General features: G+C 67.8%; 46 protein-coding genes, 1 tRNA gene, 1 other RNA gene and 1 pseudogene (1 of these 49 running past the window's edge). 18 read left to right on the plus strand and 31 right to left on the minus strand.

Translation table 11 applies throughout. From position 1 onward, the window contains the following. Positions 1-3,872, minus strand: a 3,872-nt coding sequence (locus tag ACTJJK_RS07895) for a DUF6531 domain-containing protein (RefSeq protein WP_440729936.1), incomplete at its 3' end; no start/stop codon positions are given. An 897-nt stretch (positions 3,873-4,769) separates the two neighbouring features. Between ACTJJK_RS07895 and ACTJJK_RS07900 the strand changes: the two genes are divergently transcribed. After that, positions 4,770-6,110 (plus strand): glycosyl hydrolase family 28-related protein, encoded by a 1,341-nt coding sequence (locus ACTJJK_RS07900; RefSeq protein WP_440729937.1) that lies wholly within the window; start codon positions 4,770-4,772, stop codon positions 6,108-6,110. A gap of 80 nt (positions 6,111-6,190) precedes the next feature. Here ACTJJK_RS07900 and ACTJJK_RS07905 read toward each other — a convergent pair whose 3' ends face one another. Next, the gene (locus ACTJJK_RS07905; protein ID WP_440729938.1) at positions 6,191-6,925 is read right to left on the minus strand and encodes a metallophosphoesterase family protein; all 735 of its coding nucleotides are present in this window, start codon (positions 6,923-6,925) and stop codon (positions 6,191-6,193) included. Between the two features lie 230 nt (positions 6,926-7,155). Between ACTJJK_RS07905 and ffs the strand changes: the two genes are divergently transcribed. Next, an RNA gene (gene ffs, locus ACTJJK_RS07910) (signal recognition particle sRNA small type) lies at positions 7,156-7,252 on the plus strand. Positions 7,253-7,308: 56 nt separating this feature from the next. On the opposite strand, the gene ACTJJK_RS07915 is transcribed toward ffs, so the two are convergent. From ACTJJK_RS07915 to ACTJJK_RS07950, 8 genes are all read right to left on the minus strand, one after another. Further along, positions 7,309-8,319, minus strand: a complete 1,011-nt coding sequence (locus tag ACTJJK_RS07915; RefSeq protein WP_440729939.1) for a YncE family protein — start codon at positions 8,317-8,319, stop codon at positions 7,309-7,311. Between the two features lie 140 nt (positions 8,320-8,459). After that, the gene (locus tag ACTJJK_RS07920) at positions 8,460-8,885 is read right to left on the minus strand and encodes a molybdenum cofactor biosynthesis protein MoaE (protein WP_440729940.1); all 426 of its coding nucleotides are present in this window, start codon (positions 8,883-8,885) and stop codon (positions 8,460-8,462) included. Position 8,886: 1 nt separating this feature from the next. Further along, positions 8,887-9,129, minus strand: a complete 243-nt coding sequence (gene moaD / locus ACTJJK_RS07925) for a molybdopterin converting factor subunit 1 (protein ID WP_031373540.1) — start codon at positions 9,127-9,129, stop codon at positions 8,887-8,889. Further along, positions 9,126-9,653, minus strand: a complete 528-nt coding sequence (moaC, locus tag ACTJJK_RS07930; RefSeq protein ID WP_440729941.1) for a cyclic pyranopterin monophosphate synthase MoaC — start codon at positions 9,651-9,653, stop codon at positions 9,126-9,128. The genes moaD and moaC overlap by 4 nt, the downstream gene beginning before the upstream one ends. Next, positions 9,635-10,369, minus strand: a complete 735-nt coding sequence (locus ACTJJK_RS07935; RefSeq protein ID WP_440729942.1) for a phytanoyl-CoA dioxygenase family protein — start codon at positions 10,367-10,369, stop codon at positions 9,635-9,637. The genes moaC and ACTJJK_RS07935 overlap by 19 nt, the downstream gene beginning before the upstream one ends. A gap of 7 nt (positions 10,370-10,376) precedes the next feature. Then, on the minus strand, positions 10,377-11,375 hold the full coding sequence (moaA, locus tag ACTJJK_RS07940) for a GTP 3',8-cyclase MoaA (RefSeq protein WP_223621704.1): 999 nt from the start codon (positions 11,373-11,375) through the stop codon (positions 10,377-10,379). Positions 11,376-11,422: 47 nt separating this feature from the next. Next, positions 11,423-12,178 carry an MBL fold metallo-hydrolase gene (locus ACTJJK_RS07945; RefSeq protein ID WP_031373544.1) on the minus strand — a complete coding sequence of 252 codons (756 nt, stop codon included), beginning with the start codon at positions 12,176-12,178 and terminating at the stop codon, positions 11,423-11,425. Between the two features lie 30 nt (positions 12,179-12,208). Next, positions 12,209-12,958 carry a 3-deoxy-D-manno-octulosonic acid kinase gene (locus ACTJJK_RS07950; protein ID WP_440729943.1) on the minus strand — a complete coding sequence of 250 codons (750 nt, stop codon included), beginning with the start codon at positions 12,956-12,958 and terminating at the stop codon, positions 12,209-12,211. Between the two features lie 22 nt (positions 12,959-12,980). Here ACTJJK_RS07950 and ACTJJK_RS07955 point away from each other — a divergent pair, with 22 nt between their 5' ends. After that, positions 12,981-14,057 (plus strand): glycosyltransferase family 9 protein, encoded by a 1,077-nt coding sequence (locus tag ACTJJK_RS07955; RefSeq protein WP_440729944.1) that lies wholly within the window; start codon positions 12,981-12,983, stop codon positions 14,055-14,057. Here the strand turns inward: ACTJJK_RS07955 and ACTJJK_RS07960 are convergent. Further along, positions 14,054-14,707, minus strand: coding sequence for a hypothetical protein (locus tag ACTJJK_RS07960; RefSeq protein WP_440729945.1), 654 nt, complete (start codon positions 14,705-14,707; stop codon positions 14,054-14,056). The two genes, ACTJJK_RS07955 and ACTJJK_RS07960, sit on opposite strands and share 4 nt — an antisense overlap. Positions 14,708-14,729: 22 nt before the next feature. Next, positions 14,730-15,137 (minus strand): DUF6165 family protein, encoded by a 408-nt coding sequence (locus ACTJJK_RS07965; RefSeq protein ID WP_031373548.1) that lies wholly within the window; start codon positions 15,135-15,137, stop codon positions 14,730-14,732. 140 nt (positions 15,138-15,277) lie between these two features. Between ACTJJK_RS07965 and ACTJJK_RS07970 the strand changes: the two genes are divergently transcribed. Together ACTJJK_RS07970 and ACTJJK_RS07975 are read left to right on the plus strand one after the other, a co-directional pair. Continuing rightward, a tRNA-Ser gene (locus ACTJJK_RS07970) sits at positions 15,278-15,368 on the plus strand. Positions 15,369-15,840: 472 nt separating this feature from the next. Then, positions 15,841-16,545 carry a PP2C family protein-serine/threonine phosphatase gene (locus ACTJJK_RS07975; RefSeq protein WP_031373549.1) on the plus strand — a complete coding sequence of 235 codons (705 nt, stop codon included), beginning with the start codon at positions 15,841-15,843 and terminating at the stop codon, positions 16,543-16,545. A gap of 402 nt (positions 16,546-16,947) precedes the next feature. Here the strand turns inward: ACTJJK_RS07975 and dnaQ are convergent, their stop codons facing one another. From dnaQ to ACTJJK_RS07990, 3 genes are all read right to left on the minus strand, one after another. Further along, entirely contained in the window at positions 16,948-17,685 is a 738-nt protein-coding gene (dnaQ, locus tag ACTJJK_RS07980; RefSeq protein WP_223621658.1) for a DNA polymerase III subunit epsilon, read from the minus strand. Between the two features lie 106 nt (positions 17,686-17,791). Continuing rightward, positions 17,792-18,262 carry a ribonuclease HI gene (gene rnhA / locus ACTJJK_RS07985; RefSeq protein WP_031373551.1) on the minus strand — a complete coding sequence of 157 codons (471 nt, stop codon included), beginning with the start codon at positions 18,260-18,262 and terminating at the stop codon, positions 17,792-17,794. Between the two features lie 30 nt (positions 18,263-18,292). Beyond that, positions 18,293-19,003, minus strand: a complete 711-nt coding sequence (locus tag ACTJJK_RS07990; protein WP_440729946.1) for a methyltransferase domain-containing protein — start codon at positions 19,001-19,003, stop codon at positions 18,293-18,295. A 187-nt stretch (positions 19,004-19,190) separates the two neighbouring features. Here ACTJJK_RS07990 and gloB point away from each other — a divergent pair, with 187 nt between their 5' ends. Both gloB and ACTJJK_RS08000 read left to right on the plus strand, forming a co-directional pair. Next, complete coding sequence (gloB, locus tag ACTJJK_RS07995) at positions 19,191-19,976, plus strand: hydroxyacylglutathione hydrolase (protein ID WP_031373553.1); 786 nt, start codon at positions 19,191-19,193, stop codon at positions 19,974-19,976. Between the two features lie 29 nt (positions 19,977-20,005). Further along, complete coding sequence (locus ACTJJK_RS08000; protein ID WP_223621703.1) at positions 20,006-21,244, plus strand: lytic transglycosylase domain-containing protein; 1,239 nt, start codon at positions 20,006-20,008, stop codon at positions 21,242-21,244. Positions 21,245-21,432: 188 nt separating this feature from the next. On the opposite strand, the gene ACTJJK_RS08005 is transcribed toward ACTJJK_RS08000, so the two are convergent. The 5 genes from ACTJJK_RS08005 to grxC all read right to left on the minus strand — a co-directional run bounded on the left by ACTJJK_RS08005 (position 21,433) and on the right by grxC (position 25,748). Next, complete coding sequence (locus ACTJJK_RS08005) at positions 21,433-22,782, minus strand: Na+/H+ antiporter NhaC family protein (RefSeq protein WP_440729947.1); 1,350 nt, start codon at positions 22,780-22,782, stop codon at positions 21,433-21,435. A gap of 304 nt (positions 22,783-23,086) precedes the next feature. Next, entirely contained in the window at positions 23,087-23,323 is a 237-nt protein-coding gene (locus ACTJJK_RS08010; RefSeq protein WP_408950484.1) for a hypothetical protein, read from the minus strand. Positions 23,324-23,556: 233 nt separating this feature from the next. Continuing rightward, positions 23,557-24,570 (minus strand): isocitrate dehydrogenase, encoded by a 1,014-nt coding sequence (locus ACTJJK_RS08015; RefSeq protein ID WP_031373557.1) that lies wholly within the window; start codon positions 24,568-24,570, stop codon positions 23,557-23,559. A 313-nt stretch (positions 24,571-24,883) separates the two neighbouring features. Next, the gene (locus ACTJJK_RS08020) at positions 24,884-25,219 is read right to left on the minus strand and encodes a carboxymuconolactone decarboxylase family protein (RefSeq protein WP_082639039.1); all 336 of its coding nucleotides are present in this window, start codon (positions 25,217-25,219) and stop codon (positions 24,884-24,886) included. A gap of 238 nt (positions 25,220-25,457) precedes the next feature. Then, a complete protein-coding gene (grxC, locus tag ACTJJK_RS08025) occupies positions 25,458-25,748 on the minus strand; it encodes a glutaredoxin 3 (RefSeq protein ID WP_031373559.1) in 291 nt (96 codons plus the stop codon). A gap of 254 nt (positions 25,749-26,002) precedes the next feature. On the opposite strand from grxC, the gene ACTJJK_RS08030 reads away from it, so the two are divergent. The 5 genes from ACTJJK_RS08030 to ppx all read left to right on the plus strand — a co-directional run bounded on the left by ACTJJK_RS08030 (position 26,003) and on the right by ppx (position 33,962). Further along, a complete protein-coding gene (locus ACTJJK_RS08030) occupies positions 26,003-27,709 on the plus strand; it encodes a M48 family metalloprotease (RefSeq protein ID WP_081931220.1) in 1,707 nt (568 codons plus the stop codon). Between the two features lie 529 nt (positions 27,710-28,238). Continuing rightward, on the plus strand, positions 28,239-28,946 hold the full coding sequence (phoB, locus tag ACTJJK_RS08035) for a phosphate regulon transcriptional regulator PhoB (protein ID WP_031373561.1): 708 nt from the start codon (positions 28,239-28,241) through the stop codon (positions 28,944-28,946). Positions 28,947-28,955: 9 nt separating this feature from the next. After that, entirely contained in the window at positions 28,956-30,314 is a 1,359-nt protein-coding gene (gene phoR, locus ACTJJK_RS08040; RefSeq protein WP_408950488.1) for a phosphate regulon sensor histidine kinase PhoR, read from the plus strand. An 18-nt stretch (positions 30,315-30,332) separates the two neighbouring features. Next, positions 30,333-32,417 carry a polyphosphate kinase 1 gene (gene ppk1, locus ACTJJK_RS08045; RefSeq protein ID WP_440729948.1) on the plus strand — a complete coding sequence of 695 codons (2,085 nt, stop codon included), beginning with the start codon at positions 30,333-30,335 and terminating at the stop codon, positions 32,415-32,417. Positions 32,418-32,432: 15 nt separating this feature from the next. After that, the gene (gene ppx / locus ACTJJK_RS08050) at positions 32,433-33,962 is read left to right on the plus strand and encodes an exopolyphosphatase (RefSeq protein ID WP_031373564.1); all 1,530 of its coding nucleotides are present in this window, start codon (positions 32,433-32,435) and stop codon (positions 33,960-33,962) included. 1,014 nt (positions 33,963-34,976) lie between these two features. On the opposite strand, the gene mdoH is transcribed toward ppx, so the two are convergent. Then, a complete protein-coding gene (gene mdoH, locus ACTJJK_RS08055) occupies positions 34,977-36,896 on the minus strand; it encodes a glucans biosynthesis glucosyltransferase MdoH (RefSeq protein ID WP_051885435.1) in 1,920 nt (639 codons plus the stop codon). Then, on the minus strand, positions 36,893-38,431 hold the full coding sequence (locus ACTJJK_RS08060; RefSeq protein WP_031374191.1) for a glucan biosynthesis protein: 1,539 nt from the start codon (positions 38,429-38,431) through the stop codon (positions 36,893-36,895). Before ACTJJK_RS08060 ends, mdoH begins: the two co-directional genes overlap by 4 nt. Positions 38,432-38,665: 234 nt before the next feature. On the opposite strand from ACTJJK_RS08060, the gene ACTJJK_RS08065 reads away from it, so the two are divergent. Beyond that, a complete protein-coding gene (locus tag ACTJJK_RS08065) occupies positions 38,666-39,850 on the plus strand; it encodes a glycosyltransferase family 4 protein (protein ID WP_440729949.1) in 1,185 nt (394 codons plus the stop codon). After that, positions 39,847-40,398, plus strand: coding sequence for a phosphatase PAP2 family protein (locus tag ACTJJK_RS08070; RefSeq protein WP_036149833.1), 552 nt, complete (start codon positions 39,847-39,849; stop codon positions 40,396-40,398). The genes ACTJJK_RS08065 and ACTJJK_RS08070 overlap by 4 nt, the downstream gene beginning before the upstream one ends. 738 nt (positions 40,399-41,136) lie before the next feature. On the opposite strand, the gene ACTJJK_RS08075 is transcribed toward ACTJJK_RS08070, so the two are convergent. The 5 genes and pseudogenes from ACTJJK_RS08075 to creB form a co-directional block, all read right to left on the minus strand. Continuing rightward, a complete protein-coding gene (locus ACTJJK_RS08075; protein ID WP_440729950.1) occupies positions 41,137-42,024 on the minus strand; it encodes a carbon-nitrogen hydrolase family protein in 888 nt (295 codons plus the stop codon). Next, positions 42,021-42,629, minus strand: a complete 609-nt coding sequence (locus ACTJJK_RS08080) for a GNAT family N-acetyltransferase (RefSeq protein WP_223621650.1) — start codon at positions 42,627-42,629, stop codon at positions 42,021-42,023. The genes ACTJJK_RS08075 and ACTJJK_RS08080 overlap by 4 nt, the downstream gene beginning before the upstream one ends. A gap of 380 nt (positions 42,630-43,009) precedes the next feature. Beyond that, a pseudogene (gene creD, locus ACTJJK_RS08085) lies at positions 43,010-44,374 on the minus strand (cell envelope integrity protein CreD); the annotation flags it as partial. A gap of 121 nt (positions 44,375-44,495) precedes the next feature. Further along, positions 44,496-45,938, minus strand: a complete 1,443-nt coding sequence (creC, locus tag ACTJJK_RS08090) for a two-component system sensor histidine kinase CreC (protein ID WP_031373321.1) — start codon at positions 45,936-45,938, stop codon at positions 44,496-44,498. A 12-nt stretch (positions 45,939-45,950) separates the two neighbouring features. Beyond that, positions 45,951-46,625 carry a two-component system response regulator CreB gene (creB, locus tag ACTJJK_RS08095; RefSeq protein ID WP_031373320.1) on the minus strand — a complete coding sequence of 225 codons (675 nt, stop codon included), beginning with the start codon at positions 46,623-46,625 and terminating at the stop codon, positions 45,951-45,953. Between the two features lie 222 nt (positions 46,626-46,847). Between creB and ACTJJK_RS08100 the strand changes: the two genes are divergently transcribed. Both ACTJJK_RS08100 and ACTJJK_RS08105 read left to right on the plus strand, forming a co-directional pair. Next, entirely contained in the window at positions 46,848-47,708 is an 861-nt protein-coding gene (locus ACTJJK_RS08100) for a 23S rRNA (adenine(2030)-N(6))-methyltransferase RlmJ (RefSeq protein WP_036149339.1), read from the plus strand. Between the two features lie 296 nt (positions 47,709-48,004). Then, positions 48,005-48,211, plus strand: a complete 207-nt coding sequence (locus ACTJJK_RS08105) for a hypothetical protein (RefSeq protein ID WP_223621648.1) — start codon at positions 48,005-48,007, stop codon at positions 48,209-48,211. Positions 48,212-48,311: 100 nt separating this feature from the next. Here ACTJJK_RS08105 and ACTJJK_RS08110 read toward each other — a convergent pair whose 3' ends face one another. The 4 genes from ACTJJK_RS08110 to ACTJJK_RS08125 form a co-directional block, all read right to left on the minus strand. Next, complete coding sequence (locus ACTJJK_RS08110) at positions 48,312-48,803, minus strand: GNAT family N-acetyltransferase (protein ID WP_223621647.1); 492 nt, start codon at positions 48,801-48,803, stop codon at positions 48,312-48,314. Continuing rightward, positions 48,800-49,807, minus strand: a complete 1,008-nt coding sequence (locus ACTJJK_RS08115; protein WP_223621646.1) for a YwqG family protein — start codon at positions 49,805-49,807, stop codon at positions 48,800-48,802. The genes ACTJJK_RS08110 and ACTJJK_RS08115 overlap by 4 nt, the downstream gene beginning before the upstream one ends. A gap of 152 nt (positions 49,808-49,959) precedes the next feature. Continuing rightward, a complete protein-coding gene (locus ACTJJK_RS08120; RefSeq protein WP_031373315.1) occupies positions 49,960-50,874 on the minus strand; it encodes a cation diffusion facilitator family transporter in 915 nt (304 codons plus the stop codon). Positions 50,875-51,105: 231 nt separating this feature from the next. Beyond that, positions 51,106-53,226: a TonB-dependent siderophore receptor gene (locus tag ACTJJK_RS08125; protein ID WP_440729951.1), complete on the minus strand. Its 2,121-nt coding sequence runs from the start codon at positions 53,224-53,226 to the stop codon at positions 51,106-51,108. 394 nt (positions 53,227-53,620) lie between these two features. Between ACTJJK_RS08125 and ACTJJK_RS08130 the strand changes: the two genes are divergently transcribed. Both ACTJJK_RS08130 and mfd read left to right on the plus strand, forming a co-directional pair. After that, positions 53,621-54,241 (plus strand): GNAT family N-acetyltransferase, encoded by a 621-nt coding sequence (locus ACTJJK_RS08130; protein ID WP_081931166.1) that lies wholly within the window; start codon positions 53,621-53,623, stop codon positions 54,239-54,241. A 344-nt stretch (positions 54,242-54,585) separates the two neighbouring features. Then, a protein-coding gene (gene mfd / locus ACTJJK_RS08135; protein WP_440729952.1) for a transcription-repair coupling factor crosses the window boundary here: on the plus strand, positions 54,586-57,504 show its 5' portion. 564 nt of this gene lie beyond the right edge of the window; the window shows 2,919 of its 3,483 coding nt (coding positions 1-2,919); it begins with the start codon at positions 54,586-54,588; its stop codon lies off the right edge, out of view.

Genomic DNA, 57,504 nt, shown 5'->3' on the forward strand with positions numbered 1-57,504 from the left:
TCGCCGAGCCAATGGCCGGCTTCGTCGTACAGCGTGTAGCCGGTGATCGCACCGGTGGCGTTGTCGGCCCGCGAGACCCGCTCGCCCTTGGCGTTGTAGCGGTAGCTGGCCTTGACCACGCCGGCTTGTTTGACCTGGCTCATGCGGTCGTTGGCGTTGTAGACGAACTCCCTGGCCGTGCCGCCGATGCTGGTGGTGTTGCCGACCGCGTCGTAGCCGCGGCTGACGCCGCCGACGTTGCTCAGGCGGTGACTCGTGCCCGGGTAGGTGTAGTTGGTGGTGATGCCGCCGTGCAGCAGGCTGTTGCGGTTACCGGTGGCGTCGTAGCCGTAGGTCTCCAGCGGCGTGCCGGTCGGGCCGTCGCGGGTGATCTTCAGCCTGCCCAGGGTATCGTAGTCGTACTTGGCCAGGAACGCGCTTTGCAGGCCGTCCTTGAGTTCGGTCAGTTCTCCGACCTCGTTATAGCCATAAGCCAGCGACAAGCCACCGGCGGCGCTGTCGAGGATCGTCTTGGCGCGGTAGTCCTGGTCGTAGCTGCGGGCCAGGCTGCGGCCGTTGCCGTAGGTCCAACCGGTGGCCGGGCCGAACGGTTCATAAGCCGCATTGTTGAGCAGCACCGTGCGCACGCCGCCGGCCGGCTTGATCCCGACTTCGGTGACCTGGTCCAAAGTGTTGCGGACGTAGTCGACGATGGCGTTGTCCGGGTAGGTGATGGTGCGCACCTGGCCCGAGCTGGTGTAGGCGTAGCGCAGGGTGAAGCTGCGGGTGCCGACCGTCTGCACCTTGCGCACGAGCTGGCCCCAACGGTCGTAGCAGTACTTCAGCTCGGTGCCGTCGGCGCGCATCGCGGTCACCCGGCCGAGGGCGAAGTTCTCGCCGGCGGCGCAGACCGTGTTGACCGTGTCGTAGTCGTACTCGACGTCGGCGGCGCCGCCGCTGTACGAGATCGTCTTCGGCCGGTTCAAGGCGTCATAGGTATAGGTATGCGGGCTGGCGTCGTTAGCGTCCTGTTTGCTCGCGAGCAGGCCGGCGCTGTTGTAGCCGTAGGTGGTGATACCCGTGTCCGGGCTCGACAGCTGGACCTGGTCGCCGAAGCCGTTGTAGCCGTAGGTCGTGTCCAGGCCCTTCGGGTCGGTGACCTTGGTGACTTGATCGAGCGCGTTGTATTCCAGCTTGGTCTCGACCGCGAGGCCGCCGACGTCCTGCAGGGTGCGGCTCAGGCGATTAAGCGGGTCGTGGTCCTGGTTGGTGACGCGGCTCAAGGCATCGGTGGTCAGGTCCGGATTGCCGTCGTTGTCGTAGCTGAAGCTGGTCTCATGCGCCAACGAGTCCTTGGCGGTCTGCAACTGCCCCAGGGTGTTGAACACGCGCGACAGAGTGCGCTTCAAGGTGCCGGACGCGGTCTGGGTGTCTTCCTGCTTGCGGTTGCCGGCCAGATCGAGGGTGTACTGGATCCTGTTGCCGGCCTTGTCGGCCACGCTGGTCAGGCGCTGGGCAGTGTCGTAGGTGTAGGTGATGTAGGCGCCGCCCGGCGGGGTGATGCGCTTGACCAGGCCGGTCGGCCAGTACTCGACCCGGGTGATGCGGTCGTCGGTCTCGACGCTGTTGTCGGCGCCTCGGACCTTGGTTGCGGTGAGCCAACCGCGCGGGTGGTACTCGTAATCGGTGACGATGCCGTTGGCGTCGACGACCGACAACGGACGGCCCTGCGGGTCGTAACCGAAGGTCTCGGTGCTGCGACCCAATGCGTCGACGACCTTGCGCAGGTCGCCCTTGCGGTAGGTGCATAGCGCTGGCTGGGTCGCGCAGGTGCTGTCGTCGCTGCCGTAGTACTGGAACGTCGTGATGTCGTTGACGTCGGTGCGCGGGCCGTCGACCGACTTGACCAGGCCCAGGATCGGGCAGGTGCTGTTGCTCGCGGCCACGTCGGCGGCTTCGCAATAGGCATAGCTCGTCGTGCGGGTCTGGTTGCTGATGGTGTCGCGCACGGTGACCGTGACCGGCTGCAGGCGCGCGTTGCGGGCGATGCGGGTCTCGCGATTGCCGACCTGGGTCAATACGGTGCGGTTGCTGGCGAGGTCGCGGCGTTCCGCGCTGCTGCGCTCCTGCGCGAGGCCGACCGCTTCTTTGACCGTATGCGTGCGCGCCGGCTGTCCGGTCACCGGGTCATTCGCATCGGCATACGTGTGCTTGGTCTGAGTACCGTTGCGGTCGGTGACGGTGTCGAGGCGGCGGCGGAAGTCGGTGGTCTCGTCGTAATACGTCCTGCCGATGGTGCCGCGGGTGTCGGTCAGGCCGCTGACCTTACGCGGCGCACCGCTCGCCGGCGACGCGGTCAAACCATAGGTGGTCTGCCGATCGAGAGGATCGGTGACGATGGAACCACCCGTCGAAGGATAGGTCAGGGTGACGCGGTCGGCATTGCCGGAATGGACGCTCAAGGTCACCCGATTCTTGGCATCGTAATTGAACGTACTGTAGCGCTGGCCGCCCTCCGCGGTTACGCCAGTCAGATTGAGAGGAAACCTCGTATCTTCATAGTGATAGGTCCGCGACTCGCCGCCAGGATAGGTGACGGTTTCGATCTGTCCATTGGCGTTAAAGACATAAGACGCGAGCGCTACGCCGGCCAAACGAATCGCCGTGATCGGCGCGTCGTCGCCGCCTGCGGTGTACTCGAACACGAGGCTGCGGCCGCTGTTATGGGCGATCGCGGCCAGACGGCGCATTCCATCGTAGCTGTAACTCAGGACCGAGCCGTTCTCGAAACGCTGTTCCAGCAGACGGCCGGCGGCGTCGAAACGCAGCATCCGGTCGCTGCGATGCATCAGCCACTGCGCGCCGTCGGCGACGACCCGGTCGCCGCTTTGGTCGTTCGCCTCGTACGCGGCGCCCACCAGTGTGAACGCGACCTGCGAACCATCGGCTTCAATGAAACCGATACGGACCGTCGGGTCGGAAGGCGTGGTCGGATCGGGGCCGACCGACAGCCGCAGATTATGCGAATGCGTCCATCCATAGCCGAATCCGCCAGCGGCAGTCGACGTTAGCGAGTGGTAATGGCGATCGAATGCAATCCAGCCCAGATCGAAATCGTGCGCCGGCTCGGACTTGTCCCCGGTTGTCGGGTCACAGGGATTGCCAACCGGGCACTCGTTGCTCGGCAGCGGATCACTGTAATAGGCCATGTCGAAGCTCGACCCGGCGCCACAGGCATTGAGATCGGTGTTCCAGGTCATGAGCCGGCCGGGGCAACTGGCCGCCCGATCCTTGACGATCTTGACCTGGGTGTTGGTGAGATAACAGGCACCGCCGCCTCCGGGCGCCACCATGTATTTGACGTCGGTAGGCGTGGATTCGCGAATCGCGATCGGGCTGGTCGACCAGGTGAGATCCGTTGTCCAGACCGTCGGCGTAACCGTGCTGGCCGCCGCGCAGCCCTGAGCGACGCTTTGGGCGTCGTAGTCCTGCTTGATGCGGGCGACGATCGCGTCCATCGAAGTCTGCGTCGGCGTACCCGACGGGTCGTTGAGCTCCTTGTAAGCCCAATCGGTCAAGGTCGGCGGCTTGGGCTCGATGGCGTACTTGTAGACGGTCTTACTGTTGAGGGTGACCTCGTTTTTGACGTACATGCTCATCGGCGGACCGCCGAACTGGGCGAAGTAATTCCTGATGCCCTGCTGCATCGCGGCTTCGGTGGTCTGCGGCGCCAGCGCGAGGCTGTTGGTGCGCCACAGCTTTACCGTTTCCTGCGCCTGCGCGCCCGAGGCGAGCAGCAAGCCCAGCGAGGCCAGAGTCAGGTTCCAGCCGATACGGGTTCGAGCCGGCCGGCGTTCGGCCTCATTGTCGGCATCCGTTGCGACAACTGTCATGGTCATTCCTTCTATGGAGCTTGGAGAGGCCGTACGCACGGTCGGTGAGGGAGGACCGCCGGCGCCGGCATGGGGGATTCGATATCCGAAAGCGAACCGTCGGGCATCGTGTGCAGCTTGATCGGTACTTATGTCTGGGCGGCGACGCGTGGCCGCCGGTTCGAGCCGAGGCATGGCGGTGCCGCCGCGTTTGCGGCAACGAAAGTCAGGGCGGTTTCGATCTCGGCGGCTGGCCGAAGCACGGCCGTAGCGGCCGCTGTGCGTGCGGGCAAATCCATCTGCGTTGCTCCCTTTCCTTAGGTCGGCAGGTCGATACTACGCCCGCGCATCTCAACGGCAGCGACGCAAGCTGAGCGTCGGTAACGGATGTATGCAAGGGCGTGTTCGGCGCTCACTGTAGGCGCAACGGGTTCGCGAAAGCCAGTACTAGGCGAGGCCTTTGCGCAAAATTACAAACAGAGACGCCGCGCACAAAATGTCGCGGCTGCGGCGCAATCGCCGCGATCTATCGAGCGGCTTTCGCAGGCCGTGTCGACGCAAGCTAAATACCGGATGACCGGCATCCATTCGATGCGGCTCGAATACCACGCCAAGGCCCGCCCCGCCCGACGTCTCTGCGCATCCACGCCGCTGTCGCAGCATCACTGAGCCACCATCGCGACAAGACGCGAGGGTCATGACGGCCGCCGTCAGAGCGCGACCGCAGCCCCACTAAGACGGATCGTTACAAATGCCGCGGCCGCTGTACGGGAGAACTGCGTTGCGCATCGCATCCGCGGCGGGCTGCGACGCCTAGATTGCGCGCGACGTTCGCGACCGTACGTGCCCGGTGTGGCCCCCACCGCCGGTCGCGACCGTCACGTCATGCCCGATCCGGGCACTTACCTAGGATGCCTAATGAGCAAGAAGACCACGAGTTCCGATGCAAGTGCCGATACCGGCCCCCATTCGCGTTCGCGCCGCAAGCTGATCGGCGCAGCCGGCATGATCGCCGGCGCCGGCGCGGCCGCCGCGGCCACCACCGCTGCCTCGATCGGCGGTTCGATGTACCAGAACGAACCCATCGGCGGTGCCCCGGCGCCGCGTCGCGATGGCGCGTTTGCGTCCACCGCGCTGGTCGGCACCGACCCGGGCCGTATCAACGTCAAGGACTACGGCGCGGTCGGCAACGGCAGCACCGACGACACCGCCGCGATCGAACGCGCGCGCGATGCGGTGTTCGCATCCAGGAACGGCAACGGCTGGCTGACCCATCATCTTTATTTCCCGGCCGGCATCTACCGAGTGACCAAGGCCGACGTGCTGCTGCCCAAGGGCCCGGACACCGGCAAGACCAAGATCAACGGCTATGTCATCGAAGGCCAGGGCAAGCGCAGCTCCGAGATCCTGTTCGACGCCACCCCGAGCGGTGGCGACGCGTTCGCCAACAATCTGCTGACCGCCTACGGCCGCCTGCGCCAGTTGCGCGTGCGCGAGATCAGCTTCCGCGCCGCGCGTCCGGGGCTCAACTGGATCTATTGCTGGGCCTCGGTAGCCGGCGGAACCAACCAGGACTTCGCTTTCGACGACGTCGAATGGCGCGGCCCCTGGAACCGGGTGATCGGCCTGGACGGCCCGGCCGATTCCAACCTCAACTCCGAGTGGGCTTTCAATCGCTGCCACCTGGCCAACGATGTCGTGTTGGGCGACGCCTTCCTGCATTCGGGCATGACGCCGACCCACAGCCAGCAGGATCAGTTCCTGAATTTCTGGTTCCGCGACTGCAAGTTCGAGTACCAGAGCGGCACCTTGCTGCGCTTCGCGCGTGGCGGCTACATCAACGTGTACGGCGGCTCCTGGATCCAGTGCAACGAAACCCAGGACATCCCGTCGGTGTTCTTCGACCTGCCGCCGGGCCCGCACAACAACACGGTCAAGACGCTGATCGTGATGGGCGTGCGCTTCGAGTTGCGCCATGCCAAGAGCAAGCTGATGAATTGCGGATGGGATGCGGCGAACGCGAACCTGACCTTCATCTCTTGCACCGATGCGGCGCGTTCGTTCCAGAGCCACATCGGCCCGCCGTCGATCCCGGTCACCTATCGGCCGCGCGGCGGCGACATGCCCTACGTGAAATGGCAGTCGTGCCAGCTCATGGGGCGCCATGAGTCTTTCGCTACGGTCAATCGCGAACGGCTGGTCTTCGAACAGTGCCACACCTTCAACTACCCCATGGCGCAGTTCCTGGTGCAAAAGTAAGCGACGCGGNCCCCGCGCCGGTCTCGAAAGCCAGCAAACGGATCGTTCACAACAACGAGCCGAACCAGGCCCGCATCCGGCTACACGTAGCCCGTCGCCAATGCGCGCGCCCAATCGGGCCGGCCGTTGCGCAAAGCCCGTTCGGCTTCCGCATTCCAGTCGTAGCCCACCGTGAGCAGCTGCGCGTTCCATTCGTCGTTGGCCCGCTCGACGATGGCATAGCGCGCCTGCGGCGAACCGGTCTCGACCCGGTGCGGATGCGGATGCTCGCCGGCGTAAGCCTGCAAACCGACGCTGCCGGGATTGACGATCAGACGGCCGTCGGCCAAGCGCAGGCTGCGCGGCACGTGGGTGTGTCCGCACAGGATCACACGCGCATCGGTGTCGCCGGCACGCTGCACCGCTTCGTCGTCATGAGCCGGGCGCATGCCGTGCTCGTCGACGGTCTCGATGAAACATTCCAGGTCGCTGCGCGGCGTGCCATGGACCAGCAGCACCTCCTCGTTCAAGCGCCAGGTCGGCGGCAGGCTGCGCAGCCACTCGCGCTGGTCGGGACGGATCTCGGCGACGGCATGACGGTCGGACGCGCTCATGCGTTCGGGCGGATCGGTCAGCACCTGGCGCTCGTGGTTGCCGGCGATGGTCGGCCAGCCCAGCGCGATCAGGCGGTCGGCGGTTTCGCGCGGCCGCAGCGGGCCGGACAACAGGTCGCCGAGATTGACCGCGAGATCGACGCCGCGCCGCTCGATATCGGCCAGGACCGCATCGAGCGCCCCCAGGTTGCCATGGACATCGGAAATGACGGCTATGCGCATCGGTCGATTCTAGCGCCGGGGCTGCCCGGCCTACGCAGAGCCGCGGGCCAGGCGCCATGCGGCTCTCCGGGCCGATGTCAGGGGGACGCGGCGGCCGAGATTGCGCCGCGATGGCGGCTTCAGGCAGAATACTGGGCTCTCCGGTCGACAACCGGGCCGCCCCACCGGCGACCACGCTGTCCATCGGAGCCGCGAAAGCGCTGCGGCGCCTTCGTTCTCTATGGTGGCCCCGTTGGCGCCTCCGCGACGATAAGTTGAAAATCCCGCCAGGGCCGGAAGGCAGCAACGGTATCGACCGATTCGGGCGCCGGAGTCACGCTTGCGGGGCCGCCGCCTTTTCGGGCCCTGGGATTACCCCGAACGAGGCCGTCCGACGGGTCGGCTCAATCGCCCGGCAGCGACACGGCCAGCGCATCGGGCTCGCGCCCGGTCTTCCAGTAGGCGATCGGCTTCCAGGTCTTGCGGTCGATCACCGCGACCTCGTCGCCGCCGCTGATCGCGACATAGACCCGCGGCCGCTTCGGGTCGGCCACCACGCCGATCGGCAAGGCAGCGCGACCGAGCAAGGTGTCGCGGTACTCGGCGCCTTCGCGCGACAGCGCGATCGTCGCCAGCGCTTTCTTGCGACGCGCATCGAACACCGACACCGTCGCCGCGCGTGCGTTGCTGACCAGGGCGTGGCGGCCGTCGGCGGTGAAGGCGACGCGAATCGGAAAGCCCGGGCTCGGCAAGGTTTTGCGGATCGCGAGCGTGCGCGCGTCGTGCACGGTCACGGTGCCCGCCTCGCGGTTGCCGACCCAGACTTCGCCGCTGCCGGGGCGTACCGCGATGCCTTCGGCGCCCTTGCCCGCCTCGACTTCCGCGCTCTTGGCATTGCGGTTCAGATCGACGCGACTGACCGTGCCCCGGTCGATCTTGCTGACGTAGGCAGCCTTGCCGTCGGCGGATACCGCGACCATGTGGCCGCGCCCCTCGCCCATCGCGATCTCGGCGACGATCTGGCCCCCGGCCAGATCGATGCGCAGCAGATGACCCGAGGCCTCGGTCGTCGCCAAGGCTTCGCGGTCGCCGGGCAGGAAGCGCAAGCCATGCGGGCGGCCGTGGCGGCCGAGGTCGATGATGCGCGGCGGCTTGCCGCTTCGCAGGTCGAGCACGCTCAAGGTATGGCCCGGGGTTTCGCGGCTGCCGTAGTTCGCCACCAGCGCAGTACCGCCGTCGTGGCTGACTGCGATTTCGTGCGGCGCCTGACGGGTGGCGAATTCGCCGAGTTTGCGGCCATCGTCGAGCGACAGACGCCAGATGGTATCCGCGGATTTGTTGCCGACCAACAGCTCGCCCGAAAACGCCGGCATGGCGGCGGCGAGCAGGAGAATCAGGCACAGGGCTCGGGACATAACGGCTCCGACCATTCGGTGCGGGAGATTGAAGCTAGCTCAAAACGAAGATGGGATTCATGTCGCAGGAGCGATCAGGTTGAAGAAGGACCAAAACCAGCGCAAGGATCACCGCCTCGATACGGATCGTCGGCCCAGCCTTACGCGGGCCCGGTTGGATGCAGCCAATCCGCATCCCCGTCCGCATACCGCTCATGTTTCCAGATCGGCACCCGCGACTTGGTCTCGTCGATGATGTAGCGGCAGGCGGCGAACGCGGCTTCGCGATGGGGGGCGCTGACCCCGACCCAGACCGCGAGCTCGCCGATCGCCAGGTCGCCGACGCGGTGGACGCAGCGCGCATCGACGATGGCGAAACGCTCGATGGCTTCTTCCAGCACGCGCTCGCCTTCGGCCAGGGCGAGTGCGGCATAGCTTTCGTAACGCAGGCCGGCGACGGCGCGGCCGCCGTGGTGGTCGCGCACCCAACCCTCGAAGCTGGCGAAGGCGCCGGCGCGATCGCTGAGCAGTTGCGCGCGTAAGGGCGCGATCTCGAAGGAATGCTCGGACAAGGCGAATCGTGCCATCTCAGCCTCCCGAGACCGGTGGGATGAAGGCGACTTCGCTGCCGGCGCGCGGCGCTTCGTCCCAGCGCGCGAAAGCGCCGTCGACGGCGACACGCAGGCGCTCGACCGGCAGGGCGAACCCATGGCGCTGGCGCAGCGAGTCGTACAGCGCGCGCAGATCGGCCGCGTCGGCCTCGACCGATTCGCTGGCGACGCCGGCGGCATCGCGCAGGCTGGCGAAATACAGCACGGTGAGCCGGCTCATCGCTCGTCCCCCGCCCTGCGCTTCGCCTTCGCAGCGAAGTCGCGCTTGCCGCCGCGCTTGCCGGTCAACTTGGCCGGCCCGAGCACGATGCCATGCGACAAGGCCTTGCACATGTCGTAGACGGTCAGCGCCGCGACCGTCGCGCCGGTCAGCGCTTCCATCTCGACGCCGGTGCGGTGGGTGGTCTTGACCTCGCACTCGATCATCAAGCTGTTGTCGCCGTCCCAATCGATACTGAAACGGCAGCCGTCGATCGGCAGCGGATGACAAAACGGGATCAACTCATGGGTGCGCTTGACCGCCATCGTGCCAGCGATGATGGCGGTGTCGATCACCGCGCCCTTCTTGCTCTTGAGCCCGCTCGCGCGCAGTTGCAGCGCGACCGCGGCGGGAAAACGCACGCGGCATTGCGCGACCGCCTCGCGGGCGGTCACCGACTTGTCGGACACGTCGACCATCGCCGGGCGGCCGTCGCGGTCGATATGGGTAAGGGAAGGTTTGGATTTCAAATCGCCAGACTCCATCGCAGTCCGTGCCCGGGGTCGGACGGGCCGAACAGGAAATGCAGGACGCGCCGCCGTCCTTGCGGCCGGCTGGCTTTGGAAGAAGCATGCAACAGCAACGGTCGCATGATAAGCAGATCGCCCGGCCGTGCGGTGCATTGTGTCTCGCCGCGCTCCTCGCGCAGAGCGCTGGCTCTTTGCGCGTTGAGCTTTCCGACCCGGTGCGAACCCGGCACCACGCGCAACGGCCCATCGGAATCGGTACACGGATCCAGGTGGATGCGCACGACGGTCAACCGCTCCAGGAGCGCCGTCGGCGGCTGGACGAAATGCGAGCCCTCCTTGTGCGACCAGCCGGAGAGCGCCTCGTTCGCGACTTTCTGGGCGACCGGGATCGACAAGTCCTGATGCAGGGCGACTTTCCAGTTACGCGATTGGCTTTTGCGGAATAGGGTGCATTGCACGGCGAGCGCATCCTCGGCCAACACACCCAGGTCGCGAAACCGCAGGCGCAACGGCGCCACCAGCGCCCGGCACCACGCGTGTTGAAGCAGATTGCGGGTGCCCGCATCGTCGCCATCGCAGGCGTCGACATGAGCCGCCATGGCAGCGACGTCCACCGCACCGAGCACACCGGGCAACCGAAGAAAGCCTTGCGCCTCGAGCGACCCGGAGAGCATGCAATCGGAAGCCGCAACCGGGAACGACTGGATCGCACTGTCGGCTAACGACGACATCACAGCCTCAGCCGCCGATCAAAAACATCTCGACGTGGCGCTTGGAGCGCGGGGCGTCGAGGGCGCGCAGTTCGCTGTAGCGGTCGCCGCGGCGCGACCACAGCCCGGCCAGGCGTTCGGCGAAGGCGGCTTCGCCCAGCGCGAGCGACGGCCGCAGGTCGGTGCCTTCGGCGGCGAACAGACAGGTGTACAGCCGGCCGTCGGCGGACACCCGCGAGCGATGGCAATCGCCGCAGAACGGCGCGCTGATCGAGGACACGAAGCCGATCTCGCCCTGGCCGTCGGCGAAGCCGTAGCGCGAAGCGACTTCGCCGCGGTAATTGGCGTCGAGCGCGCGCAGCGGCCAGCGCGCGTGGATGCGGTCGCGCAGGGCCTGCGAGCTCACCACGCCCTCGGCGCTCCAGTCGTTGCAGTTGCCCACGTCCATATATTCGATGAAACGCAGCACATGGCCGCTGCCGCGGAAATGTTCGACCAAGGGCAACACTTGGTCTTCGTTGATGCCGCGCTGGACCACGCAGTTGATCTTGATGGAATCGAAGCCCGCCGCGCGCGCCACGGCGATGCCTTCGAGCACGTCGGCGATTTCGCCGCGCCCGCCGGACAGACGCCGGAAACGCTCGGGGTCGAGTGCGTCAAGGCTCACCGTCAGGCGGCGCAGGCCGGCCTCGCGCAGCGCCCGCGCATGACGCGCGAGCAGCGAGCCATTGGTGGTCAGCGCCAGGTCGTCGATGCCTTCGATGCGCGCCAGGCGCGCGACCAACTCGGGCAGGCGCTTGCGCAGCAGCGGCTCGCCGCCGGTCAGGCGCAGTTTGCTGACGCCCACGCGGACGAAACCGCGCACCAGGGTTTCGATTTCGTCGAAGCTCAGGCGCGAGGCCGCATCCAGGCCGTAGTCGTCCGGCACGCGCTCGGCCGGCATGCAGTAGGGGCAGCGGAAGTTGCAGGCTTCGATCACCGACAAGCGCAAGTCGCGCAGCGGCCGACCGTGGAGATCCAACGGCATCGGCAGCGGCGGCAGACCGGGGGCGGCACTCACGAAGGCGGCATTCACTAGGACGGCAGTTGCGTAACGGTGGGCTCGGCCAGCTCGATCGCCTCGCCCGGCCTACCGACACGATACCCCCGCGCCGCCAATACGTCGCCCTCTTCGCGGCTGCCGTAGTGGTAAAGCAGGCAGCGATTCAGCAGTTCGCGCGAGTATTCGCGCTCCAGGTCCTCGATGCCGCTGTGCGAGGGGTTGCCGTGCAGGGCGCAGTCGTGGGCGATCAGCTCGCCGGCATCGGCGTACTTGGCCAGGACCTCGGGGATCGGCCGGGTGTCGCCGGTCCAGATGGCACTACCGCGCAGACGCAGGCCGAAGGCGCTGTCGGGCCAGTGGTGGCGGGTCGCGAACACCTCCAGGCGCAGGCCCCCGTGCCAGAAATGGCCGCTGACCGGCACCAGTTGGAAGGCGTCCCAGAAATTCACCCCGCCCTCGGCCAGCACGTTCGGGTAGTCGGCCACCCGCTGGTGCAGCAGCGGCACCACCGTCGCCGGCACGTACAGCCGCACCTTGCCGCGCCGCTGCGGGTCGAAATAGTGGGCGACGAACAGGCGCTCGAACCCGGCGATGTGGTCCAGGTGGGTATGGGTGACGAACAAGGCCTCGGGCATCCGGCCGTAATGGGCCAGGAACGCGGTCAGGCCCTCGCCGCCGCAATCGATGGTGAGCCAGGGCTCGCCGTCGCGCTCCAGCGTGGCCATCGCCGACCCCAGCTCGACCGCCGACGCATTGCCGACGCCGTGCAAACGCAACCGCCAAGTCATGCCCGTCCCCTCGATTCGCTGACCACGTCTTTAGTAACCACGTTCCCAGGCGCGGTCATAGGCCGTGCGCAGTCGGGCGAAATCGCGTTCGACCTCGGCCTCGCCGCGGTCGCCGCGCAATTTCAACAGTGAACGCTTCAGCCGGGCCAGGTTGCGCTCGCGCCACGGGGTCGCCGGAATCCGGATCTGGCCGCGGTCCAGGTCGATCACCCAGCCGTGCCCGCCGCTGTCGAACAGCAGGTTGGTGGCGTTGAGGTCGGCGTGATCGAGGCCGGCCCGGTGACAGCGCGCGATCAGCCGCCCGGCCTCTTCCCAAGGCGCGCCGTCGCCGGCCACGGCGGCGCGGTCGGCCAGCGAGCGCACGTCGCCGAGGCGCTGAAGCAGGATCGCGGCGTAGTAATACCAACCGTCGCGGCGATACCAGGCGGCGACCGGCTTCGGCACCGGCAGGCCCTTGCCGGCCAGTTCGCGCAGCAGGCGGAACTCGGCGAAGCTGCGGGTCTGGTTGGCGCCGCTCCACCAATAGCGGTCGCGATTGAAGCGTGCGACCAGGCCGCCGCGCAGGTAACGGCGCAGCACCACCCGGCCGAACGGCGCGTCGACGAACCAGGCGCCGCCACGGCCGCCGCTGTCGACCGGACGCGCGTTGCCGCCCCAGTGCGCCGGCGAGAACCATTCCGGCGCGGCTTGCTGGACCTGCGCGCGGTCGAACAGAATCGCACCGTAACCGCTATCGTCGCGGTACGGCGTCAGTCCCTCGGCGGCGTCATAACCCGTCATCCGACCGAGTCTAACAAGTCACGTGACCACATCGCCTCTCAGTTCCCATCCTTCGATCTGCCTGCTGCGCCTGTCCGCGCTCGGCGATGTGACCCACGTCGTACCGCTGGTGCGCACTTTGCGCGCGGCGCGGCCGCAGGCCTCGATCGCCTGGATCATCGGCAAGGGCGAGCGGCGCCTGCTCGAAGGCCTGGAAGGCGTCGAATTCCTCGAGTACGACAAGAAAAGCGGCTTCGCCGGCATGCGCGCCCTGCGCCGCAGCCTGCGCGAACGCCCCCTCCCCGGGGGCCGCTTCGACGTGCTGCTGCAGATGCAGGTGGCCGCGCGCGCCAACCTGCTGTCGGCCTTCCTGCCGGCGCAGCGCCGGGTGGGCTACGACCGCTCGCGCTCGAAGGACCTGCACGGGCTTTTCATCAACGAGCGCATTCCCGACCGCCCCGGCATCCACGTGCTCGACGCGATCGGCAGCTTCTGCGAACCGCTCGGCCTGCGCCAGACCGAAGTGCGCTGGGACTTGCCCGTGCCCGAGGACGCGCGCGAATGGGCGCGCGCGCAATGGCCGCAGGACGAGGCACCGACCTTGCTGATCTCGCCGTGTTCGAGCCACACCGTGCGCAACTGGCGCAACGACCGCTACGCCGCGGTCGCCGATCACGCGGTCGAGCGCGGTTGGCGGGTGGTGCTGTGCGGCGGCCGCAGCGAACTCGAACGCAACACCGCCGACGCGATCCTGGCGGCGATGCGCCACCCGGCGCTGGACCTGGTCGGCAAGGACACCTTGAAGCAACTGCCGGCGCTGCTCGAACGCGGCCAGCTGTTGATGACCCCCGACTCCGGCCCGATGCACATCGCCAACGCCATGGGCACCAAGGTGCTCGGCCTGCATGCAGCCAGCAACCCCGCACGCAGCGGCCCCTACAGCGACCGCCGCTACTGCGCCGACCGCTACGACGACGCCGCGCGCAAGTATCTCGGCAAGCCCGCGGCCGACATCGCCTGGGGCACCAAGATCGAACACGAAGGCGTGATGGATTTGATCTCGGTCGAGGACGGCGTCGCCGCATTCGAGCGCTACCTCGCCGATCATTCGCTGCGCTAAGACGCGTCGTTCTCGATCTGCAGCCGTCGCCAGATCGACAACTGGGTGCGCTGGCGGCGGCGCTCGCGATAGACCGCGGCGATCAGCGCCAGCGCGATCACCAACGCGGCGACCGCGATCTGGCCGGCGCTCCAGTCGCGCCAGCCGCCGGTCAGCGCCTCCACGGCGACGAACACCAGACAGGCCGCAGCGGCATTGCACGAAAGGCTGCACAACACTTTCATGCGGTTGAGGGCGTTGCGCGAAGACGGGTCGGCCGCCTCCAGATATTCGCGCATGCGCCGGTCGACATCGTGGAAGACCGAGGTCGACATGTGTGCGGCATCGGGCAGCACCAGCCCTTCGCTGCGCGCCAGTCGCTGCGACAGAAAGGCGATGGCTGGCGCCCAGGCCTGGCGCAAGCGCGGCCAGACGATGCCCTGGGCGACGCCGTAGACCAGGCGGCCGATCGGGCTCAGGGCCAGGCCCAGCGCATAGGCGCCGGCGAACCAGGTCGGCAGGGTCAGCTCCGGGGCCTGCTCGCGCAGCAGGTGCAGGCCGGCCGGGTGGCGCAGGGCCAATGCCGTCAGCAACAGCCCGCCCGGGCACAGCCAGGCGAGCAGGTCGTCGTACAGCCAGGCGCCCGCGGCGCGCGGCTTGGGTTCGGCCACTGGCATCGCCGCGGCCGCCCGCTCAGCCGACCAGGCCGGGGCCGTAGTCCTGGTAGGACTTCTCTTCGACGTAGGTCGAGCCCAGGGCCAGGTTGATGTCCTTCTTGACCCGTGCCCGCACGTCGTTCTCGATGTAGACCGAGCGCGCCAGGCGGATGAACTCGGCATCGAACTCCTGGCGCTTTTCCTTGATGCGGATGTCGTCCTCGATCACCCACAGGCGCTCGTTGACGGCCTTCAGCTCGGCACGCAGGCGGACCACGTCGCCACCGGCGGCCGGGTGGGCCATCCAGGTCTGCTCGAGCGCGCTGAGCTCGTTGCGGACGTTGGCCAGCTTGGCCTCGTCGGTCATGCGCTCGGACTTGATCTGCAGGATCGCGATCTTGTCGAGCAATTCGCCAAAGGACACCGGGACCAGGATTTCGGACATGTCGCGCAGCCGTTTCGTTGCGAAAGAAGGCCGCTAGTGTAGCCCTGCCCTCCCCGGCCCCGGGAGGCGTCGACGCGGCGATCACGACAAGCCTTGTCGGCGGATGCTTCAGCCCGTATCATTCTCGGCTCACTGCACCCGGAGAGGTGGCAGAGTGGTTGAATGTACCTGACTCGAAATCAGGCGTACGTTTATAGCGTACCGGGGGTTCGAATCCCCCCCTCTCCGCCAGATACAGACAGAACGGGCTCTTCGGGGCCCGTTTTGTTTTTGGGCCCCGGTCCGGCCGATGTGGCGATGCCCGCGTGGCCCGGTACGGGATCGGTCCGATCGAAACCGAAAGTTGCGCTCCGCCCCGCCTCGCATAACCGGTCATCGGCACGGCCGCCATCGTCAGCGACTCAGGGCGAGGGTTTTCACAACGGCCGCGTTCGCTCGTCCAGTGTGTGAAGCCGGTGCTTCATGAGCCGTTTGGCCGACGTGGGCCACGCTCCAGCTTGCTTCGTCCCACTCGCGCAGGAGCCACCGTCGATGCCTTGCGCCACCACCGTCTCTACCGATCCGATCCACACGCGGCCTTCATCCATGCTCGGGCATGAAAGCCGAACACGGATCACGCTTTCTTGCTACGCGGCCGCTTGATCGCGATGATTGCGTTTTCAGCATTGGCAAACCCGACAACTGCGAGCGGCACGACCGACAGATGATCGAATTCGGACACCTCACGCATGTCGGCCTGCGCCGCGAACTCAACGAAGACACCTATTACGGTGACAGCGAACTCGGCCTGTGGCTGGTCGCCGACGGCATGGGCGGGCACGAGTACGGCGAGGTCGCCAGCGCGCTGGCGCGCGAGGCCATCGTCCGCGAGGTCCGCAACGGCGCCCCGCTGGCGCAGGCCATCCGCATCGCCGACGAAGAGATCATCCGCACCTCGCGCCGGCGCAACGACGCCCTGCCGATGGGCACGACCGTGGTCGCGGCCCGCATCAACGGCAACCGCTTCGAAGTGGCCTGGGTCGGCGACAGCCGGGTCTACCTGTGGCGCGACGGCCATCTGGCCCAGTTGTCGCAGGACCACAGCTACGTCCAGGAGCTGATCGCCAACGGCGCGATCACCCACGAACAGGCACGCAGCCACCCGCACCGCAACGTCGTCACCCAGGCTCTGGGCGTGACCGACCCGCGCAACCTCAACGTCGAGACCATGAACGGCGAACTGCGCCCGGGCATGCAGTTGCTGTTGTGCAGCGACGGCCTGACCGAAGAGGTCGACGACCGCAGCATCGCCCGGGTGCTGGCACACAACGACTGCAGCGCGCAGGAATGCGTGGATTCGCTGGTCGCCGCGGCGCTCGACGGCGGCGGCTCGGACAATGTGACCGTGGTGCTGGTGCGCAGCCACTGAGGGCGTCGCGGCCTTGGGCCGCGCCGACCTTACGCAAGGTCAAAATTTTCCAATTAATTCCAAACCTGCGATTCGCACTGCCTGGCTTGCGCGGCAGGAGTCGCTCCAGTTCGTCATCCAGGAATGCCGCGCTATCGCCCCCGTCGTTCCCGCGCAGGCGGGAACCCAGGGCTCTATCGCGACGTGACTCCGAAGGCACCCGGCCAGGGGTTCACAGCGCCCCATCACCGCGTCTGCGGGTATGACGCACTGCTGGTTGTACAAGCAAGGCATCCCGAACGCTTGCAGCCAAAACGCTGAAGTCTCCGGATCCCCGCCTTCGCGGGGATGACGGCCGGGTAGTTACGCCACTGCGGATCGCAGGTCGCTGGAGATGCCCGATGGGCATCGCGATGCTTGCGCTCAGGCCTCGACGGCCTGCGCGACCTCGACCGGCGGCATCGCCAGATCCCAGATGCATTTGCCGGCTTTCTTGCGCAGCTTTTCCAGGCGCGCTTCGTGGGCGGCGAGTTCGGCCGGCAACACGATCACGCGCGGGCGCGGGGCGCTGACGTCGATCTGGAAGCTGGCCTGTTCGAGCCTGGCCGCGGCCGCGCCGGGGTCGCCGAACCCGATCTCTTCCTGGCCCGAGGTCAGGCCGATGTAGACCTCGCCCAGCAACTGGGCGTCGAGCAAGGCGCCGTGTAATTGGCGGTGCGAGTTGTCGACGCCGAGGCGTTTGCACAAGGCGTCGAGCGAGTTGCGCTGGCCGGGGAAACGCTGGCGCGCGAGCAGCAGCGAGTCTTCGATAGTGACGCGGTCGCGCAACTTGCCGTACTGCGGCCCGCAACGCGACAGTTCGTTGTCGAGGAAGCCGACGTCGAACGCGGCGTTGTGGATGATCACTTCGGCGCCTTCGATGAAGGCGAGGAACTCGTCGACGATCTGTTCGAACGGCGGCTTGTCGGCCAGGATTTCCAGGCTCAGGCCGGTGACTTCCTGGGCGCCGGCCTCGAAGTCGCAATCGGGCTTGATGTACTGGTGATAGGTGCGGCCGGTCGGGCGGCGTTCGACGAATTCGACGCAGCCGATTTCGACCACGCGGTTGCCGCGTTCCCAGCTCAGGCCGGTGGTTTCGGTATCTAGGATGATTTGACGCATCGGGGGATTCTAATGGGGAGTGAGCGGGGAGAAGTGAGGAGTGAGCATGAACGAAGCGGCAGCTCGCTTTCGCTCACTCCTCACTCCTATCCACTCACTCCTGTCTTCAGGGCCGATAGGCCCGCAAGCGCTCCGCCTGCACCCGCGCCAGCACGTCGACGCGCTCGTTGTCCGGGTTGCCGGAGTGGCCCTTGACCCATTTCCACTCGATCGCATGGCGCCGGCTCGCGACGTGCAGGCGCTCCCACAGGTCGCGGTTCTTGACCGGATCGCCGCCGGCGGTCTTCCAACCGCGCCGGACCCAGTTGCCGATCCATTCGGTGATGCCCTTGCGCACGTACTGCGAGTCGGTGGTCAGCACCACCTTGCACGGCTCGCTCAGCGCTTCCAGGCCCATGATCGCGCCCATCAGCTCCATGCGGTTGTTGGTGGTGTCGGGCTCGCCGCCGGCGAGTTCGCGCTCGCGGCCCTTATAGCGCAGCAGTGCCGCCCAGCCGCCCGGGCCGGGGTTGCCGAGGCAAGCGCCGTCGGTGTGGATTTCTACGATCTTTTCGGCGTCTTGACTGGATTCGCTCACGCAACGGCTTCTCTATACGACAGCCGGGCATTATCGCCTTTGCGCGCCGCGAGCGGAGCCGCGATGCACGTCGCGCGGCACCAGGCCGGTCTGCCAGCGCAGTTGCTGCACCCGCATCGGCCCGATCGCGGCATGCACACGCTTGGTCAGGGTCAGCGCCACCCCAGCCCGCACCACGTCGACAGCGCCGACGCCGGCCTCGCCATGGGCGACCCGCCAGCGCGGGCCCAGCCATTGCAGGCTGACCGCATCGGCGCCGAAACCCGAGGCGCGCAGCATCGCCTGCCAATGGCCGGCATCGCGCGCGCGCAGGCCGCTGCCGGCCCAGCGCAGGCGGTACGGGCTCCAGGGGTTGAGGGTCGCCAACCATAGCCGGCCGCCGGGTGCGAGGATCCGCGCGCACTCGCTGAGCAGCGGCTGCGGGTCGGCGCCGTCGTCGAACACGTGCTGCAGCAGCACCGCGCCGAACGCCTCGCTGGCCAGCGGCAACGGCAGGCGGCAGCGCACCGCGCCGTCGAAGCCCTTGGGGCTGCGCCGCAGCGCCAGCCCGCGCCGGCCGCCGGGCGGCGACGCGGCGGCGACGCCGAACCAGGCCCAGGGCAAGGTCGGGCTGGCCGCGAGCACCCGGGACATGGCCGCGGCCTCGACCTCGAGCAGCCCTTGCCCGACCACCTCGCCGAACCAGTTGAGCGGACAGTCGGGGGCGGGGTCGGGTTGACGGCCGTGGGACAGGGCGGGCATGGTCGCGGTTCTCGACAGGAGTCTCGGAAGGCATCGGGCCAGGACGGCACGGGGCTTGCGAATACCCCGACTGTGCGCCCCCGGGGCGGCGTCAGGCAAATCGTTATCCAGCCCTGCCCGGGGCCCACCCGGCCCCACCCAGCCCGCGAAGCGGTCCGTCCCGCCCGCGCCCGCCAGGAGACCGACGATGCGGTTGCTCGCCCTGCCCGCCCTCAGCGACAACTACATCTGGGCCCTGTCGGGCGACGACGAATCGGCGCTGATCGTCGACCCCGGCGACGCCGCACCGGTGATGGCCGCGGCCGCACATGGTCTGCGCCCGGTCGGGATCTTGCTGACCCACCACCACGACGACCACATCGGCGGCACCGCCGCCCTGCGCGAGCGCTGGCCGGAGATCCCGGTGTTCGCCCCCGACGACGAACGCATCCTCAGCGCGACCGCCCGGGTCGACGAGGGCGTGAAGCTGCACGTCGCCGGCTGGACCCTCGATGTCATGGCGGTGCCGGGCCACACCCGCAGCCACATCGCCTATTACCTGGACCGCGGCGCCCATGGCGACGAGCGCCTGTTGTTCAGCGGCGACACCTTGTTCAGCCTGGGCTGTGGGCGCCTGTTCGAAGGTACCGCCGCCCAGATGCTGGTCTCGCTGACCCGCCTGGCGGCCCTGCCGGACGAGACCCGGGTCTGTTGCGGTCACGAATACACCCTGTCCAACGCCGCCTTCGCGAGCGTGGTGGAACCCGACAACCCGGCGCTGCGGCGCCGCATAGAACAGGCTCAGGCCATGCGCAACGCCGGTCGTCCCACCGTTCCCAGCAGCCTCCTCGACGAGCGCGCAACCAACCCCTTCCTGCGCACCCGCGAAGCCGGCGTGCTGCGCTCGATCACCTCGCGCCTGGGCCACCCGCCCGAGGACGAAGTCCAGGCCTTCGCCGAGTTGCGGCGTTGGAAAGACGGGTTCCGCGCTTGAAGCGGGCCGACGCCAGGCGGCGCGCGCCGCTGCGTGCCGCCCTGCTCGCCGCGCTGTGGCTGAGCGCGGCCTGCGCCGCGCCGGTCGGGGCCGCCGAAGCCCCCGCAGCCAAGCCCACCCCCGCCAAGGCCGACGCGCCTTCGGGACCGACCCGCAACGGCCGCGACATCTACCAGCGTTTCCGCGACGGCCTCGCCGACCCGAGCTGCGAGCCGGGCGTAAGCACGCGCTGGCGCCAACACTTCGCCACCGCGCCCAAGCGCCTGGCCCGCTCCGACGACGACCTGCTGCCGCTGTTCGGCTACGTGGTCGACGCCTTGCGCGAAGCGCACCTGCCGACCGAATACGCGCTGATCCCCTTCGTCGAGAGCGGTTACCGCCCCGGCGCGCGCAGTGCCGCCGGCCCCGCCGGGCTGTGGCAGATGATCGCCCTGACCGCACGCAACCATCGCGTACCGATGCGCGAGGGTTACGACGGCCGCTTGTCGCCGGTCGATTCGACCCAGGCCGCGGTGCGTTATCTCAAGACCCTGCACGGCATGTTCGGCGGCGACTGGCGTCTGGCGGTGATGGCCTACAACGCCGGCGAGTACCGCATCCTCAACGCGCTCAAGCGCAACGGCCAGACCGCGGCCAATGCCCGCCCCGACCAGCTTGCGGGCCTGTCGGACATCACCCAGGCCTACGTGCGCAAACTGCATGCGCTGTCGTGCCTGATGGAACAAGCCGACGACCGCGAGGAATGGCTGCAGGCCCTGGATCGCCCGGTGCCGCATCTGCAGGCGGTGACGCTGCCGTCCGAAGTCGGCGACATCGACGGCTGGGCCGCGCGCACCGGCCAGGACGCGGCGCAATTGCGGCGTCTCAACCCAGTCTTCGCCAACGGCTCGATCGGCCGCGTCAGCACCCGCCGCGCACCGCTGCTCGCTGTCGCCGCGGGCGCGGCGAACGCGCCCGCTCCGGTCGCAGCCGACCTGGCCATCGCCGCCATCGAATCGCCGCCGAGCACCCGCACCAAGGCGGGCGAAACCGCCGCCGACACCGTCACCACCGGTTCGGCCGAAGTCGCCGTCGCCAAGAACGACGAACCCGCCGCGAACGCCAGCCCGCGTCGCCACACCGTCGGCCGCGGCGACAACGCCTGGACCATCGCCAAGCGCTACCGCATCCGCGTCGCCGACCTGCTCAAGCGCAACGGCTTGAACGCCAAGGCCGTGCTCAAACCCGGCCAGGCCTTGTTGATCGATGCGCCGAACGGCGGCGACTGATCGACATAGGCATCGCGCGGGACCAGGGCGTTTCGTAGAGACATCGCCCTAGCCCTCCATCGCTCGTTCCGCACGAACACACTCGCTTCCGCCATTCGATCTGCAGGCACCAGAACGCACAGAGCCCGGACATGCCGGGCTCTGTCGAAGCGCCTGCGCTGAGCGCGCGGCGGGATCGGTCGGATGGTTTACGTTGCCGCGGTGGCGTCGGCTTCGTTGCGCCGGCGCGACGGCCACAGCATGGACAGCAAAGTGATACCACCGAGCAGCCAGCTGTAGTGGACGTTGCCGACCAAGGCCAGCGGCGAGACCTGGCTCAAGGATGCGGCGAGCAGGATCTGCGCGCCGTACGGCAATACGCCCTGGGTCACGCAGGCGAAGATGTCGAGCACACTCGCCGCGCGCGCCGGCGGCACGCCGTGCTGCTGAGCGACGTCGCGGGCAAGCCCCCCGCTGATCAGGATCGCGACCGTGTTGTTGGCGGTGAACACGTCGCTGGTCGCCGACAACGCGGCGATGCTGATCTCGCCGGCACGGCGGCTGCGATGGCCGCGCGCGAACTTGCCGATCACCTGCGCCAGCCAGGCCAGGCCGCCGGCGGCTTTCATCAAGGCGCCGAGGCCGCCGACCAGCAACGAAAGCAGGGTGATTTCGACCATGCTCTCGAAGCCGTCCCAGATGTGCGCGGTGTAGGCGGCGAAGCCGAAATCCTCGGCCAGGAACACGCCGAACAAGCCGGCGATGACCAGGCCGATGCTCAGCACGATGATCACGTCGACCCCGGCGATGGCCAGGCCGAGCACCACCAAGTACGGCAGGATCAACCACGGCGACACCGCGTCGGGCGTGGTCACCGGCGCGGTTTCGCCGAGAAAGCCGAGCAGCACCAGGGTGCCGATCGCCGCCGGCAGCGCCAGCTTGAAGTTCTCGCGGAATTTCTCCCGCATCGTGCAGCCCTGGGTGCGGCTGGCGACGATCGCGGTGTCGGAAATCACCGACAGGTTGTCGCCGAAGGTGGCGCCGCCGATCACCGCGCCGAGCACCAGCGCGCGATCCAGGCCGGAAGCGTCGGACACGCCGAGCGCGATCGGCGCGACCGCGGCGATCGTGCCCATCGAGGTGCCGAGCGACAGCGAAATGAAACCGGCGACCACGAACAGCGCCGGCAGCAGCAAAGCCGGATGCACGTTGCCGACGCCGAGGGCGACGATCGCGTCGACCGCGCCGATCGCCTTGGACACTTCGACGAAGCCACCGGCGAGCAGAAAGATCAGGCACATCAGCACGACGTTGTGATCGCCCATGCCCGACAGCAGGGTGTCCAGCGGCTTGATCTCGCGCCGCCAGGCGATGAACGCAGCCAGCGCGAGCGCCGGCAGGATCGCGACCGGCGCGTGCAACTGGTAGAAGCCCATGGCGTCGCCGTGCGAAGTGAAATACAGCCCGGCCCCGAAGAACAGGGCCAGGAACACCAGCAGCGGCGTCAGCGCCCAGGCACTGGGAGACAGCGGAGCGCCGGGGCGGAGCGGTTGATTCATCGCTTCATCCGAATGGATTAGAAAACCTGGCGATTTTGCAGCGCAGCATCACGCTTGTCGAGTGCTGGCGGTGGAATGCTGCGTCGGGGCCATGCTAGCGGGAGCGCGGAGGTCTGGCTTGCCCTTACCCCACCTCTCCCCTGCTACAAGCGGCCGCCAAGCCCGCTCCCGCGACGGCAAGCAACCGCTCCCGGCCGCCGCCGGCGCATGCTCAAACGCAACGGGGCGCCCGAAGGCGCCCCGCCGAAAGTATCGCTATGGCCGTGGCTCGCGATCCTGCATGGCCCAGCCATGCCGCCAGGCCTCAGATCACGATGATGCAACGTCCGCGGTTGTCGCAGATCGCATAGGTCTGCCAGACCCCTTCGTCGCACAGATAGATCCGCGAGCTGCCATCCCAAGACCGTTCCGTCACCCGTTGGCCTTGATTGGCGGCCGTGCACGTACCCGGCGCGGGGTACGCGGCGACGGTACCGACCGCCCCCATCGACACGAGCGCTGCGAACGCAATTGCCTTGCCCTTCATCGTCCTGATCTTCATGACCTTCCTCGATGCGAATCCAGCCGCCGGGATGGAGGGCCGCGCGGCCGAGCGCTGTTGCGCTCACGCACACGGACGAACCCGCTTCGGACAGGCGACGGCGTCCTGCCGAAAGCCGCCCGAGCCTAGCGCAGGCTTACGCGGCGCGCGCCTCCCCCAGGCGAGAGGCGCTTCGCAAAAACGAAACAGGGCGCCCGAAGGCGCCCTGCAGAGGTCTCGCGATGGCCGGGCGCTTACGCCGCGATACGGCTCGCGATGGCCTTGGCGAACGACATCGTGTTGCCTTCGCCGCCCAGGTCCGGAGTCAGCGAATCCTTGGCTTCGAGCGTGGCGATGATCGCCTCGCGCAGCGCGGTCGCCTTTTCCGGCTGGCCGAGGTGATCGAGCATCTGCGCCGCGCCGAGCAGCAGGGCGCAGGGGTTGGCGATGCCCTTGCCGGCGATGTCCGGGGCCGAGCCGTGCACGGCTTCGAAGATCGCCGCGTCGGTGCCGATGTTGGCGCCCGGCGCCAGGCCGAGACCGCCCACCAGGCCGGCGCACAGGTCGGAGATGATGTCGCCGAACAGGTTGGTGGTGACGATGATGTCGAACTGCTCCGGACGCATCACCAGCTGCATGCAGGTGTTGTCCACGATCATCTCGTTGCACTGGATGTCCGGATACTGCTGCGCCACTTCGCGCGCGGTCTTCAGGAACAGGCCCGAGGTCGACTTGAGGATGTTGGCCTTGTGCACCACGGTGACCTTCTTGCGGCCGGTGCGGCGCGCCAGGTCGAAGGCGTAGCGCACGATGCGCTCGGAGCCGCGACGGGTGATCTTCTGGGTCAGCATCGCGGTCTCGCCGTCTTCCGACAGCGACTGGCCTTCGCCGATGTAGGCGCCTTCGGTGTTCTCGCGCACCGTGATCAGGTCCACGCCCGAGGGGAAACGCGACTTGGTGTTCGGGAACGACTTGGCCGGACGCACGTTGGCGTACAGGTCGAAGCGCTTGCGCAGCTCGACGTTGATCGAGCTGAAGCCTTCGCCGACCGGCGTGGTCAGCGGGCTCTTGAGGGCGATGCGGTTCTTGCGGATCGAGTCCATCGTCGCCGCCGGCAGCAGCTCGCCGTGCTTTTCCAGCGCGACCAGGCCGGCATCGGCGAATTCGTAGGACAGGCCCAGGTTCATCGTGTCGAGCACGTGCAGGGTGGCGTCCATGATCTCGGGGCCGATGCCGTCGCCACGGATGACCGTAATGGTTTGCGTCATGAGGATTTCCAGCTGTAGGGCGCGGCGCAAGCGGCGCGGCGCACGAGGTGTGAGCCCCGTAATTATGCCGGAAGCGGCCCCCCGCTGCATTCGGGGGAGTACTGGACCTTGGTCGGGGGCGGCGATCGGCCCGATTCGGCGCAGCCGGCGGTGCGATTCGGCGCAGCGGCCCCGCGTTCAGCTAAGTGGCCGGCCCGCTTCAGCGGTTTCGAGGGTAGGCGCGGCGCAAGCCGCGACCGCGAGCTCTCGCTGACGACGCAACCGGGAGCGCGCGGTCGCGGCTCACGCCGCTCCTACAGGGGCAGCGACGCGCTCAGCCGTGGTCGTGGCCGGCCGGCGCGGCGGCCTCGCCCTGTTCGAGCTTGTCGAGGAAATCCACCGCGCGGCGCAGATGCGGGATCACGATCGAGCCGCCGACCACCAGGCCGACCGAGAACGCTTCGAACATCTCGTCGCGATTGACCCCGGCGTCCTTGCATTGGGCGACGTGGTAGCTGATGCAGTCGTCGCAACGCAGCACCATCGAGGCGACCAGGCCGAGCAGTTCCTTGGTCTTCAGGTCGAGCGCGCCGGGCTGGTAGGTCTGCGTATCCAGGGCGAAGAAACGCCGCACGACCTGGTTCGGTTCGGCCAGGATGCGTTCGTTCATGCGCTTGCGGAACGCGGTGAACTCGGCCACTCGGTCGCTTTCGCTCGGGGCTACTCGGTCGCTTTCGTTCGTGGCGGTCTGGTTCGACGACGCGCTGTCGTCGTTACGATCATTGCTCACACAAGTTCCTTCGATGGTGGGTTACGTCCTTGCCGTCCCTGGCGCTGCCATTCGGCTGCGGATCGTCCGGCCCGGCCATCCATGGCCGGGCGTTCGCGGACGCAAGCGGCAGTGCCGCTTAAGCGCGCCCGCTCACCCCCTCCAGCAGCGGCTCCAGGCCGCCGGCGCGATGCAGGGCGATCATGTCGTCGTAACCGCCGACGTGGGTCTGCCCGATGAAGATCTGCGGCACGCTGGTGCGCTTGGTCAGCGCCATCATCTTCTCGCGCTCGGCCGGATCCAGGTCGATGCGGACCTCGGTCCACTCCTGGCCCTTGCTCTTGAGGAAATTCTTCGCGGCGACGCAATACGGGCAGATCGCGGTGGTATAGATCACGATCGACGGCGGTTGGGGGGCGGTGTCGCTCAAAACGGTTCTCCTGCTGCCTGAACTCTGGGAAGGTCTTGCGGTCGAATATGGCTACGGCAGCGGGGAGTTTAAAGTTCGTCGATGGAACGCAGTCCCGCGCTACTCAGTACGCCAGCGTCGGGTCTGGTGCTCACCCTCACCGCAACGTCCCGGGACGACCCCGAATGCACCGATCGGACGTTGAACCCCTGAGTTAACGACGCATTCACGCCGTCCCACCGCCCGGGCGGCATCCTGCCATGCATCCGCCGCGAATGCCCCGCCGGCTTTCGCAAGCCCGCCATCCGCCCGCCATCATCCGTCTGCTCCCGAGGACTCACCGCTTGCGCCGCATCGCCCTGCTCACCGCCGCTGTCACCCTCGCCCTCGGCAGCGTCTGCGCGAGCGCGCAGGAATCCAAGCTGCCCGACATCGGCTCCTCGGCGGCGGAACTGCTGACGCCGGCCAAGCAGCGCCAGTACGGCGCGATGATGCTGGCGCAGCTGCGCCATTACGACTATCTGCTCGAAGACCCGCTGATCGACAGTTGGCTCGACACGCTCGGCACCCGCCTCGCCGCCAACAGCGACAAGCCGACCCAGCCTTTCACCTTCTTCATGCTGCGCGAGCGCCAGATCAACGCCTTCGCCACCCTCGGCGGCTATATCGGCGTCAACTCCGGCCTGGTGCTGACCGCCGAACGCGAGGACGAGGTCGCCGCGGTGATCTCGCACGAAGTCGCCCACGTCACCCAGCAGCACGTGCTGCGCGGGGTCGAACGCGCCCAGCGCGATCAGTTGCCGATCCTGCTGGCGATGCTCGGCGCGATCGTGGCCGCGCAGAGCGCAGGTTCCAATTCGACCGACGACGCGACCATGGCCGCGATCACCTCGGGCCTGGGCCTGATGCAGCAGCGCCAGATCAACTACACCCGCTCCAACGAATCCGAGGCCGACCGGATCGGCATCCAGACCCTGTCTCGCAGCCACTACGACCCGACCGCGATGGCCGACTTCTTCGCCCGCATGCAGGTCGTTTCGCGCAGCAACGCCGCCAACTGGTACGGCGAGACCCCCGATTACCTGATGACCCACCCGGTCACCACCACGCGCATCGGCGAAGCCAAGGAACGTGCCGAGCAGATCGCCGGCAGGAACAGCCTGACCGCGGTCACCGCGACGCCGAACGCAACCCGGGTCGAACGCATCCCGAAGGCGCCGTTCACCCTGCCCGACAACGCCAGCGGCACCGACAACCCCTTGTTGCCGAGCGGGCTGAAACTGCTCGACCAGTCGCTGAACTCGGGCAGCACCGGCGTGTTCGAGTTCGCCCGTGAGCGCCTGCGCGTGCTCAGCGCGGTCTCGCCGCGCGAAGCGGTGCGCGAGTACGAGCGCCTCGGCGGCGACAGCGACGCCCGTCGCTACGGCATGGCGCTGGCGCGGATGCGCTCCAACCAGTCCGGCGCGGCCGTGCCGGTGTTGAACGAATTGCTGCAGAAGCACCCCGGCCAGGTCTGGCTGAGTCTGGCCTTGGCCGAAGCCGAGGCCCAGACCGGCAAGACCGCCGCGGCCGACGCCCGCTTCGAAGCGCTGCTGCGCCAGACCCCGAACAACCGCGCCATCGCCCTGGGTTATGCCAAGGTCCTGACCGACCGCAACACCCCGGCCGGCGGCCAGCGCGCCCAGGCCGTGCTGCGGCCGCTGTTCGGCCAGGGCGGCGACGACCCGCTGCTGCAGCAGTTGTTCGCCCGCGCCTGCGAGATCGCCGGCGACTCGATCCGGGCCGGCGAAGCCTATGCCGAGGCCGCTTATCTGCGCGGCCGTCCTGAGCAGGCCCTGGTCCAGCTGAATACGCTCAAGCGCAATCCGGACCTCGACTATTACGCCCGTGCCCGCATCGAGGCCCGCATCGCCGCGATCACCCCGACCGTGCTGGAACTCAAGCGCCAAGGTGTGCGCGACGAGGATCTCAAGCGGCGCTAGGCCTGCCTGGGTCCGCAGAAGGCAACGGCAACGGCAAATCCCCCGCGCCGCCGGTCCAGGCCAGGCTTCGGGCCGGCTCGGGGCGCCGCCCCCTTTGTCAAAGGGGGCGAGTTTCAGTGCTGCGCCAAGGAATCGGCCCGTCATATGCCAGGGGTCGCCGGCTTTGCCGAAGACGGCGAGTTCGAGTCCGCGGCCAAGGGCCAGCATCGCGCAGCGGCACCGCCACGCGGCCGCCACGGCAGCGTCGCCCGTTCGCCACATGGCGACCATCGATCGGCCCCCTGCCATCGCGATGTCATCTGAACGCCAAACTCCAGCGTCGCGCATTACGGCGGCAACGGCGGCGAAAGCGCCGCCAATCCAGCGTAAGCCCCGTTTGGCCCGAATCTCGCGAAAACGCGCTGGGGAAGCGCGGCGCATCACAAAGCCGACAATGCAGCTGGGGCCTTGTCATGGAGTAGTCATAAAACGGTAGTGTACTGGCGCCGTTTCAAGGACGAGCCCTCCCCGCCTCCCCCTCGGTGACCGTGTGCAGAAGCGCATCTTGATAGTCGAAGACGAACCCGCCATCCGCGACATGGTGTCCTTTGCCCTGCGCAAGGGCGAATACGACCCGGTCCATGCCGGCGATGCCCGCGAGGCCCAGGCCGCCATCGCCGACCGCGTGCCCGACCTGATCCTGCTCGACTGGATGCTCCCGGGCACCAGCGGCCTGGAACTGGCCCGGCGCTGGCGCAAGGAATCGCTGACCCGCGAGATCCCGATCATCATGCTGACCGCGCGCGGCGAAGAGAACGACCGCGTCGGCGGCCTCGAAGCCGGGGTCGACGACTACGTGGTGAAACCCTTTTCGGCGCGCGAACTGCTGGCCCGCATCCGCGCCGTGCTGCGGCGCTCGCGCGAAGACGACGAGGACGGCAGCGTCGGCGTCGGCCCGCTGCGCATCGACGGCGCCGCCCACCGCGTCTTCGCCCACGGCGAAGGCGGCGACCAGCCGGTGCAGATCGGCCCGACCGAATACCGGTTGCTGCATTTCTTCATGACCCACCCCGAACGCGTCTACTCGCGCACCCAGTTGCTCGATCACGTCTGGGGCGGCAGCGTCTATGTCGAAGAGCGCACGGTCGACGTGCACATCCGCCGCCTGCGCAAGACCTTGGAGCCGCATCACCTCGACGGCATGGTCCAGACCGTACGCGGCGCGGGGTATCGTTTTTCCGCCTCGCTCGCCGCGTAAGCTGGAGGTATGCCTCCCCGCGCACGCTCCGCCTGGTTCCGCACCCTCGGTCAGCTCGCCCTGATCCTGGTCGGCGCCGCCGTGCTCGGCGTGCTGATCGGCCATCCCTGGCCGGTCGTCACGTTCGCCGCGCTCGGCGTCGTCGCCTGGCATTACTGGCGGCTGCGCCGGGTGCTGATCCGCCTGACCGCACGCCAGCGCCTCACCCCGCCGCTCGGCGAAGGCATCTGGAACGAACTCGACCGCCTGCTGCACCGCAGCCAGGCCGAAATGCGCGGCCGCAAGCGGCGCCTGATCGAAATGCTGCGCGCCTATCGCGCCGCCGCCGCGGCGATGCCCGACGCCATCGTCGTGGTCGAACGCAACAGCCAGCGCATCCAATGGTTCAACGAGGCCGCCACCGGTTTGTTCGGCCTACGCTACCCGCGCGACATCGGCGCGCCGGTGGTGCAACGCCTGCAGCCGCTGCAGCTCGCGCATTGGCTGGCCTCCGGCCGCAACGCCGAGCCGCTGGAAGCGGCCTCGCCGTGGAACCCGGCGATCACCCTGAGCCTGCGCCTGATCCCGTACTCGGAAAACCTGTGGCTGCTGGTCGCGCGCGACGTCAGCCGCCTGCTGCAACTCGAGCAGATGCGCCGCGACTTCGTCGCCAACGTCTCGCACGAACTGCGCACGCCGCTGACCGTGGTGCACGGTTATCTGGACCTGCTGGACCCGGAAGAACACCCGGACTGGGCGCCGATGCTGGCCGAGATGCAGCGCCAGTCGCAGCGCATGACCCAGTTGGTCGAAGACCTGTTGACCCTCTCGCGGCTGGAGTCGCAGGACAGCCTGCCGGCCGAGGAAATCGTCGCGATGGCCTCGATGCTGTCCACGCTCAAGCGCGAAGCCAATGCGCTGAGCCAGGGACGGCACGAGATCGCGATGGACGACCTGGCCGGGGTCGACCTGTTCGGTTCCAACAAGGAACTGCACAGCGCGTTCTCCAACCTGGTCAGCAATGCGATCCGCTACACCCCGGCCGGCGGCACGATCCGCATCCGCTTCCGCCCCGAAAGCAGCGGCATCGCCCGCGGCGCGGTGCTGGAAGTGGTCGACAGCGGCTACGGCATCCCGGCCGCGCACCTGCCGCGCATCACCGAGCGCTTTTACCGCGTCTCGACCAGCCGCTCGCGCGAGAGCGGCGGCACCGGCCTCGGCCTGTCGATCGTCAAGCACGTGCTGAACCTGCACCAGGCGCGGCTGGAGATCGCCAGCGAAGTCGGCCGCGGCAGCACCTTCGCCTGTCACTTCGGCATCGACCGGATCCGCCGCCGCGACGCCTATCACGATGCATTCGCCGATACTCTCCCCGACGTACTGCCTTAGGAAATCTGCAGCAGCGCCATGAATGCGATGACGGACACCCCGCTCGACACCGATCCGCTGCGCGACAGCGCCCTGTACTTCAATCGCGAACTGTCCCAGCTGGATTTCAATTTCCGCGTCCTGGCGCAGGCCCAGGACGCGCAGGTGCCGTTGCTGGAGCGCCTGAAGTACCTGTGCATTTCCTGCACCAATCTCGACGAGTTCTTCGAGATCCGCGCCGGCACCATGCGTCACGCCCAGGACCTGGGCCTGGCGCCGGGCCCGGACGGCCTGGCCCCGGCCACCGTGCTGGCGCGCATCCACGACCGCGCCGCCGAACTGGTCAAGTCGCAGTACGAGTGCTGGAACGACGTGCTGCGCCCGGCGCTCAGCGACGCCGGCGTGCGCGTGCTCGGCCGCAACTCCTGGAACGCGCGCCAGACCCGCTGGCTGCGCGCCTACTTCCGCGACGAGATCATGCCGGTGCTGTCGCCGCTCGGGCTGGATCCGGCGCATCCGTTTCCGAAGATCCTCAACAAGTCGCTCAACATCGTCGTCGTGCTGAAAGGCAAGGACGCGTTCGGCCGCGCCGGCAACCTGGCCATCGTGCGCGCGCCGCGCTCGCTGCCGCGCATCATTCAATTGCCCGAGAACGTCTCCGGCGGCAAGCACGACTTCGTGTTCCTGTCCTCGGTGCTGTCGACCTTCGTCGACGAGCTGTTCCCGGGCATGGAGGTCAAGGGCGCGTATCAGTTCCGCGTCACCCGCAATTCCGAGCTGCTGGTCGACGAGGAAGAGGTCGACAACATCGCCCTGGCCCTGCGCGACGAGCTGATCGGCCGCGGTTATCTGCGCGCGGTGCGGTTGGAAATCGCCGAGCAGTGCCCCAAGCCGATCGTGCGCACCCTGCTGGAGAATTTCGACCTGCCCGAGAATGCGGTCTACCGCATCAACGGCCCGGTCAACCTCAACCGGGTGATCCAGGTGTACGACCTGGTCCAGCGCCCCGAGCTGAAATTCCCGGCCTACCAGCAGCGCGTGTTGCCGGGCGTGGACAGCATGTTCGACACCGTCGCCGACGGCGACGTGCTGCTGCACCACCCCTTCGATGCGTTCTCGCCGGTGCTGGAGCTGATCCGCCAGGCCGCCGAAGACCCGCACGTGCTCGCGATCAAGCAGACCCTGTACCGCGCCGGCAAGGATTCGCCGATCGTCGAGCAACTGGTCCAGGCCGCGCGCAACGGCAAGGACGTCACCGTGGTGGTCGAGCTGCGCGCGCGCTTCGACGAAGAGGCCAACCTGGGCCTCGCCGACCGCCTGCAGGAGGCCGGCGTGCAGGTCGTGTACGGCGTGGTCGGCTACAAGACCCACGCCAAGATGCTGCTGATCGTGCGCCGCGAGGGCCGTAAGCTGCGCCGCTACGTGCATCTGGGCACCGGCAACTACCACAGCGGCACCGCACGCGCCTACACCGACTTCGGCCTGATCACCGCCGATCCCGACATCGGCAACGATGTGCACCTGATCTTCCAGCAGCTGTCCGGGCTGGCGCCGTCGCTCAAGCTCAAGTGCCTGCTGCAATCGCCGTTCACCCTGCACGCCGGCGTGCTCAAGCGCATCGACCGCGAAACCAAGCACGCCCGCTCCGGCAAACCGGCACGCATCGTCGCCAAGATGAACGCCTTGAACGAGCCGCAGGTGATCCGCGCGCTGTACCAGGCCTCGCAGGCCGGCGTGCAGATCGAACTGATCGTGCGCGGCGCCTGCACCCTGCGTCCGGGCGTCGAGGGCATCTCCGACAATATTCGCGTGCGCTCCATCGTCGGCCGCTTCCTCGAGCACCACCGGGTCTATTGGTTCGCCAACGACGGCGCCCCGGACCTGTTCTGCTCCAGCGCCGACTGGCTCGAACGCAACCTGCTGCGCCGGGTCGAGACCGGTTTCCCGATCCTCGACCACGACCTGCGCGCCCGCGTCTACGACGAGGCGCTGTCGAATTACCTGGCCGACAACCTCAACGCCTGGGAGCTGCAAGCCAGCGGTCAATATTTGCGCGTCGTACCCGAGGAAGGCGCAATGCCCCACTCGGCACAGGCGACCCTGTTGGCCAAGTTGTGCGGATAAACGAAAATCCCGCACATGAACAACATTTTCCCGACCACCCGCCTGCCGCTCCAGGACGGCGACCTGCTCGCCGCCGTCGACCTGGGGTCGAACAGTTTCCACATGGTGGTCGCCCGCTACGTACTCGGGCAGCTGCGCACCGTCGACCGCCTGCGCGAGACCGTGCGCCTGGCCGAAGGCCTGGACCGCAAGGGCGGCCTCGCCCCTGAGGTGCGCCAGCGCGCGCTGGACTGCCTGTCGCGCTTCGGCCAGCGCATCCGCGACGTGCCGCCGCAGCGCGTGCGCGCCCTCGCCACCAACACCGTGCGCCGCCTGGCCGCGCCGCAGGCCTTCCTGATGCCGGCCGAATCCGCGCTCGGCCACGCCATCGAAGTCGTGTCCGGCCGCGAAGAAGCCCGCCTGATCTACCTCGGCGTCGCCCACGCGCAGCCGTCCAAGCCCGGCGAACGCCGCCTGGTCATCGACATCGGCGGTGGCTCGACCGAATGCATCATCGGCAGCGGCTTCGAGGCGATCGAACGCGAAAGCCTGCAAGTCGGCTGCGTCGCCACCACCCGTCGCTTCTTCGAGAACGGCAAGCTGTCGAAGAAGAAATGGCGCGATGCGCTGACCGAGGTCTCGGCCGAATTCCAGCAATTCGCCGGCACCTACCGCTCGCTGGGCTGGCACGAGGCCCTGGGCGCGTCCGGCACCAACAAGGCCATCGGCGAGATCTGTGCGGCGATGAAACTGACCAAGGGCGCGGTGATCGCCGACGCCCTGCCGCACTTGCGCGACCGCCTGCTCCAGGCCGACCGCATCGACGAGATCGACCTGCCCGGCCTGTCGGCCGACCGCCGCCCGATCATCGCCGGCGGCATCCTGATCCTTGAAGCCGCCTTCAACGTGCTCGGCCTGCAACGCATGGCGATCAGCAAGGCCGCGATGCGCGAGGGCGTGCTCTACGACATGCTCGGCCGCGGCGGCGCCGACGACCCGCGCGATGCCGCGGTCAAGGCCATGGTCAACCGCTACGGCATCGACGAGCAGCAGTCCGCGCGCGTCGAAGCGACCCTGCTGCGCCTGTTCGACCAGGTCGCCGAAAGCTGGCGCCTGGACGCCGACGACCGCCTGATGCTGCAGCGCGCCGCGCGCCTGCACGAACTCGGCCTGGCCATCGCCCACAGCCAGTACCACGTGCACAGCTCGTACGTGATCGAGAACTCCGACATCTCCGGCTTCTCGCGCCAGCAGCAGCAGTTCCTCGCCGCCCTGGTACGCACCCACCGGCGCGGCATCCCCAAGTCCGCCTTCGACGCCCTGCCCGACCGCCTGCTGTCGGCGGTGCGCCGCAGCTCGGCCTTGCTGCGCCTGGCGGTGCTGCTGCACCGCGCCCACGAATCCGACCCGATCCCGCAGCTCGACGCCCACGGCGACGGCAACACCCTGACCCTGACCGTGTCCCGCCGCTGGCTCGAATCGCGCCCGCTGATCCACGCCGACCTGGAAGGCGAGCCGCAGGATATGGCGGGGTTGGGGATTTCGTTGAAGCTGCTGGGGGTTTGACGGGTTCCGCCTGCCGCGTCAGCGCGCGCAGAGGTAGCGACGCCGACGCTGCGCGTCGAAGCGGCGCATCGTCGCCGGGTAGGAGCGGCGCAAGCCGCGACCGCGCTGTTTCGGGTTTGCTGCGTTTCTCTCAAGCAAGATCAAGATCAAACGCATAAAGCTTCCGCCACTAAAGCGGCGGGTTACTTTCTTTTGTCATAAGCAACAAAAGAAAGGTAACCAAAGAAAAATGCTTTTCTTTGAATCACAGGCCCGCACGAGCGATGCCGACGCAGGGATTTTTCATACGAGACATCCCTGTCTCGATGAAAAACGGCCTGCATCCATGCAGGCCGCCCTTCGGGTCTTCGATTGCCTTCGCAAGTGCGAAGCCGCGCACAGCAACAGCAATGGCGATCGCGATGGCATAGCAACAGCAAGGCCGTCGGAAATCGCTCCCTCAACGGTACAGCCACTGTAGGAGCGGCGTTAGCCGCGACCATGGGACGCGCAGAGACTGCATAGCCGCCGCCAATGATCGAGGCGGCGCTCTAGCGCAGGGTAGGAGCGGCGTCCTACTGGATTTCCTTCGGTCACAAACCGCGACCGTGAATTAGGGCGGCGATGATCCGCTGATGGCGTCGCCCCTCCCTTTGGCTTTGGCCTTGGCTATTGCGGTGCGTCGTCTCGAACTAGCGAAGGCAAAAGAAGACCCGGAGGGCGGCGCGCAGGGATGCGCGCCGTTTTTCATCGGGACAGGGATGTCCCGCATGAAAAATCCCCGCGCGTGCATCGCTCGTGCGGGCCATTGATTCAAAGAAAAGCAACTTCTTTGGTTACCTTTGACCGAAGGGAATCCAGACGGACTTTTGTTGCTTATGACAAAAGAAAGTAACCCGCCGCTTTAGTGGCGGAAGCTTTTAGCGTTTGATCTAGATCTTTCTTGAACGATGCGCCGCAAGACCGAAGCACCGCAGTCGCGGCTCACGCCGCTCCTACATATGCACTACGGCGAATGCGGAAGCAGAGTAGCGATCAACCCGTCGTCCGCTGCGCCGCCTCGGCCCGCAATTGCTTCGCCCTCACCAACACCGGCGGTGGGGTGATCTCTTCTGGAATACGGAAGATCCCGATCCGCCGCAGCCATAGCCCGGGCCCGCGCGCCGAGGTCAGCGCCACCACCGGAATCGACACCACCAGGCCGATGATCACCGGCGACATCCACGCCGCCAGCGGCGGCGACACCACATAGGCCATCGCGCCGATCAGCAGGCCGAACAGAGTCAGGCCGCCGTAACTGCGGATCAATCCCGACAACGGCAGGCTGCCGTCGTCGCGACGCTGCGATTCCCAACCCGAGTCCTTGCCCGACAGCACCTCGGCGACGCCGCGCGACTGCACGTACATCGTGATCGGCGCCATCAACGCCGCCAGCAGGGTCTCCAGGATCATGCTGAAGAACGCTCGGATCGCACCGCCGCAGCCGCGCCGGGTGTTGCCGTCGAGCAGCATGGTGATGAAACCCATCACCTTCGGCGTCAGCAATACCGCCATCGTCGCCACGAACACCCACAGCGCGCGCTGGGGGTCCTGGTCGCGCCAGTAATCGCCCGGCGAGAAGCCGGGCAGGCGCGCGCTTTCCCAGTTGAAGAAGCCGGCCTTGTCGAGCGGAATCGCCAAGCCGATCAGCATCATCACCGCCCACATCGGCGCGGTGAAGTAATGACCGATGCCCATCAGCAGGTGCATGCGGCTGATCCAGTGCAGGCCTTTCGCCGGCAGCACCGCGGTGTGCTGCAGATTGCCCTGGCACCAGCGGCGGTCGCGCACCAGCATGTCGGTCAGCGAGGGCGGGCCTTCTTCATAGCTGCCGACCAGGCCCGGTAGCATGTGCAGGGCCCAGCCGCCGCGACGCATCAGGGCGGCCTCGACGAAATCGTGACTCAACACCGTGCCGCCGAAGGGCTTGCGGCCGCGCAGTTCCGGCAGGCCGGCGTGCTCGGCGAAGGCGCGGGTGCGGATGATCGCGTTATGGCCCCAGTAGTTGCTCTCGGCGCCGTGCCACCAGGCGATGCCGTAGGCGATCACCGGGCCGTAGACGCGCCCGGCGAACTGCTGCATGCGCGCGAACAGGGTTTGGCCGTTGACGATCATCGGCAGCGTCTGGATCAGCGCGACGTCGGGGTGGCGTTCCATCGCGCTCGACAACTTCACGATGACCTCCCCGGTCATCAGGCTGTCGGCGTCGAGGATCAGCATCTGCGGATAGGCGGCGCCGAAACGGCGCACCCACTCGGCGATGTTGCCGGCCTTGCGTTCGGCGTTGTTCTTGCGCCGGCGATAGAAGATGCGCTGCTGGCCGCCGGTGCGTTCGCGCAAGGAATGGAAGGCGCGGATCTCGGCCTGGCGGATCGGTTCCTTGGTGGTGTCGCTGAGGATGAAGAAATCGAAACGATCGAGCTGGCCGGTGGCGGCCACCGATTCGTAGATCGCCTGCAGGCCGGCCATCAGCCGCTCGGGATCTTCGTTGTAGGTCGGCACCAACAGAGCGGTGCGTTCGCCGAGCGCCGGCAATTCGCCGCCCTGCTTCAGGCCCAGGCGCCAGCGCCGCCGCGACAGGATCAGGGCGAACCCAGCCAGCGAGCTGGTGAAGGCCAGCGCGATCCAGGCGAACAGCGCCACGAACAGCAGCAACAGCACGCCTTCGAGCAGGTTCAGTCCGCCGACGTAGAGCACGCGCAGGATGTGATAGGCCGCGACCAGAGTCAGCAGCGCGGCGCCGCCGATCACGTACAGGCGGCGCAGGGCCATGCCCTTCGGCTCGCTCGGCAGGGCGTTGCCGGAACGTTCGCCGCTGCTCAGCGATTGCACCGGCATCGTCAGGGGCGATTCCGGGGGCAGCGCTTCGAACGGCACGGAGAGGGGTCGTTGCGGGGGAGCGACGGTTGAGTTCATGCAGTCCAACGATAAAGCCAGGTTTCGGAAAGGGGGCCGTCGCCGTCTTCGAGCACCGCGCGCAACTCGACCGAGCGGGCAGTGCCCGGTTCGAGTTCGAACGACATTCGCCAGCCGCCGGTGCCGGTGTTGGGATGGGCGATCGCGTTGACGATGCGCCCGGCCGAGGCCCAGACCACCGCGCGCGGTTTGGCGTCGGCGGCGAGCTGGCTCAGGCGTCCGCCATCGAGGTCGATGACGATCCGCCGCGCCGCACCGTTGCCGGCGCCGATGTTGCCGGCGCCGATCCGGGTACGGCTCACCGTCGCCTGCGCCGGCTTCCAGGCGTGTTTCGCGCACCAGTGCAGGCGGTAGTCGTAGCGATGTTCGCGCCCGGCCGCGAGCGGCGCGCGCGGCCGCCAGAAGGCGACGATGTTGTCGTGATACTCGTCGCCGGTCGGGATTTCGATCAGATGCACCGCGCCCTCGCCCCAATCGCCCACGGGCTCGACCCACAGACTCGGGCGGCGCTCGTAGTGCGCCTCGCTGTCGGCGTAATCGGCGAAGCCGCGCTTGCGCTGCATCAGGCCGAACGCGCGCGGGCGACGGTCCTGGAACGCGCTTTCCTGCAGGGTCTTGGGATTGCGCAGCGGGCGCCAGATCTGTTCGCCGGCGCCGTTGTGCAGGGCCAGGCCATCGGAGTCGTGCACCGCCGGGCGGAAGTCGTCCACGCCGACGCGATCGGTAGCGTCGAAGTGATACATGCTGGTCAAAGGCGCGATGCCGACCCGGTCGAGGACGACACGCGGGTACAGACGCAACTGCGTGTCGAACACCGTCTCGGTGCCTGGCGTGATCGCGAAACGCATCGCCCCGGCCACGCTCGGGCTGTCCATCAGCGCGTGCACGACGATCTGCTTGGCCCCCGCCGCAGGCTGTTCGATCCAGAAGCCGGTGAACACCGGAAACTCTTCGCTGTTGCCGGCGCCGGTATTCAGCGCCAGGCCGCGCGCCGACAGCCCGTACAGCAGGTCCTTGGCGACCGCGCGGAAATAACTCGCGCCGAGGAAGGCGCAGACCTCGTCGAAGTAGTCGCCGCGGTTGATCGGCGCATGCACGCGGAAGCCGGCGAAACCCAGGTCGTCCTGGGTCGGCTTCGGCGCGCTGCCGAAGCCGAACATCTGCGGCCGATACACCACCGGCGTGGCGACGCCGCCGTGCACGCGGTGAATGTCGACCCGATGCTTGAACAAGAACGCGCGATGGAAAAACTGCAACTGGAACGGCAGTCCCTCGGCTTTCCACAAGGCCTGCTTGGGATCGAAACGGATATCGCGGTAGGTGTCGTACTTGATCCGCGCCAGCGCCTCGGGCAGGTCGGCATCGGCCGGCCGATAGGGCTTGGCCGCCAGCGCGCGCGCCAAGCCCGGCACCGTGGCCGCGTCGAAAGCCCGCCCGGGGCCGGTCGCGGCCAGCGCCGACCACGGCAGCCCGCCCCCGGCCAGGCCGGCCAACGGCAGGGACAGCCCGGCCTTGATCAATTCGCGTCGGTGCACACGCCACCTTCGGAGGGGGTAAACCGGGCGATTGTAGGGATCAGGTTGTTAACACTCCGGAACATGGCCCTTGCACGACGGCATTGACTCGCGGGTTTTCAGCTCCAAACGCACGGCGAAATGCCGATTGCGTCACATGAACGCGGCCACTCCGACCGCGTCACCGCCCTGTCATCGCCCCGCCACGGCCGGGACATGGATCGCGCCCAGGCTTGCCCAAACCGGGAGCCGCGCATGCGCTACGCGATCGTCACCGAGACCTATCCGCCGGAAATCAACGGCGTGGCCCTGACCGTACAGGGTCTGGAGCAGGGTCTGCGTGCGCGTGGCCACGAGGTCGGCCTGGTCCGTCCGCGCCAGCACGGCGAAGCCCAGGACGGCGCCGCCCACGAGTTGCTGGTCAAGGGCCTGCCGCTGCCGCGCTACCCGGGCCTGCGCTTCGGCCTGCCCTGCGCCGCCCGCCTGACCCAGGCCTGGAGCGCGCATCGCCCCGATGCGGTCTACGTTGCCACCGAAGGCCCCCTCGGCTGGTCGGCGCTGCGCGCAGCCCGGCGCCTGCGCATCCCCGCCGCGACCGGTTTCCACACCCGCTTCGACGAGTACATGCGCGACTACGGCGCACCGTTCCTGGTCGGCACCGCCCTGCGCTGGATGCGCCGCTTCCACAACTGCGCCGACGCCACCCTGGTGCCCACCCGCGAACTCGTCGAGTTCCTGCGCAGCCAGGGTTTCGAGGACGTGGTGCGGCTGCCGCGCGCGGTCGACACCGTATTGTTCGACCCCAGCCGCCGCCGCGCCGAGCTGCGCCGCGAATGGGGCCTGGACGAGAACGGCCTGGCTGCGATCTACGTCGGCCGCATCGCCGCGGAGAAGAACCTCGAACTGGCCGTGCGCGCGTTCCGCTCGTTGCAGCAGATGCGCCCCGAGGCGCGCTTCGTTTGGGTCGGCGACGGGCCGGCGCGGGAGAAGCTGCAGCGCGACAACCCGGATTTCATCTTCTGCGGGCTCAAACGCGGCGAGACCCTGGCCGAGCATTTCGCCAGCGGCGACCTGTTCCTGTTTCCGAGCCACAGCGAGACCTTCGGCAACGTCACCCTGGAAGCCATGGCCAGCGGCGTGCCGACGGTCGCCTTCGACTACGGCGCCGCCCACGAACACCTGCGCGACGGCGTCCACGGCGCGGCCGTCGCCGACGGCGACGACGCCGGCTTCGTCGCCGCGGCGGTGCGCATCGGCAGCGAGGATGCCTTGCGCGCGGGAATGTCCCGCGCAGGCCGCGAGGCGATCAGCGGCCTGCGCCCGGAACAGGTCGCGGCCGATTTCGATGCCCTGTTGCACGGCCTGGCCGATCGCAATCCGCACAACCGCACGACCCGCCGCATCAACGACGAAAGCAAACCGACCCAGGAGGTCGTATGAACCGGCTGCCGTTGCGAAAACGTCTGATCGCCGGCGAGTCCGGCTGGTGCCTGCGCGCCAATCGCCTCGGCGAACGCAGCGGCTCGCGCGCCTATTTCGCCGCGGTCAGCCGCCTCGGCGACGGGATGTTCTGGTACGCGCTGATGGCCGCGCTGATCCTGGCCGACGGCTACGACGGCCTGCGCGCCTCGGCGCATCTGGCTGCGACCGGAGTGATCGCGCTGGCGCTGTACAAACTGCTCAAGCGCTGGACCCGCCGCCCGCGCCCGTTCGCCTCCGACCAGCGCATCCACGCCTGGGTGGCGCCGCTGGACGAGTTCAGTTTCCCCTCCGGCCACACCCTGCACGCGGTGGCCTTCAGCCTGGTGGCGATGGCGCATTACCCGATGCTGGCGTGGTTGCTGATCCCCTTCACCGCGAGCGTCGCCGCCTCGCGCGTGGTGCTGGGCTTGCATTACCCCAGCGACGTGCTGGCCGCGACGGTGATCGGATCGAGCCTGGCCGGGTTTTCGCTGTGGCTGGTGCCGGGGGTTTCGTTGTTCGGTTGAAGCTAATGAATCCCCCCCTGTAGGAGCGGCGTGAGCCGCGACTGCGTTCGCTCGGTTACCGGCGTTGGCTACCAGATCTCGCGATCGATGGCGCCGTTGCCGTTGCCGTTGCCGTTGCCGTTGCCGAGATTTTGATCTGCTTTGCCGCTCTGCCGGTCAAGTGGAGACCCGGAGGGCGCCGCACAGGACGTGCGGCGTTTTCCGATAAGACAGGGACGTCTTATCGGAAAATCCCGGCGCTAGCTGCGCACTCGTGGCCTGTGCCCTTGCAAGGAGAGCCCTTTTCTTTGGTTACCTTTGACCGAAGGGAATCCAGACGGACTTTTGGGCTTAGCAAAAGAAAGTAACCCGGCCGCGTGAGCGGACGGAAGCTCTGCTCTTGCTTGTGGCTTCTCGATCAGCAAGATCAAGATCAAACGCTAAGAGCTTCCGCCACTAAAGCGGCGGGTAACTTTGTTTTGTCTAAAGCAACAAAAGAAAGTCACCAAAGAAAAATGCTTTTGCTTTGAATCACAAGCCCGCACGAGCGATGCCGACGCAGGGATTTTTTATACGGGACATCCATGTCCCGATGAAAAACGGCGCGCATCCCTGCGCGCCGCCCTCCGGGTCTTCGATTGCCTTCGCGAGTGCGGTGCGACGCACAGCAAAATCCGAAGCATGAAAAGCGAAAGCTGAAGCGTGCTAGCAAGGGCTGAAGCCAAGGGCCAAGAGCAAAACCGGCCGACGGAACCCCATCTACCGTCCCCACCCCTCCACCCTCGCCCGCGCAATCGCCGGCGCACCCTGCCCCATCCAATCGCGATCGTTCGCCACCTGCGCCCGTACACGGCTCGCTTCGAGCGCGGCGAAATCCAAGTCGGCATAGGCCCAGCGCTGGCCCGCGCGGGTCTGCGCCAGGACGCCGTCGGCCGGCAGGCCCACGTCCATCGGCGCATAGATCGCCGCCTCGCCGGTGTTGGTGTCCAGGGCCGGGCTCCACAAGGCCTCGCCGGCGGTCACCGCCTGGGCGACGAAGCTGCGGTTCTCCAAGGCGCGCGCCAGGCAACCGACCCGCACGCGCGTCGCGCCGGCCTCGGTGTCGGTGCAACTCGGCGCCAGCAACAGGCGTGCGCCGGCTTCGCATTGCGCCCGCACCGGCAGCGGGAACTCGATGTCGTAGCAGACCGCGATGCCGGCGCGCTGGGTGCCGATCTCGAAGGTCTTGAGCGCATCGCCGGCTTCGATCACGCCGGCCTGTTTCTCGAAGCCGGTCAGTTGCAGCTTGTCCTGCCACAGGCGCCCGCCGTCGGGGGCGAAGGCGTCGCTGCGGTTGCGGTAACGCCCCTGTCCCAGATCGAGCAGGAAACTGCCGGCGACCACGTGCAGGTGCAGTTCGCGCGCGAGCAGGCCGAACAGGTCCAGCCAGGCCTGGCGATAGGCCTGGATGGCGACCAGGGAGGCATGCAGGTCGCCCTGGGTCGCCGCGCCGAAAGTCGCGCCGAGTTCCAGCGCCAGATACTCCGGCAGCACCGCCACTTCGGCGCCGCTGGCGCGCGCTTCGCTGAGCCACTTGGCCTGCTTGTCGGCGAATTCGGCGAAGCTGCGCGGCGCGCCGATCGTGTACTTCGCGACCGCCACCCTCATTGCACGCGTTCCAGGGGGCGCAGCCAGAAGCTCAAGGTATGCGGGCATTCGCCGCGTCCGAGCTCACGCCATGGCAGCGAGACCTGCAGCTCCGGGCGATGGACGTAGCCGCGTTTTCTCCAGAATTCCTCGTTGCCGCGATGGAACGCCGGTTTTCGGCCGTCGCTGGCGTCGCGTTCGACCGCGCAGAACGCGGTCCAGCGGAATCCATCGAGCCCGCGCGCATGGGCCTGGCGCTCGTCGAAGAAGCGATGGCCGATGCCGCGCCCCCGGTATTCGGGCAGCAACACCGACTCGCCGCAATAGAACACCTGCTCGATATCGATCGGACCGCCTTCGAAAGCGACGCGCAGCTCGGGGGTTTCGTCGGCCATCGGCAAGCCGGTCGAAGCGCCGACGATGCGGCCGCCGTCGAAGGCCAACACCGCGATGCTGCGCCAGGACTCTCGATAGGTCCGCAAGTAGTTCGCCTCGTAAGCGACATCGCCGTCGTAGAGATACGGCCAGTCGCGGAACACGCTCATGCGCAGGGCAGCGATGGCATCCAGGTAAGGCGTGATCTCGGCACCGCTGTAGGTATGGATCTCGGGCATCGGGGTATTCATATGGGCATCTTGGTGAAGGCGTGAAACTTCAGAGTCATGCTGCGGTAGAGCCCTGCGTGTTCGGCTCCGCCGAAGTAAAGCAGCCGAGCCCGCCTGCGCGGGAACGACGGCCGCCGGTTCTTACGCTTAGATGGGAGGTTCCAAAGCCCGGCATCTCCTGCGCGAACACCCAGCATCTCCGTCGTTGGTCGCAGTGTGCGCCAAGCAAGGTTATCCCGATGGCAAAACGACGCGGCGGCGGGCGTCCCTGCCCGCCGCCGCGCCGCATCGCTCGCTTACTCGCCGCGGTGGGGCGGCAGGTCCGGCGGGTTGCCCGCGGCCTGGGCCACCGGGGTACGCAGGGCCTCGGCCTTCGGCGGATCCGGCACACGCTTCGGCGACGAACCGCCGAGCTGGTACCAGTCGACCTTGCGCGTCACCATCATCAACACCGCCAGGATCAGGAACAGCAGGCCGGCACCCAGCACCAGCGCGTTGTCCTCCGAGATCAGCAGGCCGTACAGGGCACCGTAAAGCGTCGTCAGCATGGCACCGAACCCCAAGGCGCGAACGAGACTGCGCAAGACCGCACTCAGATAGAACACCAGCAGGCCGATGCAAGCCACGCTCGCGGCCAGATAGGCCAGGCCGAAGGCGAAGTGTTCGCTCAGGCTGACCAGCAGCAGGAAGAAGATCGCCAGGGCCAGGCCGACCAGGCCGTACTGGATCGGGTGGATGCGCAGTTGCTTCATCAACTCGAACATGAAGAAACCGACGAAGGTCAGCAGCACGAACAGCAAGCCGTACTTGGTCGCCCGATCGGCCTGCGAGTAGACGTTGACCGGGTCTTTCAGAGTCACCTGGACCGCGTTGATGTCGCCGCCGGGCTTGTTGCCGATTTCGTCGTCGCCGGCCACCGCCACCGTCGGCAGGATCGAACCGGCCAGGTACTGGCGTTGGGCATTGGTCGCCACCGAAGAGACCTGCCACTCGGCGCGGAAGCCCTGGTCGCCGATATCGTCCGAATGCGGCGGGAAGCTGCCGCCGTAGTTCGGGTGCGGCCAGGTGGAGCTGAGGGCGAAGCGGTTGTTCTTGCCCAGGGGCACCAGCGCCAGCGACTCGGTACCGCCCAGGGCGAAGTCGAGGTCGGTCTGCAGGCGCAGCGCGCTGCCCGGCGCCGGCGCCGCCAGACGCGCATGGATGCCGCCGCCGTCGCGCGCGCCGAGGCCGTCCTCGATCGTGGTCTCGGCGCCGTCCAGGCGCAATTTGGGATTACGCAGGCCGCGCACGTCGGCGAAGGCATAGCTCAACCAGGGACGGCCGATCACCCGGCGCCGACCGGATTCGACCTGATCCGCGCTCAGCACCGGATCGGCCGGAATGGTCGCGGCGAAGTCGGCCTTGGCCTTGCCCTTCCATTCGTAGACCCGGACCTTGTGCAGGCCGAGCTGACGCACCTTCGGGGTGATCTCGCCTTCGACGTCGAGCTTGTTCGGGAAGAAGGTCCAGCGACCCTGCTCGCGGCGCTGGACGCGCTTGACCGTGCCGTCGAGATCTTTTTCCGTCTCGATCCAGGAATCTTCGTACGGCACTACCAGGGCCGGCCCCGAGAACGCCTGCGCACCGGCATAGCTGCGCGCAATGCGGGCCACCGCCTGGGCGCGGTACGTCTGTCTCTCATCGATCACGCCGCCGATCATCAGCAGCGGAATCAGTATCGCCAGGGTCATCCCCAGCACCATCAGCATCTTCAACCACACACGCATGTCGTACTCCCTGTCCGCAACGTTGGACGGCAGGTTGCGCCGCCTGTGCGGGGGCGCGATGGCGCACGCGTGTGCTATCGGTGAAGCAATGGTGAAGCGCCGTTCGGGCGCCCTGGCGGGCTCAGCCGCGCACGATCAGGCTGGCGCGGGCGCCGCCCTCTTCGCGGTTGACCAATTCGGTTTCGCCGCCGTGCAAGGACGCCACCTCGGCGACGAAGCACAGGCCCAGGCCGCTGCTGCGGCTGCCGCCGGACGGACGCGGCAACGAATAGAAACGCTCGAACACGCGACTCAAGGCATAGTCGGGAATGCCGGGGCCGCGGTCGCTGATGTCGACGCGCTGGCACTCGCCTTCGCGTTGCAGGCGCAGCACGATCTCGCCGCCGCGCGGCGAGAAATCGGCGGCGTTGTCGATCAGATTGATCAGCGCCTGGCGCAGCAGGAAGGCGTCGCCCCGCACCGGCGGAAGATTCGGCTCCAGGTCGAGCAGCAGCTTGGCGCCGGAACGGTCCAGGCGCTGCGTGCATTGCTCCAACGCCTCGCGCACGATCGCCGCCAGCGCCACCGGCTCGGGCCGCTCCAGGCGCTGGCGATGTTCGACCGCGGCCAGTGCCAGCAATTTGTCGATCATCTGCGCCAGGCGCTCGGCCTGGCCGCGGATGCTGGCGGCGAAACGGGCGCGGTCGGCGTCCGGCATCGGCGCATCGCCGGGCGGCGATTCGAGCAGTTCGGCGCTGCCGCGGATCGCCGCGAGCGGGCTCTTCATCTCGTGGGTCAGGGTGTGCACGTATTGCTCGACGTACTGCTTGCCTTCCAGGCGCGTGCGCATGGTCTCCAGCGCGCGCCCCAGCTCGCCGAATTCGCCGGCCGCGCGCGGCGGCGTGGCGCGATCGCCGGCGGTGACCGCATGCGCATAACGGCGCAGCAGGCCGATCTGGCGCGACAGCCACCACGACACGCCCAGGCCGATCGCCAGCGCCGCGCCCATCAGCACGAAGCCCCAGCGCGTCACCACGGTCTGGCTGCGGGCGATGAAGGGGGCGATGGCGCTGTTCGGCTTGGCCACCGTCAACGAGCCGATGACCTGGCCGTTGTCGGCGCGGATCGGCGCGGCCACGTGCATGATCGTGGTTTCCGGGTGACCGGGGTCGGTCGCGCTGGAACGCGCGCCGTAGCGCCCGCGCAGGGTCAGATAAACGTCGTTCCAGCGCGAGTAGTCCTGGCCGACGTCCTGGCCGCTGCTGTCGAACACGACGATGCCGCGCGCATCGGTGATGTAGACGCGGTAGTTCGCCGCGCGCTTGCGGAAGCCCCAGATCGCCGCGCCGACGTCGCGCTGGCCGAGCGCGCGCACGCGCTTGGCGAAATCGCCCTGGTTGATGCGGCCGGCGACGAAATCGTCGGTGGCCAGCTCGGCCAGCACGTTGGCGGTATCGACCAGGGTGTCTTCCATGGCCTGGCGCACGCCCGGCTTGACCTCGGCGACGAACACCCGCGCCAGCAGCAACGCGGCCACCGCCACGATCAGGAAATACCCCAGGAAGATCCGCAGGCCGATCCGCATCGGGGCGCCCGCTTACGAGGCTTCTAGCGAATAGCCCAGGCCGCGATGGGTGCGGATGGGGTCGCGGTCGGCGGCGACGTCGCGCAGCTTGGCGCGCAAGGTCTTGATGTGGGTGTCGACGGTGCGGTCGCCGCTGTCGAGGGCGTCGCCCCAGACCCGGTCCATCAGCTGCGCGCGCGACAACACCGCGCCGGGGCGCTGCAACAGAGCGGCGAGCAGGCCGTATTCGTAGCGGGTCAGGTCCAGGGCCTGGCCGCGGTAACGGATGCGCTTGCCCTCCAGGTCGTGCACGAAACCGTCCTCGACCGCCGCGGTCTCGGCCGCGCCGCCGCGCGCGCGCCGCAGCACCACGCGCACGCGCGTGGCCAGCTCGCGCGGCGAGAACGGCTTGGTGACATAGTCGTCGGCGCCGATCTCCAGGCCGAGGATGCGGTCGGCCTCGGCGTTCTGCGCGGTCAGGAAGATCACCGGCAGATCGCGCCCACGGCGCAGCTCGCGGCACAGGGCGAAGCCGCCGATGTCGGGCAGGCCGATGTCGAGCACGGCCAGGTCGAAGGCCACGCGCGCGGCCTCGCGCAGGGCTTCGCCGCCGGTCAGGCAGTGCACCGCCTCGAAACCTTCGGCGCGCAAGGCATAGAGCACGGTGTCGGCAATGGCGGATTCGTCTTCGACGAGCAGGATGCGCATAGGACCGGGAATCGGGAGTCGGAATTAGGGAGTCGGTAACGCAGTTATGCCGCCCATGATGCCTTGCCGGGCCTCCGGCTGCCGCCCCCGGAAAACGCCGCGACGGCTATGGCCCCATAATGCCCCCCGGCGTCATGCCCGTCGCTGCCACGCCACTGGGTCCCCAATGCCGGCGCGTCTTCTCTCCGAATCCCCTCTCCCGAATCCCGAATCACGGCCTCAATGAACTATCGCCACGCCTTCCATGCCGGCAATCACGCCGATGTGCTCAAGCACGTCGCCCTGCTGGCCCTGTGCGATGCCCTGACCGTCAAGCCCGCACCGCTGTTCGCCCTGGATACCCATGCCGGGCGCGGCCTGTATCCGCTCGACGGCAATTCGGCGCTGCGTACCGGCGAAGCCGAGGGCGGCATCGGCCGGTTGCTGGCCGAGGCGCCGAAACAGGCCGCCATTACCCGTTACCTGGCCGCGGTGCGCGCCTGCCGCAACGAGCACGGCCCCTCGGCCTATCCCGGCTCGCCCTGGCTGCTTGCGCATGCCTTGCGCGAGGACGACCGCATCGCCGCCTGCGAGTTGCAGCCGGAAGAGGCGAGCCAGTTGGAGCACCACTTCAAGGCCGATCCACGCATCGCGGTGCACGCGCGCGACGGCTACGCGGCGATGAAGGCCATGTTGCCTCCGAAGATCGGCGCGACCCGCTACAACCGCGGCCTGGTCCTGATCGACCCGCCCTACGAGGCCCAGCTCGAAGAATTCGACACCGCCCTCGGCGCGCTGCGCGACGCCCTCGCCCGCTGGCCGCAGGGCTGTTACGTGCTGTGGTACCCGATCAAGCGCCGCCGCGCCCTGCAGCCGTTCTACCGCCGCGCCGCGACCTTGCCGGCCAAGTCGATCCTGACCGCCGAGCTGCTGGTGCGCGCCGACGATTCGCCGCTGCGCATGAACGGCAGCGGCCTGCTGCTGCTCAATCCGCCGTGGCAGTTCGACCAGACACTGCAGGCCGCACTGTCGGTGCTGGCACGCACGCTGGCCGAAACGGCGGACGCATCGGCGGCGGTGACCTGGCTCAAGCAAGCCGACTGAGGCACCTCGAAGCAACGCGCAAGCTCCCTGCAATACCTCGCTGCAATGCAGCGAGACGCCGAGGCGCGCTGGCTTTCGATGACCACCTGCGATTGCATTCGCCGCATCGCCGCCCGCCGAGCGCGGGCGGCGAACGCTGGCCGGCAAGCGCCGAAACTTCGGTAAAACCCGGCCGAATCGACGGCGGCGTCGTTCGCCGTCGTGCCCGCCTGGCCGCGATTGGCCGCTTGCGACGCGCCTGGATCCCGGCGTATCACTCCCGGGCCCACTGAAGGGCGAAAGGAGAGGGAGTTCGAATGTCCAGGAAGAAGATTTCGTTCCTTGCGATCTGCGCGTTCGCGTTCGGCATCGGCATGGCGTCGAGCGCCGGCGCCGCCGGCTGCAACAACACCTGCCGGCTCGGCTGCGAGACCGCACTGACCAACTGCGAGAACAACGGCGGCACCCAGTGCTACGTGACCTACTCGCAGTGCTATCGCCGCTGCGGCTGCATCCTGCCCTGATCGATCGCGATCGCGGCACGACCGGGGAGAGCCCGCTCTCTCCGGTCTTCGGCCTTACCCAGCGGCCTGGGCAGCCATCGCCCGAGCGAGCCGCGGGAGCTCAGCCCACACCGTTCGGCCCGGCGCCGGCACGCGGCCGGCGCATATCGACCAGGTCCAAGCCCAGGGCGATACCGTTGCGTTGTTCGCGCACCGCCTGGAAGCCATGGCGGGCGTAGAAGGCGCGACTGTGCTGGGTGGTCTCGAGTACGGTCGCGGCGAACGCCGGGTCGGCATCGATGCGGCGCAGGCGCTCCAGCAACAGGCGCTCGCCGAGCCCGCGCCGGTGCAGGTCGCGGCGGACCATGCCCCAGAACAGCACCGCGATGCTGGCGTCCTCGTCGGTGGCCGCATAACCGCCGCAGGCGACGATGCCCTCGCCTTCGAGTTCGATCACCCAATAACCAACGATCCCATCGTCGACCTCGTCGAGGGTCTCGATGAATTCATCGCGTTCGACCGCGGCGAAATACTCCGGCATGTTGCCGTCGAACAAGGCCAGGCAGGCGGCGCGATCCTCGACCCGATAGCGGCGCAGGCCGGGCGCGCTCAATAGCAGTCCCAGTGATAGGAGACGCGGCTGAAATCGGCGCGGGCGAGGTCGTCGGGGTCGATGAAGAAGTTGGCGATGCCCGAATCGCCCCACATCAGCGCGTCGTCGCTGTCGAGCTGGAACAGCAGCACGCGCCGGTCCGAGGATTCTCGCGGGTCGCTCTGGGTGAAGTCGGGATAGCCGCCGAGCTTGTGGCCGGAACGCGACAGATACTCGCTGAGCGCATCCTGCAGCTCTTCCTCGGTCGCGTCGGGATGCTCGCCGCGATAACGCTCGATCAACGGCTCGACCCCGCCTTCCAGCGCCTGCTCGAAATGCGCGTCGTTGGCGCCGATGGTCTCGTGGTCGGCGGTGAAGCGCATGCGCTGCGGTTTAGCCGGGTCGAACGGCAGCGAATCGGCCCCGGCCGTCGCGTTCGGCGGCGCGATCGCCGCGGCCGACAGTTCCGGCCAATAGATCACGCGGAAGCCGGTCTGCTTGGCAAGCGCGCCCATGCGGCCCTGGCCATGGGCGTCGTCGAGCGCAGCGCCGTAGTAATCGTCGCCGGAGATGAAGAACTGCAACATGCCGCGCTCGGGGTAGCCGGGCATCTTCGGCACTTCGGCCAGATTGACCTGGGCCAGCAGGAACAAGGGCTGGCCCTTGCCGTCGCGCGGATAGTCGCGCCCGGCCGCCCAATAGGCCCGGCCGCCGATCTTGCTGACGCCGGTATCGTCGCGCGCCAAGGCGCTCAACTCGATCCGCGCCACCGGCCGTTGCGTCTTGCGCAGGACCTCGTCGGCCGGCGCGAGCACCGCCTTGGCCTGGGCGTCGTCGTCGGCCTTGGCGCAACCCGGCGCTTCCGCGCCGCTGTCCGGCAGGCCGGCGTCGGCCCTGGCCTGCGCCGCGCTCTTCTCGACCTGGCCTTCGATATTGCGATACACCGCGTAACCCACGCCGGCGGTCGCGGCGATGCCGGCGATCACGATCGCCATCGACAACAGAACCGCGGTTCCCGTCTTCATCGCCTGCCTGCCGTCCCTAGACTGCCTCGCCTGCGCAGAGTATCGCCGAGAACGGCCACGGCGAAGATCGCGGCCAAGAAAAAGCCGGAAGCGCGAACGCTTCCGGCTTGATCGTGATCGTCCCGGCACGGCCTCGTGCGGTTGCCGCCGGCTCAGTCGCCGGACTTCGAATCCGGCTCGAAGAAGCTCCAGCGCACTTCCGGGAAGGCCTGCTTCATCGCCCGCTCGACCGTGTTGATCTGGTCGGTCAGGGCCGCCACGCTCTGCTCTTCGCGCATCTGCGCCTGCACCGAAACCATCACCTCGTTGCCGAGCTGCAAGGTGATCAGGCTGATCACGCGGGCGATTTCCGGGCGGCCGTCGAGGAACTCGCGGATCTGCTGTTGGCGCTGCGGATCGACGCTCTGGCCGATCAACATCGCCTTGACCTCGATCGCCACGAACACCGCGACGATGATCAACAACGCGCCGATGCAGATGGTACCGATGGCGTCCCAGATCGGGTTGCCGGTCGCCACCGCGAGCAGCACCGCGCCGAGCGCCACCACCAGACCGAGCAACGCCGCCAGGTCTTCGCCGAAGATCACCACCAGTTCGGCCTGACGGCTCTCGCGGAACCACTGCCACAACGAACGTTGGCCGCGGGCCTTGGCGACTTCCTGCAGGCAGGCTCGCATCGATACCGCCTCGGCGACGATGCCGAAGGTCAGCACGCCGGCCGCCCACCACCACTGCTTGAGCGGTTCGGGGTGCTGCAGTTTGTGGATGCCCTCGTACAGCGAGAACATGCCGCCGACGGTGAACAACATCACCGCGACCAGGAACGACCAGAAATAGATGGCCTTGCCGTAGCCGAGCGGATAGTCCGGCGACGGCGGCCGCTTGGATTGCTTCAGGCCCAGGATCAGCAGGCCCTGGTTGCCGCAGTCGGCCAGGGAGTGCACGGTTTCGGCCAGCATGGCGCTGGAACCGGTGAAGTACGCCGCCACGCCCTTGGATACCGCGATGGCGAAATTGGCACCAAGTGCGAACAGAATTGCGCGGGTCGAATCGCCACCACCGGCCATGACAACGTTGCTCCTTGAGGTTCAGCGGCGAAGTCTAACATTGCCGATTAAGGCCGATGCGAGGCCGCAACCGGCTCATCGAAGCCGCTGCGCCGCGGTTCGGGCCGGCCTCGTCGCCCTCGGCCCGCGCCTGCGGCGGGACGGGGCGCGGTCTCCCCGCCTTCGCGGGGAAGCCGCTCCAACGCGCGACCCTGGCGGTCGCGCGGCCAAGAATCAGAACCGGCCCGGGGTTCAGAACCGGTAGGTCACCGTGCCGGTGACGTTGCGGCCGTTGCCGGCGAAGCAGTCGCCGAATGCCCGGCACGGTGCGTAGTACTGCTTGTCGGCCAGGTTGGTGAGGTTGAGCGTGAACGACCACTGCGGCAGGTCGAAGGAGACCAGCGCATCGGCCAGGGTGTAGCCCGGCGTGCGCAGGCTGCCGTTGCCGCCGATCGACAGGGTCGAGCCGACGTGGCGCACGCCGGCGCCCAGGCGGATGCGGCCGCTGTCGCCCCAGTCGAACTGCTTCACGCCCCAGACCGAAGCGAGTTCCTTCGGCACGTCGGCGAGCTGGCGGTCGATCTCGGGGGCGAAGTTGCTGCGCGTCACTTCGGCTTCGTTATAGCTGTAACTCGCGGTGACGTAGAAATCGTTGCCCAGGGTGTGACTGGCCTCGAGCTCGACGCCCTTGGAACCGACCTCGCCGGTCTGCACCGAGTTGAGCACGTTCTGCGGGTCGTTGGTCTGGCGGTTCTTTTCGCGGATGTCGTACACCGCCAGGGTCACCAGGGTCTGCTCGCGCGGCTGCCATTTCACGCCCATCTCGTATTGGCGCCCTTCCTGCGGCTTGAACGGCTGGCTGAAGAAATCCAGGCTGCCGATCGGCAGGAACGACTCGCTGTAGCTCAAGTACGGCGAGAAGCCGCGGCCGGCATCGACGATCGCGCCGGCGCGGTAGCTGGTGGCGTAATCCTCGATGCGCGGCTGATCGCCGACCTGGGTGCGGGCACGGTCGCGGCGCGCGCCGAGCACGGCCGTGACGCGTTCGCCCCAGCGGATCTGGTCCTGCACGTAGACGCCGACCTGGGTCTGGTCCTGACGCGGCTGCGGCGCAAGTCCGGGCAGCACGTAGTTCCCGTAGACCGGCGCATAGGCGTCGATCGGCGTGGTCGCACCGAAGCCGGTCATCGCGGTCTGGCGGAAGCGCAGGTAGTCGACGCCGGCGAGCACGGTATGGCGAAAAGCGCCGGTGGCGAAATCGACCTGGACGTTGTTGTCGACCGTCAGCGTGTCGATACGCGGATTGCTGATGTAGGCCGAGCGCGGCAGCACCCGTCCTTCCGCGTCGATGAAGGGATTGGCCGGATTGGAGTAGACGTCCGGATAGATCTCGGTGAAGTCGGTGCGCGACTTGGCGTAGCGCAGGCTGCTGTTGAAGCGCAGCGCATCGGAGAAGGCGTGCTCGAGCAACACGGTGGCACGGGCCTGGCGGCTGTCGAGGCGATCGGCATCGGGCTCGCCGAGCAGGCGATGGTTCGGCAGGCGCCGGCCCGGCGCCGCGCGCAAGGTCGCGACCACCGGCAGGAACTGTTGGCTCGATCCGCTCTCGTCCTTCTGCAGCAGGCCAAGGAAGGTCAGCTGGGTCGCGTCGGAAATGCGCCAGGTCAAGGAAGGCGCCAGCACCAGGCGGTCGTCGGGCATGCGGTCGGTCTGTTGCTGCGCGTCGCGCGCCACGCCGACGATGCGGCCGGCGACGGTGCCGGCCTCGTTGAGCGGGCCGGCCAGGTCGAACTGCAACTGCCTGCGCTGGTGGGTGCCGTAGCTCAGGCCGATTTCGCCGGCGCTCTGGAACTGCGGGCGCTTGCTGACGAGGTTGAGGACGCCGCCGGAACCGCCGGCACCGTACAGCATCGACGAGGGCCCGCGCAGCAGCTCGGCGCGTTCCATCGTGTAGACCTCCGGACGCGGCACCAGGCTGGAGCCGATCTGCCGGGTCATGCCGTCGAGGAAGGACACCGGCGAGAAGCCGCGCACCAGCGAGCCGTCGCTGCGCGTGTCCAGGCCGTAGGCCTCGCTGTAGGCGCCGGCGGAATAGCGCAGCGTCTCCTGCAGGTTCTGCACGCCGCGGTCGGCGGCCTGTTCGGCGGTGATCACGCTGATCGCCTGCGGGGTTTCGATCAGGCGCGTATCGGTCTTGGTCGCAGTGGTGGCGCGGTCGGCGACCACGACCACCGAGTCCAGGCGCTTGGCCTCGCGCTCGGCGTCGTCGGCGAAGGCCGTGCCCGCGGTCAGTGTGGTCAGCGCGACCAGCAGCCCCCGGGCGAGACGGTGCGGACGAGGCGGAAGCGGGCGCGGCGAATGCGAAAACGTCATCAGAGGTAGTCCGAAGCTGGGCGAAGGGATCGGCGGCGCCCCGGCCGCCTGCGCATAGGCGCTACACGGCCGCGGACACGGGCGAGGCATCGTCCGGTCGGGGGCGGCGGCAGGAGGGCATCTGGCTGAGCCCGGCGGCATGAAACGGCGCGGGCGTCTGGCTGGCCTCAGGGGCGGTTGTCAGGCCGGCGAGTCGGCGGCATGATGCGAGCAATTCTCATTTCATGCATGGACTGCGTCAAGAAAAAGTAACCTCAGGCACATTGTCGCGAGGGCCCCGCCTTTCGCCTCTCGACCGTGGAATTGCGGGCCAGGGCATGCCGCCGGTCGGACCGGCGTCTACCTAGCCTAAAGATGAAGGGCGAAGTCCGTCACAATGTGCCAATATCCGACCATGGCCACGCGTGAACGTTTGCCGCCCTGGCATGAACGCCAGCGTCTTCCCAACGGACGCGAAGTACTGATTCGTCCGGTGCGTCCGGAAGATGCCGAGCCCTTGCGAGCGGGCTTTACCCTGCTGCAACCCGACGAGGTGCGGCAGCGATTCCTCTACGCGCTGAAAGAACTCACGCCGGAAATGGCCGAGCGCTTCACTCGGATCGATCCGCGCACCGAGTTCGCCCTGGTTGCGGCCGAACCCTTGCCTCCCGGCGAAGCTCTGGTCGGCGCGGTCGCCCGCGTCGCCATCGACGAGCGCAGCCACGACGCCGAGTTCGCGATCCTGGTCAGCCGTTACATCGCCAACATGGGCCTGGGCCGCTATCTGATGACGCGCCTGGTCAAATGGGCGCGCGGCAAGAAGGTGCATCGCCTGTACGGCGAGGTGTTCGAGCACAACACCCCGATGCTGTCGCTGGCGCAGTCGCTCGGCTTCGAGCGCGAGTTCCAGCAGGATTCGCCGGGCCTGATCCGGGTGGTGCTGGATCTGCGCTCGAAGGCCGCACGCGCGGCCGAGCAGCAGGCCGGCGTACGCAAGATCGGCGACAACCCGACCGACGACAGCAACGAACCCTGAGCGCCATAGGGCTGTCCGACCACACCGCCGGCGTCGTGCGCCCGGCGCGCCATTTCGTCGTCCCGGCGATCGTCCGCGCCTGCGGCGGTCGATTCGTTCGCCGCACGGGCCCTGATCGCATACCAGGCTGAGCCAACGGCCGGAAACGGCACAACCCTCGATAGCGGCAACCGCAGCCGCGCCTGCGGCTGACCGCATCGTCTCGCTCGTCATCCACTCGGCCGACGCAAACCCCGCGCAGCGACACCGATCGCGCAGAAAAACAAGCTCGCACAGATCGCCGGCGCAAAGCGCGCAACTGCGCGCCCGGTAGCCGCGGCCGATCCACTAAACTAGCCGACTCCATGAAATCATCTCCCTCTCCCGTGTCCCTGCTGCCCAAGATCGGCCAGCAGCGCGCCTGGTGGCGTGCGCCGGCCTCGCCTTCCGCCCTGGCCTGGGCGATCGCCCGCGCCGCCGCCGAACACGACGGCCCCCTGCTCGCGATCGCGCGCGATAACCACGGCGCGCACCAGCTCGAATCCGATCTGCGCACCCTGCTCGGCCGCGACGGCGCCGGCGACGGCGCTATGCCGGTACTGCCGTTCCCGGACTGGGAAACCCTGCCCTACGATCTGTTCAGTCCGCACCCGGACATCGTCTCGCAGCGTCTGGCGGCCTTGCATCGCCTGCCGACGCTCAAGCGCGGCATCGTCGTGGTGCCGGTGCAGACGCTGTTGCAACGGCTCGCACCGCTGCGCCACGTGGTCGGCGGCAGCTTCGACGTCGCGGTCGGCCAACGCCTCGACCTGGACGCGGAAAAGCGCCGGCTCGAATCGGCCGGTTACCGGCACGTGCCGCAAGTATTGGACCCGGGCGATTTCGCCGTGCGCGGCGGCCTACTCGACGTCTATCCGATGGGCGCCGACTCGCCGTTCCGGGTCGAGTTGCTCGACGACGAGATCGAGACCATCCGCGCTTTCGATCCCGAGTCGCAACGCTCGCTCGACAAGATCGATGCGGTGCGGCTGTTGCCGGGCCGCGAAGTGCCGCTCGACGATGCCTCGCTCAAGCGCGCGCTCGATGCGCTGCGCGAACGTTTCGACCTCGACACCCGGCGCAGCGCGCTGTACCAGGATCTCAAGTCGGGCATCGCGCCCTCGGGCATCGAGTACTACCTGCCGTTGTTCTTCGAGCAGACCGCGACCCTGTTCGACTACCTCGACGAACGCGTGCTGCCGGTGATCGCCGACGGCGCGCTCGACGCCGCCGACGCGTTCTGGGCCCAGACCGGCGAACGCTACGAGCAGCGCCGGCACGATCTCGAACGCCCGCTGCTGCCGCCCGACACGCTCTACCTGACCCCGGTCGGCCTGCGCGAAAAGCTCAATGAAGGCCCGCGCATCGAGTTGTGCGGCGAACAGCATCCGCAACGCGCCAAGGCGCTCGCGCTCGGCGAACAGCCGGCGCCGACCCTGCCGGTCGCGGCGCGCGACGCCGCTCCCGCCGAAGCGCTGAAGTCGTTCCTGGCCAGCTATCCCGGCCGCGTGCTGATCGCCTCCGACACCGCCGGCCGCCGCGAGGCCCTGCTCGAAGTGTTGCAGGCCGCGGGCTTGAAGCCGGACGTGGTCGCCGACTGGAACGCGTTCGCCAACGGCGCCTCGCCGAGCCGCTTCGCCATCGCGGTGGCACCGTTCGACGACGGTTTCGCCGTGGTCGAGCCGCCGCTGGCGATCCTGACCGAACGCCAGCTGTTTCCCGAACGCGCCGCGCAGCCGCGCCGGCGCAAGCGCGTCGGCCGCGAACCCGAAGCGATCATCCGCGACCTCGGCGAGTTGTCCGAAGCCGCGCCGATCGTGCACGAGGACCACGGCGTCGGCCGTTACCGCGGCCTGATCGTGCTCGAAGCCGGCGGCCAGCCCGGCGAATACCTCGAAATCGAATACGCCAAGGGCGACCGGTTGTACGTGCCGGTCGCGCAACTGCACCTGATCAGCCGCTACTCCGGCGCCTCGGTCGAAACCGCGCCGCTGCACTCGCTCGGCGGCGAGCAATGGACCAAGGCCAAGCGCAAGGCCGCCGAGAAAGTCCGCGACGTCGCCGCCGAACTGCTCGAGATCCAGGCCAAGCGCCAGGCCCGCGCCGGCCTCGCGCTCGATGTCGACCGCTCGATGTACGAGCCATTCGCGGCCGGCTTCCCGTTCGAGGAAACCCCGGACCAGCATTCGGCGATCGAGGCGGTGATCCGCGACCTCAGCAGCAGCCAGCCGATGGACCGCGTGGTCTGCGGCGACGTCGGCTTCGGCAAGACCGAAGTCGCGGTGCGCGCGGCCTTCGTCGCCGCGACCGCCGGCAAGCAGGTCGCGGTGCTGGTGCCGACCACCCTGCTCGCCGAGCAGCACTACCGCACCATGCGCGACCGCTTCGCCGATTGGCCGTTGAAGGTCGAAGTGTTGTCGCGCTTCAAGAGCACCAAGGAGATCAAGGCCGAGCTGGAGAAAGTCAGCGAGGGCAAGATCGACGTCGTGGTCGGCACCCATCGCCTGCTGCAGCCCGACGTGCGCTTCAAGGACCTCGGCGTGGTCATCGTCGACGAAGAGCAGCGTTTCGGCGTACGCCAGAAAGAAGCGCTGAAGGCGCTGCGCGCCAACGTGCATCTGCTGACCCTGACCGCCACGCCGATTCCGCGCACCCTCAACATGGCCATGGCCGGGCTGCGCGACCTGAGCATCATCGCGACCCCGCCGGCGCATCGCCTGGCCGTGCAGACCTTCGTCGTGCCCTGGGACGACATGCAGCTGCGCGAGGCGTTCCAGCGCGAACTCGCGCGCGGCGGCCAGGTGTATTTCCTGCACAACGACGTCGAGAGCATCGGCCGCATGAAGCGCCAGCTGGAAGAACTGGTGCCGGAGGCGCGCATCGGCGTCGCCCACGGCCAGATGGCCGAGCGCGAACTCGAAAGCGTGATGCTCGACTTCCACAAGCAGCGCTTCAACGTCCTGCTGTGCACTACCATCATCGAGTCGGGCATCGACATCCCGAACGCCAACACCATCATCATGAACCGCGCCGACAAGTTCGGCCTGGCGCAGTTGCACCAGTTGCGCGGCCGGGTCGGCCGTTCGCATCACCGCGCCTACGCTTACCTGGTGATTCCCGACAAGCGTTCGATCACCCCGGATGCGCAGAAGCGTTTGGAAGCGATCGCCTCGATGGACGAGCTCGGCGCAGGCTTCACCTTGGCCACCCACGACCTGGAAATCCGCGGCGCCGGCGAATTGCTC

Source organism: Lysobacter sp. 22409, assembly GCF_052045105.1.
GTDB lineage: Bacteria > Pseudomonadota > Gammaproteobacteria > Xanthomonadales > Xanthomonadaceae > Lysobacter > Lysobacter antibioticus_B.

What these genes read in the sequence shown, in the direction of transcription:
- ACTJJK_RS07900 (WP_440729937.1), top strand. Translation starts at nt 4,770, where the DNA reads ATGAGCAAGAAGACCACGAGTTCCGATGCAAGTGCCGATACCGGCCCC.
- ACTJJK_RS07905 (WP_440729938.1), bottom strand. Translation starts at nt 6,925, where the DNA reads ATGCGCATAGCCGTCATTTCCGATGTCCATGGCAACCTGGGGGCGCTC.
- ACTJJK_RS07915 (WP_440729939.1), bottom strand. Translation starts at nt 8,319, where the DNA reads ATGTCCCGAGCCCTGTGCCTGATTCTCCTGCTCGCCGCCGCCATGCCG.
- ACTJJK_RS07920 (WP_440729940.1), bottom strand. Translation starts at nt 8,885, where the DNA reads ATGGCACGATTCGCCTTGTCCGAGCATTCCTTCGAGATCGCGCCCTTA.
- moaD (WP_031373540.1), bottom strand. Translation starts at nt 9,129, where the DNA reads ATGAGCCGGCTCACCGTGCTGTATTTCGCCAGCCTGCGCGATGCCGCC.
- moaC (WP_440729941.1), bottom strand. Translation starts at nt 9,653, where the DNA reads ATGGAGTCTGGCGATTTGAAATCCAAACCTTCCCTTACCCATATCGAC.
- ACTJJK_RS07935 (WP_440729942.1), bottom strand. Translation starts at nt 10,369, where the DNA reads ATGTCGTCGTTAGCCGACAGTGCGATCCAGTCGTTCCCGGTTGCGGCT.
- moaA (WP_223621704.1), bottom strand. Translation starts at nt 11,375, where the DNA reads ATGCCGTTGGATCTCCACGGTCGGCCGCTGCGCGACTTGCGCTTGTCG.
- ACTJJK_RS07945 (WP_031373544.1), bottom strand. Translation starts at nt 12,178, where the DNA reads ATGACTTGGCGGTTGCGTTTGCACGGCGTCGGCAATGCGTCGGCGGTC.
- ACTJJK_RS07950 (WP_440729943.1), bottom strand. Translation starts at nt 12,958, where the DNA reads ATGACGGGTTATGACGCCGCCGAGGGACTGACGCCGTACCGCGACGAT.
- ACTJJK_RS07965 (WP_031373548.1), bottom strand. Translation starts at nt 15,137, where the DNA reads ATGTCCGAAATCCTGGTCCCGGTGTCCTTTGGCGAATTGCTCGACAAG.
- ACTJJK_RS07975 (WP_031373549.1), top strand. Translation starts at nt 15,841, where the DNA reads ATGATCGAATTCGGACACCTCACGCATGTCGGCCTGCGCCGCGAACTC.
- dnaQ (WP_223621658.1), bottom strand. Translation starts at nt 17,685, where the DNA reads ATGCGTCAAATCATCCTAGATACCGAAACCACCGGCCTGAGCTGGGAA.
- ACTJJK_RS07990 (WP_440729946.1), bottom strand. Translation starts at nt 19,003, where the DNA reads ATGCCCGCCCTGTCCCACGGCCGTCAACCCGACCCCGCCCCCGACTGT.
- gloB (WP_031373553.1), top strand. Translation starts at nt 19,191, where the DNA reads ATGCGGTTGCTCGCCCTGCCCGCCCTCAGCGACAACTACATCTGGGCC.
- ACTJJK_RS08005 (WP_440729947.1), bottom strand. Translation starts at nt 22,782, where the DNA reads ATGAATCAACCGCTCCGCCCCGGCGCTCCGCTGTCTCCCAGTGCCTGG.
- ACTJJK_RS08010 (WP_408950484.1), bottom strand. Translation starts at nt 23,323, where the DNA reads ATGAAGATCAGGACGATGAAGGGCAAGGCAATTGCGTTCGCAGCGCTC.
- ACTJJK_RS08015 (WP_031373557.1), bottom strand. Translation starts at nt 24,570, where the DNA reads ATGACGCAAACCATTACGGTCATCCGTGGCGACGGCATCGGCCCCGAG.
- ACTJJK_RS08020 (WP_082639039.1), bottom strand. Translation starts at nt 25,219, where the DNA reads ATGAACGAACGCATCCTGGCCGAACCGAACCAGGTCGTGCGGCGTTTC.
- ACTJJK_RS08030 (WP_081931220.1), top strand. Translation starts at nt 26,003, where the DNA reads ATGCCCCGCCGGCTTTCGCAAGCCCGCCATCCGCCCGCCATCATCCGT.
- phoR (WP_408950488.1), top strand. Translation starts at nt 28,956, where the DNA reads ATGCCTCCCCGCGCACGCTCCGCCTGGTTCCGCACCCTCGGTCAGCTC.
- ppk1 (WP_440729948.1), top strand. Translation starts at nt 30,333, where the DNA reads ATGAATGCGATGACGGACACCCCGCTCGACACCGATCCGCTGCGCGAC.
- ppx (WP_031373564.1), top strand. Translation starts at nt 32,433, where the DNA reads ATGAACAACATTTTCCCGACCACCCGCCTGCCGCTCCAGGACGGCGAC.
- mdoH (WP_051885435.1), bottom strand. Translation starts at nt 36,896, where the DNA reads ATGAACTCAACCGTCGCTCCCCCGCAACGACCCCTCTCCGTGCCGTTC.
- ACTJJK_RS08065 (WP_440729949.1), top strand. Translation starts at nt 38,666, where the DNA reads ATGCGCTACGCGATCGTCACCGAGACCTATCCGCCGGAAATCAACGGC.
- ACTJJK_RS08070 (WP_036149833.1), top strand. Translation starts at nt 39,847, where the DNA reads ATGAACCGGCTGCCGTTGCGAAAACGTCTGATCGCCGGCGAGTCCGGC.
- ACTJJK_RS08075 (WP_440729950.1), bottom strand. Translation starts at nt 42,024, where the DNA reads ATGAGGGTGGCGGTCGCGAAGTACACGATCGGCGCGCCGCGCAGCTTC.
- ACTJJK_RS08080 (WP_223621650.1), bottom strand. Translation starts at nt 42,629, where the DNA reads ATGAATACCCCGATGCCCGAGATCCATACCTACAGCGGTGCCGAGATC.
- creC (WP_031373321.1), bottom strand. Translation starts at nt 45,938, where the DNA reads ATGCGGATCGGCCTGCGGATCTTCCTGGGGTATTTCCTGATCGTGGCG.
- creB (WP_031373320.1), bottom strand. Translation starts at nt 46,625, where the DNA reads ATGCGCATCCTGCTCGTCGAAGACGAATCCGCCATTGCCGACACCGTG.
- ACTJJK_RS08100 (WP_036149339.1), top strand. Translation starts at nt 46,848, where the DNA reads ATGAACTATCGCCACGCCTTCCATGCCGGCAATCACGCCGATGTGCTC.
- ACTJJK_RS08105 (WP_223621648.1), top strand. Translation starts at nt 48,005, where the DNA reads ATGTCCAGGAAGAAGATTTCGTTCCTTGCGATCTGCGCGTTCGCGTTC.
- ACTJJK_RS08115 (WP_223621646.1), bottom strand. Translation starts at nt 49,807, where the DNA reads ATGAAGACGGGAACCGCGGTTCTGTTGTCGATGGCGATCGTGATCGCC.
- ACTJJK_RS08120 (WP_031373315.1), bottom strand. Translation starts at nt 50,874, where the DNA reads ATGGCCGGTGGTGGCGATTCGACCCGCGCAATTCTGTTCGCACTTGGT.
- ACTJJK_RS08125 (WP_440729951.1), bottom strand. Translation starts at nt 53,226, where the DNA reads ATGACGTTTTCGCATTCGCCGCGCCCGCTTCCGCCTCGTCCGCACCGT.
- ACTJJK_RS08130 (WP_081931166.1), top strand. Translation starts at nt 53,621, where the DNA reads ATGGCCACGCGTGAACGTTTGCCGCCCTGGCATGAACGCCAGCGTCTT.